The 57,671-nt window shown below is 33.3% G+C and carries 47 protein-coding genes; 34 read left to right on the top strand and 13 right to left on the bottom strand.

The features are described from left to right. The first annotated feature begins 126 nt into the window (after nucleotides 1-126). Together AC4FQ3_RS20895 and AC4FQ3_RS20890 are read left to right on the top strand one after the other, a co-directional pair. Complete coding sequence (locus tag AC4FQ3_RS20895; RefSeq protein ID WP_491183147.1) at nucleotides 127-1,368, top strand: ABC transporter ATP-binding protein; 1,242 nt, start codon at nucleotides 127-129, stop codon at nucleotides 1,366-1,368. A 10-nt stretch (nucleotides 1,369-1,378) separates the two neighbouring features. Next, a complete protein-coding gene (locus AC4FQ3_RS20890) occupies nucleotides 1,379-1,990 on the top strand; it encodes a hypothetical protein (protein WP_491183146.1) in 612 nt (203 codons plus the stop codon). Between the two features lie 180 nt (nucleotides 1,991-2,170). Here the strand turns inward: AC4FQ3_RS20890 and AC4FQ3_RS20885 are convergent, their stop codons facing one another. Together AC4FQ3_RS20885 and AC4FQ3_RS20880 are read right to left on the bottom strand one after the other, a co-directional pair. After that, entirely contained in the window at nucleotides 2,171-3,214 is a 1,044-nt protein-coding gene (locus AC4FQ3_RS20885) for an RluA family pseudouridine synthase (RefSeq protein ID WP_491183145.1), read from the bottom strand. After that, entirely contained in the window at nucleotides 3,204-3,824 is a 621-nt protein-coding gene (locus tag AC4FQ3_RS20880) for a PASTA domain-containing protein (protein WP_042564283.1), read from the bottom strand. The genes AC4FQ3_RS20885 and AC4FQ3_RS20880 overlap by 11 nt, the downstream gene beginning before the upstream one ends. Nucleotides 3,825-4,194: 370 nt before the next feature. Here AC4FQ3_RS20880 and AC4FQ3_RS20875 point away from each other — a divergent pair, with 370 nt between their 5' ends. From AC4FQ3_RS20875 to AC4FQ3_RS20860, 4 genes are all read left to right on the top strand, one after another. After that, nucleotides 4,195-5,166 carry a D-alanine--D-alanine ligase gene (locus AC4FQ3_RS20875; protein ID WP_491183144.1) on the top strand — a complete coding sequence of 324 codons (972 nt, stop codon included), beginning with the start codon at nucleotides 4,195-4,197 and terminating at the stop codon, nucleotides 5,164-5,166. Nucleotides 5,167-5,288: 122 nt separating this feature from the next. Continuing rightward, nucleotides 5,289-5,981: a DUF421 domain-containing protein gene (locus tag AC4FQ3_RS20870; RefSeq protein ID WP_491183143.1), complete on the top strand. Its 693-nt coding sequence runs from the start codon at nucleotides 5,289-5,291 to the stop codon at nucleotides 5,979-5,981. A gap of 112 nt (nucleotides 5,982-6,093) precedes the next feature. Further along, nucleotides 6,094-6,552, top strand: a complete 459-nt coding sequence (gene coaD, locus AC4FQ3_RS20865) for a pantetheine-phosphate adenylyltransferase (protein ID WP_491183142.1) — start codon at nucleotides 6,094-6,096, stop codon at nucleotides 6,550-6,552. A gap of 264 nt (nucleotides 6,553-6,816) precedes the next feature. Next, nucleotides 6,817-7,395 (top strand): PhnA domain-containing protein, encoded by a 579-nt coding sequence (locus AC4FQ3_RS20860; protein ID WP_042564279.1) that lies wholly within the window; start codon nucleotides 6,817-6,819, stop codon nucleotides 7,393-7,395. A gap of 149 nt (nucleotides 7,396-7,544) precedes the next feature. Here AC4FQ3_RS20860 and AC4FQ3_RS20855 read toward each other — a convergent pair whose 3' ends face one another. Together AC4FQ3_RS20855 and AC4FQ3_RS20850 are read right to left on the bottom strand one after the other, a co-directional pair. Then, on the bottom strand, nucleotides 7,545-7,991 hold the full coding sequence (locus AC4FQ3_RS20855) for a hypothetical protein (RefSeq protein ID WP_042564278.1): 447 nt from the start codon (nucleotides 7,989-7,991) through the stop codon (nucleotides 7,545-7,547). A gap of 222 nt (nucleotides 7,992-8,213) precedes the next feature. After that, nucleotides 8,214-9,563, bottom strand: a complete 1,350-nt coding sequence (locus AC4FQ3_RS20850; RefSeq protein WP_042564277.1) for a DEAD/DEAH box helicase — start codon at nucleotides 9,561-9,563, stop codon at nucleotides 8,214-8,216. A 512-nt stretch (nucleotides 9,564-10,075) separates the two neighbouring features. Here AC4FQ3_RS20850 and AC4FQ3_RS20845 point away from each other — a divergent pair. From AC4FQ3_RS20845 to AC4FQ3_RS20835, 3 genes are all read left to right on the top strand, one after another. Beyond that, nucleotides 10,076-11,803 (top strand): M14 family metallopeptidase, encoded by a 1,728-nt coding sequence (locus AC4FQ3_RS20845; protein WP_491183141.1) that lies wholly within the window; start codon nucleotides 10,076-10,078, stop codon nucleotides 11,801-11,803. A gap of 186 nt (nucleotides 11,804-11,989) precedes the next feature. Further along, entirely contained in the window at nucleotides 11,990-12,592 is a 603-nt protein-coding gene (locus AC4FQ3_RS20840; protein ID WP_491183140.1) for a hypothetical protein, read from the top strand. 239 nt (nucleotides 12,593-12,831) lie between these two features. Then, on the top strand, nucleotides 12,832-14,244 hold the full coding sequence (locus AC4FQ3_RS20835) for a KAP family P-loop NTPase fold protein (RefSeq protein WP_491183139.1): 1,413 nt from the start codon (nucleotides 12,832-12,834) through the stop codon (nucleotides 14,242-14,244). Nucleotides 14,245-14,693: 449 nt separating this feature from the next. Here AC4FQ3_RS20835 and AC4FQ3_RS20830 read toward each other — a convergent pair whose 3' ends face one another. Continuing rightward, on the bottom strand, nucleotides 14,694-15,296 hold the full coding sequence (locus tag AC4FQ3_RS20830) for an NUDIX hydrolase (protein WP_463461563.1): 603 nt from the start codon (nucleotides 15,294-15,296) through the stop codon (nucleotides 14,694-14,696). 7 nt (nucleotides 15,297-15,303) lie between these two features. Here AC4FQ3_RS20830 and pyrE point away from each other — a divergent pair, with 7 nt between their 5' ends. After that, on the top strand, nucleotides 15,304-15,954 hold the full coding sequence (gene pyrE / locus AC4FQ3_RS20825) for an orotate phosphoribosyltransferase (RefSeq protein WP_491183138.1): 651 nt from the start codon (nucleotides 15,304-15,306) through the stop codon (nucleotides 15,952-15,954). 237 nt (nucleotides 15,955-16,191) lie between these two features. After that, nucleotides 16,192-16,584 (top strand): SRPBCC family protein, encoded by a 393-nt coding sequence (locus AC4FQ3_RS20820; RefSeq protein ID WP_115845136.1) that lies wholly within the window; start codon nucleotides 16,192-16,194, stop codon nucleotides 16,582-16,584. 228 nt (nucleotides 16,585-16,812) lie between these two features. On the opposite strand, the gene AC4FQ3_RS20815 is transcribed toward AC4FQ3_RS20820, so the two are convergent. Further along, nucleotides 16,813-17,541, bottom strand: coding sequence for a biotin--[acetyl-CoA-carboxylase] ligase (locus AC4FQ3_RS20815; RefSeq protein ID WP_491183137.1), 729 nt, complete (start codon nucleotides 17,539-17,541; stop codon nucleotides 16,813-16,815). Between the two features lie 94 nt (nucleotides 17,542-17,635). Between AC4FQ3_RS20815 and rsfS the strand changes: the two genes are divergently transcribed. From rsfS to AC4FQ3_RS20780, 7 genes are all read left to right on the top strand, one after another. Further along, nucleotides 17,636-18,007, top strand: a complete 372-nt coding sequence (rsfS, locus tag AC4FQ3_RS20810; RefSeq protein WP_042564267.1) for a ribosome silencing factor — start codon at nucleotides 17,636-17,638, stop codon at nucleotides 18,005-18,007. 15 nt (nucleotides 18,008-18,022) lie between these two features. Beyond that, the gene (gene ftsH, locus AC4FQ3_RS20805) at nucleotides 18,023-19,948 is read left to right on the top strand and encodes an ATP-dependent zinc metalloprotease FtsH (RefSeq protein ID WP_073393649.1); all 1,926 of its coding nucleotides are present in this window, start codon (nucleotides 18,023-18,025) and stop codon (nucleotides 19,946-19,948) included. Between the two features lie 115 nt (nucleotides 19,949-20,063). Further along, nucleotides 20,064-20,669, top strand: a complete 606-nt coding sequence (locus tag AC4FQ3_RS20800; RefSeq protein ID WP_042564265.1) for a lactate utilization protein B/C — start codon at nucleotides 20,064-20,066, stop codon at nucleotides 20,667-20,669. A gap of 1 nt (nucleotide 20,670) precedes the next feature. Continuing rightward, complete coding sequence (locus AC4FQ3_RS20795; RefSeq protein WP_302095481.1) at nucleotides 20,671-21,558, top strand: phosphatidate cytidylyltransferase; 888 nt, start codon at nucleotides 20,671-20,673, stop codon at nucleotides 21,556-21,558. Then, nucleotides 21,548-22,201, top strand: a complete 654-nt coding sequence (locus AC4FQ3_RS20790; protein ID WP_491183136.1) for a phosphatidylserine decarboxylase family protein — start codon at nucleotides 21,548-21,550, stop codon at nucleotides 22,199-22,201. Before AC4FQ3_RS20795 ends, AC4FQ3_RS20790 begins: the two co-directional genes overlap by 11 nt. After that, a complete protein-coding gene (locus tag AC4FQ3_RS20785; protein WP_491183135.1) occupies nucleotides 22,202-22,471 on the top strand; it encodes an acyl-CoA-binding protein in 270 nt (89 codons plus the stop codon). 8 nt (nucleotides 22,472-22,479) lie between these two features. After that, nucleotides 22,480-23,262: a superoxide dismutase gene (locus AC4FQ3_RS20780; RefSeq protein WP_042564261.1), complete on the top strand. Its 783-nt coding sequence runs from the start codon at nucleotides 22,480-22,482 to the stop codon at nucleotides 23,260-23,262. A 76-nt stretch (nucleotides 23,263-23,338) separates the two neighbouring features. Here the strand turns inward: AC4FQ3_RS20780 and AC4FQ3_RS20775 are convergent, their stop codons facing one another. Next, on the bottom strand, nucleotides 23,339-25,210 hold the full coding sequence (locus AC4FQ3_RS20775) for an alpha-amylase family glycosyl hydrolase (protein WP_491183134.1): 1,872 nt from the start codon (nucleotides 25,208-25,210) through the stop codon (nucleotides 23,339-23,341). A 386-nt stretch (nucleotides 25,211-25,596) separates the two neighbouring features. Between AC4FQ3_RS20775 and AC4FQ3_RS20770 the strand changes: the two genes are divergently transcribed. From AC4FQ3_RS20770 to AC4FQ3_RS20740, 7 genes are all read left to right on the top strand, one after another. Next, complete coding sequence (locus AC4FQ3_RS20770; RefSeq protein ID WP_491183133.1) at nucleotides 25,597-27,279, top strand: OstA-like protein; 1,683 nt, start codon at nucleotides 25,597-25,599, stop codon at nucleotides 27,277-27,279. A gap of 83 nt (nucleotides 27,280-27,362) precedes the next feature. Further along, the gene (locus AC4FQ3_RS20765) at nucleotides 27,363-28,559 is read left to right on the top strand and encodes an aspartate aminotransferase family protein (RefSeq protein WP_491183132.1); all 1,197 of its coding nucleotides are present in this window, start codon (nucleotides 27,363-27,365) and stop codon (nucleotides 28,557-28,559) included. 191 nt (nucleotides 28,560-28,750) lie between these two features. Next, entirely contained in the window at nucleotides 28,751-30,148 is a 1,398-nt protein-coding gene (locus tag AC4FQ3_RS20760) for a tetratricopeptide repeat protein (protein ID WP_042564257.1), read from the top strand. Then, nucleotides 30,148-30,897 (top strand): shikimate dehydrogenase family protein, encoded by a 750-nt coding sequence (locus AC4FQ3_RS20755; protein ID WP_042564256.1) that lies wholly within the window; start codon nucleotides 30,148-30,150, stop codon nucleotides 30,895-30,897. Before AC4FQ3_RS20760 ends, AC4FQ3_RS20755 begins: the two co-directional genes overlap by 1 nt. A gap of 66 nt (nucleotides 30,898-30,963) precedes the next feature. Next, a complete protein-coding gene (locus AC4FQ3_RS20750; RefSeq protein ID WP_491183131.1) occupies nucleotides 30,964-31,716 on the top strand; it encodes a lipid A phosphoethanolamine transferase in 753 nt (250 codons plus the stop codon). Between the two features lie 248 nt (nucleotides 31,717-31,964). Then, nucleotides 31,965-33,935 (top strand): DUF349 domain-containing protein, encoded by a 1,971-nt coding sequence (locus AC4FQ3_RS20745; RefSeq protein ID WP_491183130.1) that lies wholly within the window; start codon nucleotides 31,965-31,967, stop codon nucleotides 33,933-33,935. Between the two features lie 364 nt (nucleotides 33,936-34,299). Continuing rightward, nucleotides 34,300-34,719: an OsmC family protein gene (locus AC4FQ3_RS20740; protein WP_042564253.1), complete on the top strand. Its 420-nt coding sequence runs from the start codon at nucleotides 34,300-34,302 to the stop codon at nucleotides 34,717-34,719. A 71-nt stretch (nucleotides 34,720-34,790) separates the two neighbouring features. Here AC4FQ3_RS20740 and AC4FQ3_RS20735 read toward each other — a convergent pair whose 3' ends face one another. Both AC4FQ3_RS20735 and gyrA read right to left on the bottom strand, forming a co-directional pair. Continuing rightward, nucleotides 34,791-36,062 (bottom strand): tetratricopeptide repeat protein, encoded by a 1,272-nt coding sequence (locus tag AC4FQ3_RS20735; protein ID WP_491183129.1) that lies wholly within the window; start codon nucleotides 36,060-36,062, stop codon nucleotides 34,791-34,793. Nucleotides 36,063-36,109: 47 nt separating this feature from the next. Next, a complete protein-coding gene (gene gyrA / locus AC4FQ3_RS20730; protein ID WP_491183128.1) occupies nucleotides 36,110-38,746 on the bottom strand; it encodes a DNA gyrase subunit A in 2,637 nt (878 codons plus the stop codon). Nucleotides 38,747-39,003: 257 nt separating this feature from the next. Between gyrA and AC4FQ3_RS20725 the strand changes: the two genes are divergently transcribed. The 4 genes from AC4FQ3_RS20725 to AC4FQ3_RS20710 all read left to right on the top strand — a co-directional run bounded on the left by AC4FQ3_RS20725 (nucleotide 39,004) and on the right by AC4FQ3_RS20710 (nucleotide 44,794). After that, complete coding sequence (locus AC4FQ3_RS20725) at nucleotides 39,004-41,550, top strand: ATP-dependent Clp protease ATP-binding subunit (protein ID WP_073393641.1); 2,547 nt, start codon at nucleotides 39,004-39,006, stop codon at nucleotides 41,548-41,550. 139 nt (nucleotides 41,551-41,689) lie between these two features. Further along, nucleotides 41,690-43,060, top strand: a complete 1,371-nt coding sequence (gene rimK, locus AC4FQ3_RS20720) for a 30S ribosomal protein S6--L-glutamate ligase (protein WP_042564249.1) — start codon at nucleotides 41,690-41,692, stop codon at nucleotides 43,058-43,060. A 94-nt stretch (nucleotides 43,061-43,154) separates the two neighbouring features. Continuing rightward, a complete protein-coding gene (locus AC4FQ3_RS20715; protein ID WP_463461574.1) occupies nucleotides 43,155-43,670 on the top strand; it encodes a DUF421 domain-containing protein in 516 nt (171 codons plus the stop codon). Nucleotides 43,671-43,738: 68 nt separating this feature from the next. Then, nucleotides 43,739-44,794 (top strand): serine hydrolase domain-containing protein, encoded by a 1,056-nt coding sequence (locus tag AC4FQ3_RS20710; RefSeq protein ID WP_491183127.1) that lies wholly within the window; start codon nucleotides 43,739-43,741, stop codon nucleotides 44,792-44,794. Nucleotides 44,795-44,915: 121 nt separating this feature from the next. Here AC4FQ3_RS20710 and AC4FQ3_RS20705 read toward each other — a convergent pair whose 3' ends face one another. From AC4FQ3_RS20705 to hutH, 4 genes are all read right to left on the bottom strand, one after another. Further along, nucleotides 44,916-46,313 (bottom strand): SMI1/KNR4 family protein, encoded by a 1,398-nt coding sequence (locus tag AC4FQ3_RS20705; protein WP_491183126.1) that lies wholly within the window; start codon nucleotides 46,311-46,313, stop codon nucleotides 44,916-44,918. 151 nt (nucleotides 46,314-46,464) lie between these two features. After that, nucleotides 46,465-47,799: an inorganic phosphate transporter gene (locus AC4FQ3_RS20700; protein ID WP_073393638.1), complete on the bottom strand. Its 1,335-nt coding sequence runs from the start codon at nucleotides 47,797-47,799 to the stop codon at nucleotides 46,465-46,467. A 32-nt stretch (nucleotides 47,800-47,831) separates the two neighbouring features. Next, nucleotides 47,832-48,476, bottom strand: a complete 645-nt coding sequence (locus AC4FQ3_RS20695) for a DUF47 domain-containing protein (RefSeq protein ID WP_042564245.1) — start codon at nucleotides 48,474-48,476, stop codon at nucleotides 47,832-47,834. 48 nt (nucleotides 48,477-48,524) lie between these two features. Then, complete coding sequence (hutH, locus tag AC4FQ3_RS20690) at nucleotides 48,525-50,039, bottom strand: histidine ammonia-lyase (RefSeq protein WP_042564244.1); 1,515 nt, start codon at nucleotides 50,037-50,039, stop codon at nucleotides 48,525-48,527. Between the two features lie 631 nt (nucleotides 50,040-50,670). On the opposite strand from hutH, the gene thrA reads away from it, so the two are divergent. The 5 genes from thrA to AC4FQ3_RS20665 all read left to right on the top strand — a co-directional run bounded on the left by thrA (nucleotide 50,671) and on the right by AC4FQ3_RS20665 (nucleotide 57,430). Beyond that, entirely contained in the window at nucleotides 50,671-53,118 is a 2,448-nt protein-coding gene (gene thrA / locus AC4FQ3_RS20685; protein WP_491183125.1) for a bifunctional aspartate kinase/homoserine dehydrogenase I, read from the top strand. A 165-nt stretch (nucleotides 53,119-53,283) separates the two neighbouring features. Next, nucleotides 53,284-54,219 (top strand): homoserine kinase, encoded by a 936-nt coding sequence (locus AC4FQ3_RS20680; protein WP_491183124.1) that lies wholly within the window; start codon nucleotides 53,284-53,286, stop codon nucleotides 54,217-54,219. Between the two features lie 139 nt (nucleotides 54,220-54,358). Beyond that, entirely contained in the window at nucleotides 54,359-55,648 is a 1,290-nt protein-coding gene (gene thrC / locus AC4FQ3_RS20675; RefSeq protein ID WP_491183123.1) for a threonine synthase, read from the top strand. A gap of 141 nt (nucleotides 55,649-55,789) precedes the next feature. Beyond that, on the top strand, nucleotides 55,790-56,269 hold the full coding sequence (locus AC4FQ3_RS20670) for a hypothetical protein (protein ID WP_491183122.1): 480 nt from the start codon (nucleotides 55,790-55,792) through the stop codon (nucleotides 56,267-56,269). Nucleotides 56,270-56,461: 192 nt separating this feature from the next. Continuing rightward, entirely contained in the window at nucleotides 56,462-57,430 is a 969-nt protein-coding gene (locus AC4FQ3_RS20665; RefSeq protein ID WP_491183121.1) for a hypothetical protein, read from the top strand. The last annotated feature ends 241 nt before the right edge of the window (nucleotides 57,431-57,671 follow it).

Below are 57,671 nucleotides of genomic sequence, written 5' to 3'. Positions count from 1 at the left end.
AAAAACATTTAAAGCGTAGATAATCTTTAAAATTTATTTGCCACAAATTAAAAGATTAATCATTCTAATCTGTGAAATCTGTGGCAAAAATATAATTATCTATGTCGACATAAATAAATATTTAAAATGCAGCATTGGGATATACTTTTATCAAATCTGGTAAATAAAAAAGCCTTTATAGAAACAATACTTTCAGGCGAAGTAAAAGGAGAATTAGCCGTTTTTAACAATCAAAAAGGAATTTTGTTTTCTGATATTGCGATTGAAAAATTCATCGAAAAAGAATACCAATACGATTCTGTTGAAGCTTCTCCGGAATCACACAGGCAATTACGCACTTTTTCTTCTGGAGAGCGTAAGAAAGAGTTTTTAAAATACTGTATCAATCAAAAACCTGATTTCATTATTTTCGACAATCCTTTTGATCATTTAGATCAGGCTTCGCGAGTAATTTTGGCAGAATCGTTAAAAGATTTATCCAATATTATTGCTATTATTCAAATTGTAAATCGTGTTACAGACGTATTAAATTTTGTTCCGAATAAAGCCCAGATCAAGGACAATACATTTGAACTACATCCCATTTCAAAAACCGAAAGCCACTTTAAAACCTTAAATACAGCTGCAATTCCAAAAGCCACAGAAACGCATTCCTTCCACGAAAGTGTATTAATAAAACTAGAAAATGTTTCTGTAAGTTATGACGAACGAAAAATCGTCGACAACATTTCCTGGACCATAAAACAAGGCGAATTCTGGCAATTAATTGGTCCGAACGGTTCCGGAAAAAGCACCATTTTATCTTTAATAACGGGCGATAATCCAAAAGGTTTTGGCCAGGATTTATTTTTATTTGGAAGAAAAAAAGGAAGCGGTGAAAGCGTTTGGGATATCAAAAAGCAAATTGGGATTTTCGCCACTTCAATGACGGATTTGTTTCAAAAAAGTCACACTTTAGAAGAAATGATTCTCTCCGGATTTTTCGATTCTATCGGACTTTACATTGAACCAACCACGCATCAAAAACAAATTGTTTCGCAATGGCTTGAAGTAATTGAAATGACACATTTAAGAAAAAAACGTTTCATCGATCTTTCCATCGGGCAGCAAAGAGTTGCGTTAATTGTTCGTGCCGTTTTAAAACATCCGCCATTATTAATTCTCGACGAACCTGTAGAAGGTCTGGACGATGAAAATGTAGATTTAGTAATTCAGCTTATCAACACTATAAAACAAGAAACAAACGTGAGTATTTTATACGTTTCACATCGTATAGAACAAGGCCTCGCTCCTACTTCTGTTTTTGAACTTATTCCTACTCCGACAGGATCAATCGGAAAAATAAAATACCATTCAGAATTGAATTAAAAACACATAAATGAATTTTAAATACCTCTTATTAATAACAATAGCATTATTAATTTCTTCATGTGCAAGCACAATTTCAACCGCAGAAAAACAATATAAAATAACAAATACCTCAAAACTTAAATCAGAATGGAATTTTAATTCCAAAGAATGGATTCTTGCAAGTGATACTTTAACAGGATCCGGAGGACCAATGCATTGGGGCGTTATAGAGTCTAAAAAACAACTTCCGGAAAACTATGAAATCAATTTTAAAGTAAACATGACAAAAGAATCTTTATTTGAAGTCATGCTAAACATCGATAAAGGAAATTACATCAGAACTTATCTTTATAAAATTGATCAAAATATCGTAATTAGAAAAGGCACTTACAAAAAAGGAAGTGATGAATATAATAAACGAGGCGGACCAACTTTATTTAAAAAAGTATTAAAATTAGAAAATAACAAATGGTACGCTGTAAAAATAAGAGTGGTAAATAATCAATTATTCTATTCCGTTGATAACGAAACTATATTAGAATGTTCACTCGAAAAAAGCAATTTGAGCCAAAAAGGAAAGGTGGGATTTATAACAAACGGAGAAGCCAAAATAGTTGATTTGACAATTAAAACTTTATGATTTTTACCATTAAGATATTAAGGTGATTAAGCATGCTGCACTTAATTTTCTCTTTTAAGAGTAAGAAAATGAAGCCTTTTAAACTTAACTAACTTAATATCTTAATGGTAAAAAATAAGTTCAAAAAAAAAGCTCCACAAGGAGCTTTTTTAGTATATAACAAATTGACAAATTATCTAATTAATTCTCTTCATCTTCAATATTATGCGACTTTCCGTAGTTGCGCCATTTCTCAATACAATCCTGAAAATCCTGAGGTAATTCAGTATCAAAACGCATCATTTCGCCTGTATTTGGATGTACAAAACCAAGCGTTTTAGCATGCAAAGCCTGACGTGGCAACGCTTTAAAACAATTTTCAATAAACTGTTTGTATTTTGTAAACGTAGTTCCTTTTAAAATCAAATGTCCTCCGTAACGCTCGTCATTAAATAACGGATGCCCAATATGTTTCATATGCGCACGAATTTGGTGCGTTCTTCCGGTTTCTAACCTGCAAGAAATCAAAGTTACATAACCAAAGCGTTCTATAACCTTATAATGCGTAATTGCAGGTTTACCAATTTCAGGATCAGCAAAAACAGCCATTTGCATGCGGTCTTTTAAATGTCTGGCAAGGTTTCCTTCAATCGTTCCTTCCTCTTCGGCAACATTTCCCCAAACAAGGGCAATATATTCACGTTCAGAAGTTTTAGCTTCAAACTGCTTTGCTAAATGCGTCATTGCGGCTTCCGTTTTGGCAACCACCAAAAGTCCGGATGTATCCTTATCAATTCTATGAACCAATCCCGGGCGTTCGCTGCTATTCATTGGCAAATTATCAAAATGATGCGCCAAAGCATTAACCAAAGTTCCCGTATAATTTCCGTGACCCGGATGCACAACCATTCCCGGTTCTTTATTAATCAGCAAAAGAGCATCGTCTTCATAAACAATATTCAACGGAAGATCTTCCGGCAGAATATGGTTTTCAAACGGCGGATGCGATAACATAACTGTCACGACATCAAAAGGTTTAACCTTATAATTTGACTTTACCGGAATATCATTTACAAAAATGTTTCCTTCAGTTGCGGCGTTCTGAATTTTATTTCGGGTCGCATTCTGAATCAAATTCATTAAATATTTGTCAATACGCAAAAGCGCCTGACCTTTAGGTACCTCAAATCTAAAATGTTCGAATAATTCGTCTTCCAGATCTAAATTTTCAATATTATTGTTCATCTTGTGGGGTTTCTGCAGGCACTGCTGTACTATCTGTCGCCTGACTTTCATCTACATAAGTCGCTTTTCCGTCTCCTAAAACCAAATCAATTTTAGAAGCTTTCAATACACGATCTCCAACTTTTAAGTTTCTTCCTTTATAACGCATCTCCAAAACCATATCTTTTCCTAAGTTCGGAATATAAGTAATCGTTCCCTCTTCAAGCCCTAAAGCTTTCAAAGTAGGAACCGCTTCACGATACGTTTTTTCGATTAAATCCGGAATTCTAACAGAAGAAAAACCGGAAGCATTGATTTTAATATATATTTTTCGACCTACTTTTACTTTCGTTCCCGGCAACGGATCTTGCTCAACAACACTGTATTTAGGAAATCCGCTTCGGTAATCAACACTATCCAAAAGCACATAATCAAGGTCTAATTCATCCAATTTTGATTCTACTTGCTCCTCCGTCAATTTAGACAAATTCGGAACCGTAATTTCATGTCCGTGATCAGTTGTAAAAGTCAGCCAATGCATAAACAAATAGCCTAAAACGGCAATAATTGCAGCCGCACCCAATACTTGTAAAAAAAACACACGGCTAGTTAAATACTTACGTAAACTCATAAATTTATTTTTAGTTGTCGCAAAGATAAAGCTATTTCGTTTCAAAAAAAATGATAATTTTGTTTTAAGTAATATTAATAATACTAGTAATACTATATTACCAATATTAAAAAAATTGGAATTTGGAATTTCATATGTCACTCTGAGCGGAGTCGAAGAGTTAGGAGCTGTTTCCTGCTGTCCGCTGTATCTTTTCCTGGCTAAAGAAGCCAGAAAAAGGATGCCGCTCCCATCAGGGCTAGGGCTTTAGGTTTCATAAGACGTTTTCTTTTTAAGAGAAACGAACAAAACAAATTCGAGAAAATTAGTGCAATTCGTGGCAAAAAAACAAATACACAGTTAAACAAATAAACGATTAAACATCAAATCAATGAAAAACATAGCCATTATAATGGGCGGATATTCAAGCGAATATAAAATCTCACTTATCTCAGGAAACGTAGTACACCAATATCTTGACAAAACAAAATACAACGGATTCCGTATTCATATTTTTAAAGAAAAATGGGTTTATGTAGACGAAAACGATGCTGAATTTCCAATCGACAGAAATGATTTCTCTGTTACCGTAGACGGAAAAAAAATCACTTTTGACTGTGTTTTCAATGCCATCCACGGAACTCCGGGCGAAGACGGATTAATGCAGGCGTATTTTGAATTATTGGGAATTCCACAATCATCATGCGATTATTACCAATCGGCGCTTACATTCAACAAACGTGATTTACTATCGGTTTTAAAACCATACGGAATCAAAACGGCAATTTCTTATTACCTAAATAAAGGTGACGTTATCAATACTGACGAAATCGTTAAAAAAGTAGGTTTACCATGTTTCGTAAAACCAAACAAAGCCGGTTCAAGTTTCGGAATCTCAAAAGTAAAAACCGCTGCCGAATTGCCAATTGCAATTGAAGTGGCTTATAAAGAAGACAACGAAATCATCATAGAAAGTTTCCTTGACGGAACAGAAGTTTCCGTAGGCGTAATCAATTACAAAGGAGAAATTAAAGTTTTACCAATCACAGAAATCGTTTCAGACAATGATTTCTTTGATTACGAAGCAAAATATGAAGGAAAATCACAAGAAATCACTCCAGCAAGAATTTCAGACGAACTAACACAAAAAGTGGGTGAAACTGCCAAACGTGCTTACGAAGTTTTAAAAATGAAAGGATTCTCAAGAAGCGAATTCATTATTGTAGACAACGAACCTTATATGCTTGAAATGAACACAATTCCGGGTTTAACAACCGAAAGTTTGATTCCGCAACAAGCCAAAGCAGCCGGAATTTCTCTTGAAGATTTGTTCACCAATGCAATTGAGTTAGCGCTTGCTTAAAAGATGCTAAGATACTAAGGTGCTAAGATTCTAAGATTTTAGCACCTTTGTTTTTTAAAACTTTGCTTTCTACACAAAAAACTTAGTAACTTAGAATCTCAGAACCTTAGCATCTTAAAAAAATGAAAGAAATCTTTGAATGGAATAGACTTTTTTTTAACAAGCTTCCCGAAATTTTTATTTTGGAAGTAATATTTCGTTCAACTGTAATGTTTACTATTTTACTGCTTACGCTAAAATTAGCAGGTAAAAGAGGTGTAAAACAATTATCTATTTTCGAAACTGTAATTATTATCGCACTTGGATCGGCAGCCGGCGACCCAATGTTTTATGAAGATGTCGGAATTGTACCCGCAGCAATTGTTTTCTTGACAATCATTATTTTATACCGTGCCGTAACCTGGCTTACCGGAAAAAGTAAAAAATTTGAAGAATTTATAGAAGGAAAAACCGAATGTTTAATCCAGGACGGAAAATTTTCTATATCGAGTTTCAAAAAAGAAACTTTGGCACAGGATGAATTTTTCTCAGAACTTCGTATACGATCCATCGAACATTTAGGCCAGGTAAAACATGCTTTTATAGAAACCAGCGGAGAAGTAAGTGTATTTTTTTATGAAGATAAAGATGTACAATTTGGCTTGCCAATTTTGCCAGCTGCATTCAATAAAAAAAGCAAAATTATTGCAACCGATGGTATTCATGCCTGCACTTTTTGTGGCCATACCGAAGAACAAAAACCCGGAACTTCCGCATGCAAAGTCTGCAAAAAAGAGGAATGGGTTCCTGCGATAAAAACACTCAGAATAACTTAGAATAAATTCCAAAATTCAAATTCCAAATTCCAACAACAAAGCTTCAAAGCATTTTAATTTTATTTAATCATCTTTGAGCCTTTGCAACTTTGAACCTCTGAACCTTAAAAAAATGAGAAAAGCCATATTCCCCGGATCATTTGATCCCATTACACTTGGTCATGAAGATATTATCAAACGAGGGATTTCCCTTTTTGATGAAATCGTAATCGCAATTGGTGTTAATGCCGAAAAAAAATACATGTTTTCACTCGAAGAAAGAAAGCGTTTTATAGAAGAAACCTTCAAAGACGAGCCTAAAATTTCGGTTATCACTTATGAAGGTTTAACGATTGATTTAGCCAAAAAACTAAAAGCCAATTTCATATTAAGAGGTTTACGCAACCCTGCCGATTTCGAATTCGAAAAAGCCATTGCACACACCAACAGAAAACTTTCTAAAATAGAAACTGTCTTTTTATTAACCGCTGCAAGTACTTCATTTATAAGCTCCAGTATTGTTCGTGATGTATTACGAAATGGCGGTGAATATGAAATGCTGGTTCCGGATGCTGTTAGGGTGAAGAAATAGCCAATCTAAACGCATAAATTATACGATCCGTTCCTACCTCAAATACGATTTGACTTATTATCCAACAGAATAAATTCCGTCGCTACAAAATGTTCCGAGCCTCGGGCTCTCTATTCAATAAGTTCCGGAGGAACGATTTATTTTGTAGCGACGGATTTTAATCCGTCATGAGCGAAAGCATTTTTTTTTAATCCAATCCCAAAACATAAACTTGCAAGCGAAAGCAATTATAAGTAATTTCGCATTTTTAAACAAACAGAAATAATGAGCATCGAAAGAGAATTAAACAAACGCAGCGGATCTAAATGTGAACTTTGTGGAGCAGAAGAAAACCTAAAAGTATATCAGGTATTACCAACTCAAAAAGGCGGTCTTGATGAAAGTATCCTTGCGTGTACTACTTGTATTGACCAAATTGAAAACCCTGATAATGTAGATTTAAATCACTGGAGATGTCTTAACGACAGTATGTGGAATGAAAACGTTGCTGTACAGGTTGTTGCCTGGAGAATGTTAAGCCGTATGCGCGCTGCAGGATGGCCACAGGAATTATTGGACATGATGTATTTAGACGAAGATACTCTTGCATGGGCACAAGCAACCGGAGAAGGCGAAGATGATGAAAACAAACTGGTTCACCGCGATAGTAATGGTGTAATTTTAGAACACGGAGATTCTGTCGTTTTAATTAAAGATCTTAAAGTAAAAGGATCAAGCATGGTGGCCAAACAAGGAACTGCTGTACGTAACATTCGTCTGGATCACGAAAACGCTGAATATATTGAAGGAAAAGTTGATGGACAACAGATTGTAATTATAACACAGTACGTGAAGAAGATATAGTTTTTTTTGAGGTTCAAAGGCTCAGAGTTGCAAAGGAACAAAGTTTTTTGTTTCTAAGATTCTAAGGTTTAGAACATGAAACATGAAACTAAACAAAAAAGGCTATTCAAAATCTGAATAGCCTTTTTTAGTTTTATACTTGAAGTAAATTATTTTTGGAATAATTTATTAATCTGATCTTTTACGAATGGCTCAGAAACACTGCTTGTTGCAGAAGTAGCTTCTTTGCTTGAAACCATAAACTGAACTGTAGCTTTCTCAGGAAGAACACTTCCTGTGTAGTGCAACCAGATATAGTTATTAGGTAATTCTAATTTAATATCATACAAAGGGCTTGCAGTAAAGCCTCCCATGATAATACTATAAAGGCTATTGTAATCGTTGTTTACATTTTTAAATGAAAACTTTCTCATTGGTGAAGAATCATCATCGTTTTGAATACTTGTGTAATAAACAGTATATTCATCTCCAATTTTTTGAATATAGTTGTTATTTACTTTTCCTAATTTTTCAACAGGAACAGTCTCAAGAACCTTAATCTGTGCAAACGAAACAACACTAAAGAACAAAGTGGCAAGGGTAATAATCTTTTTCATAACGGAATTTGGGGTTAATTTGTACTACTATAATAAACGCCGAAATTATGAAAAATTACTTCTAAAAACACTCTTTTATTAACATTAAATTGTGATTTTTGTTTAAATTTATTTCAACTTAAGGCAAAAATATTGCAACTTTTTAATTATCAATAAATTATACGCAAAATTTTAACTCTAAAGCGTGTGCCTTTAATTAAAAAATCTGATTGTTTTTAAAATTTAACGCTCTTCTTCTTTCTTCACAACTTTGCGGGCAACTTCAATTTTGAACTTTTTCCCTTTCATTTTCTCGTCTTTTACGTTTTTAAGCAAGTCTTTTACTTTATTGTATTTTACAGCTGCAAACGAAATAAAATCTTTAACTTCGATCAAACCCAAATCGCCTTTTTCGAGTTTTCCTTTTTGAGAAAAGAAACCAACAATATCAATTTTATTCAGTTTTGTTTTCTTTCCGCCACTAATATAAATGGTTTGGTATTCAGGTGGTTTTGGCAAAGTAGTTGCGTTTTCTACATTCAAAACATCCATTCCGTAATCAATATAATCTAATTGTTTTTCACTTTCGTGGATGATGATATACGCCGTTCCAGAAGCCTGCATACGTGCTGTACGACCGTTACGATGTGTAAATTCATCTTCTTTTAAAGGCAAATGATAATGAATTACGTGTTTCATTTCCGGAATATCCAGTCCACGTGCCGCTAAATCTGTTGTAATTAAGTAACTCATACTTCCATTTCTAAACTGAATCAAAGCACGTTCCCGTTCTTCCTGATCCATTCCGCCGTGATAATAAGTAGAATAAATTCCTTTTTCGTTTAAGGTATCACTAATACGTTCTGCGGCGTCGCGATGGTTGCAAAATATAATAGCCGATTCTGATTTCAGCGAACAAAGTAAATTGAATAAACTTCCTAATTTATCTTTGGCTGGCGAAACCACCATTTTCATCGAAAGATTTGCTTTTTCTTCTTCCTCAGGAATAAAATCTAAAACCGTTGGATTGATAACTCGCGTATATCTCGGAATCTCAATATCTGAAGTTGCCGAAACCAAAACACGTTTGTTCAGTTTTGTCAATTTCCCAATAATATAAGACATTTGCTCATGAAAACCCAATTGCAATGATTTGTCAAATTCGTCCAGAATTAAAGTCTGAATTTTATCTGTTCTAAAAGTATCTCTGTCGATATGATCTGCAATTCTGCCTGGAGTTCCAATTAAAACCGCAGGTGGATTGCTTAAATTTTTGATTTCTGTATCAATTGAATGTCCGCCGTAGCAGATATTTACTTTGTATTGCGTTCCCATTTTTTTCCAAACCTGCTCGATTTGCAAACCTAATTCGCGTGAAGGCACTAAAATTAAACACTGAACCGAAAGAATTTCGGGTTGCAATAATTCTAAAACCGGAAGCAAAAAAGCCAATGTTTTTCCTGATCCTGTTGGTGAAAGCAGTAAAACATTATTATCGTTCAAAATTGCATCCTGAGCAACTTCTTGCATTTCGTTCAGGCTTTCAATGCCTAAATTCGAAAGTATATTATTGGAATGGTGATTTTTATTCATTTTGCAAAAGTAGTTAAAAAAAGTTGTTTCAGGTTTTTGTTTGTTTCAGGTTTGATATACTGTGCGTTTTTTTACCGCAGAGTTTAAAAAGGTTTTTCGCAAAGTTCACAAAGCTGTACGTATGCAATCTTAGCGAAGGCAAAGTTCGCAAAGTTATATTTACAAAGCTTTGCGATCTCTGTGTTTGTCAACACAATCTATTATAAAAAACTTAGCGAACTCTGCGGTAAAAAAACGCACAGCATGTCAAACTTTAAACCTGAAACAAATTTTACCGCAGAGTTTGCAAAAGTTTTTCGCAAAGTTCACAAAGTTGGGCGTATACAATCTTGGCGAAGGCGAAGTTCACAAAGCTATATTTACAAAGCTTTGCGAACTTTACCTTTTATAAAAGCTTTATAGTAAAAAAAACTTTGCGTCCTTTGCGGTAAAAATGCCAAAGTTGCTCTACTCCTACTTCAACCTGAAACAAATAAAACTTTATATTTGACTTTTCTATTAAAACCAAAACCATGAAACTTTTTACCATTATCATTTCACTTTTCACAATAATTATTTCCGCTCAAAACAATAAAAAATACGATATTTTTTTTGAGAAAGGAAACGGAAATCAATCCGCTTCTTATCCCGAAACTATAGCCTATTTCAAACTTTTGGCTAATGATTTTCCAACGATTCAAATGAAAGAAATGGGATTAACAGATTCTGGTGAGCCTTTGCATATGGTAGTTTATAATCCTGAAAAAGAATTTGATTTTGAAAAAATCCAGAAAAACAAAGCGGTGCTTTTTATCAATAACGGAATCCATGCCGGAGAACCTGACGGAATTGACGCTACAATGCAATTTTATAGAGATTTAGCAACCGGAAAGGTAAAAGCTCCAAAGAACACAGTTTTAGTTTGTATCCCTGTTTATAATATTGGCGGTGCTTTAAACAGAAATTCAACTACAAGAGCGAATCAGGACGGACCGGAAATTTATGGTTTTAGAGGAAATGCCAGAAACTATGATTTGAATCGAGATTTAATGAAATCTGATACTCGAAACACAAAAAGTTTTGTCGAGATTTTCCAGAAAATAAATGCCGATGTTTTTATCGATAATCACGTAAGTAATGGTTCTGATTATCAATATAAACTAACGTATATTATGACACAGCACAATAAGTTAGGAACCCTTTTGGGCGATTTTATGAATAACGAAATGATGCCGGCTTTGGTAAAAGATTTACAGCAAAAGAAAATCGAAACAACTCCTTATGTAGATTCTTTTAAAGATACACCAGACAAAGGTTTCGGTCAGTTTGTTGATAGTCCGCGTTATACAACGGGTTATACTTCGCTGTTTAATACAATTGGTTTTGTGGTGGAAACACATATGCTAAAAAAATATGCCGAACGTGTAAAAATGACGTACGAATACATGAAATCTACAATGGATTTTACCGATGCCAATTATCAGAAGATAAAAGAGCTTCGAGTGAAAAATCTCGAACAATATCAGCCAAAAAAATCATATACCTTACAATGGGAACTGGACAGCACAAAAGCAACGACTTTTTCGTTTTTAGGGTATGAAGCGGGTTACAAAAAAAGCGATGCCACAACCGGAAATCGTTTGTATTACGACCGAAACAAACCGTATAAAAAAGATGTTCCGTATATCAAAGAATTCAAATCGGTAAAAGATGTTGTTGTACCTTCTGCTTATATCATTCCGAGAGGTTATTGGAATATTATTGACCTTTTAAAGAACAATAATATCTCGTTTAAACAATTTAAAAACGATACGATTATAGAGGTTGAAAGTTATAGAATTGCCGATTTTAAAACGTCTACAAATGCTTATGAAGGACATTATATTCATAAAAATACAAAGGTTACTTCTAAAATTACAAAAATGACTTTTGCAAAAGGCGATTATCTGGTTCCAACAAATCAAAAAGGTGTAAAATATTTAGTTGAAGCTTTTGAACCTGAAGGTGTTGATTCTTTCTTTAATTGGAATTTCTTCGATGCCATTTTACAGCAAAAAGAACATTATTCTGAATATATTTTTGAAGATACGGCAGCGAAATTATTAAAGAATAATCCGCAATTGAAAGCTGAATTGGAAACCAAAAAACAATCTGACGGAGAGTTTGCTAAAAATCCTGAAGCACAGTTGGACTGGATTTATAAACACTCTGTTTATTATGAAAAGGCGCATTTGCAATATCCTGTTTATCGATTGCTTTAATTTTTTACCGCAAAGTTCGCTAAGGTTTTTGTTTTAGCTTGAAATGCTTTGTGTAAAGGTTAAGATCGCAAAGCTGTGCGTGAAGATCTTTGTCAAAGTTTTGAACTTGACAAAGATTAGATAATTATATTAAACATTTGAAAAGTAAAAACTGCAAAATCTAAGGCAATAAAAATTACATAAAACATGAAAAATATCTTTCTAACTCTTTTATTATTACTATTTTCACATTTATCATCTGGACAAAAATTAATCTCGGGCGAATATGATTCAGGAATGAAGCTTTCGTATGATACATCTTCGAATATTCTGACTGGTTATTTTGAAAGTTATACCGGTTTGGATGAAGAAACACAAAACCCTAAGTTTTCCTGTATTTTTTATATTGAAGGAAAAGTTACGGGAAAGAAATTCTCGATTAAAACGTATTATCCGGAAGACAAGAAAGATGATGTTATTTCTGGTACCATTGAAATAATAAACAATAAAACCATAAAAATCAAACTTCCCGAAGAACATGGAGGTTGCTGGAATGTACAGCATTTTGCAGATAAACCTGAAGAATTCACTTTAGATAAAAAAACAAATTGGAAACAAATTAGATATATCGATAAACCAAAATCTTTCTTTTATAAAGATCAATCAAATACGAATCAAACAAAAATATATTTAGTAAAAGGAGATGTTGTTTGTATTGAGAAAATAGAAAACGGAAAAGCATTTTGTACTTATTTCGGGAAAAAAATAACAAAAGGATGGATCAATATTAGTGATTTAAATAAGCTATAATATAATTCGTCAGTACTTAGAAGTCTAAGTAATCGCTGTGCGAAGTCTCCCGACTTCGTATCCATTCCTATATTCCTTTCTTTTTTTGATTCTCTTTGTAGATTATTTGATAGAAGCTTTACATATAGAACTTTGTCAAAATTTAGGCTTAAGTCTAATAAAATTTAATTGATTATGGATTTCCGTAATATTACCTTACCAATAGTCTTTATCTTTATTTAAAATTAAACAAGTAAAACATGAATATTAAACATTCAGAAATAACGATTGATCCAGAAAATCCTTTTGAAAATTGTAAGTTGGATCGAAAAAAATATTCACAAGTTTTAACTGGTCTTATTAATTCATATTCTGAAGGCTTTGTTCTTGCCATAAATAATAAATGGGGTACTGGAAAAACTACATTTATAAAAATGTGGAAGCAAGACTTAATAAATAATGGATATAAAACTGTTTATTTCAATGCGTGGGAAAATGATTTTGAAAACAATCCACTTGTAGCAATTATGGGTGAATTAAAAATATTAACTAAAAAATCAGCAGACCCTGAATTTAAAAGTATTTTAAAAAAAGCATCAATCTTATCCAAACATTTAGTTCCGATTGTTGCCCAATCTATTGTCGATAGATATATTGATACCAAGGAAATAAAAGATGCTATCGTAGATCTCTCAAAAGGTGCCTCTGATTTATTTGAAAATGATGTCAATGAATATTCAGCCAAAAAGAAAGGTATTAAAGAATTTAGAACAGGTTTATCGCATTTCATTGCTAATAACAATGATGGAAAACCATTAATATTTATCATTGATGAATTAGATCGATGTAGACCAAATTATGCAGTTTCAATTTTAGAACAAATAAAACATTTCTTTTCTATTCCTGATATAATATTTGTACTATCCATTGATAAAGAACAACTTGGAAATGCAATTTGTGGCGTTTATGGAAGTGATAAGATTGATTCAAACGAATACTTAAGACGCTTTATAGACATCGAATATTCTATTCCAGAACCAGAAAATAATGTTTTTCATAAATACTTATATTCGTATTTTGGATTTGATGATTTTTTAGAAAAAAGCTCAAGAAAACAATATAGAGAATTAGCCTCCGATAAAAGATCTTTTTTAGAAATTTCTAATATTTTATTTTCAAATAACTCCATCACACTTCGCCAACAAGAAAAAATATTTTCTCATTCTCGTTTGGCAATGAGGTCATTTGGCGATAACATGTATTTGGTTCCAGAAATTTTTCTTTTTCTCATATACACTAAAGTAATTAATGAGAATTATTACAATAAAATTAAATCTAAAACCTTATCGGTTCCCGAACTACAAGAAGAATTTTATAAAATAATAAAAAATAAAATAAATGAAGATACACAAAGATTACTAATGTGGCTTGAAGCATATCTAGTATTATTTTACACTAATTATATTCATCAAGATTATAGAAGAAATAAAATATTCGAGCGTGATGCTACATTAAACAAAAATAAATTACTAGTTCATTCAATAATAAATAAATCTGCTGATGATGAATTTCTAAGTATTTTTGAAAATATTGATAACTCAAGAAATTCTGGAAATTTAGATATTAGCCATTTTACAAATAGAATAGATTTAACAGAATCGATAATAAACTAACACTTCTGAAAGCCCACAACGAAAGAAAATATAAAAAATAAATAAAGTTTGTGCCTTACTTTGCGGGTACGGATTGCAAATCCGCGCTATCGTAGTTCTCTTTGTAGATTATTGGAGCGGGTACGAAGTCGGGAGACTTCGCACAGCAATCAGCAAAATGAACATTTGGGAGAGCTTGTCAGAAACTTGAAATAAAGATTATTCTTAAAGTGTAGCTTTCGCATGAGGGATAGAAGCAAGCTACCGAAGTAGCGCGGATAGCCCGACAGCAATTAAAAAAAGGCCTAATGAACGCAAAGTTGATTAGGCCTTTTTTTAATTGGTGGCATGCCCAAATTATTTAAATCTCAATTTTTTATCCCGAAGCTTCGGGACCAAATTCCAATTCCAAATCTGAAACTTAATTACGGTCTATATTGGAATTTGGAATTTAAAAATTTTGGAATTTATTACTGCAATTGATTCTCTTCTTCAAAAAGTAACTTGATGTTTTCGTAAGAGTTTTTTAGGGCTTCTTTGATTTGTTCGGGATTTAGCCAGGCTACTTTTTCGATGCCTTCGTTTTCCTGACCAACCGGAGTTCCTTCAAAATCAGATTGCATTTCGAACCAATGTGTGATTTTGAGTTTGTATTTTCCGTTGCGTTTGAAAACGTGATAGGTTTTTTCGAGTTTATTTGTGATTGTGAGTTTGCCTACGCCGGTTTCTTCTTCGACTTCGCGCATGGCGGTGTCTTCAATTTCTTCACCTTTTTCGATTCCGCCCTTCGGTAAATCCCATTTTCCGTTTCTGAAAATGAATAAAACTTCGCCTTTTTTGTTGTAAACTAATCCCCCGCCGGCTTTATTTACGGGAATTTTAGCTTTTAAGGTCTTCATGATTTCCTTTTCGTCAGGATAATACAAATAAGCCTTTTGAATTTTATTTTGAAACATTTTCACTATAAGATGCTCAATATCAATACTCTCTAACAAGAACAATTGAAAATCGGTCTCTTTTGAGATTTCATTTGTCAAAAAAAGTGGTTTGTCGTTCACAAAAACTTTATACATTTGTACTATGATTTTTAATAAAGATACTGCCGAAAAAACAGCCGAATTACTTTTGCAAATAAATGCAATTAAATTGAATCCAGAAAATCCTTTTACATGGGCTTCTGGATGGAAATCTCCTATTTATTGTGATAATAGGTTAATTCTTTCATTTCCGGCTATAAGAAATTACGTTCGCGACGAGTTTGCGAAGAATATTGAGAAACAATTTGGGAAACCAGATGTAATTGCCGGAGTTGCCACCGGAGCTATTGGAATTGGAATACTTGTTGCTGAAAGCCTTGGATTGCCGTTCGTATATGTGCGCCCGGAAGCGAAAAAACACGGAAGACAAAATCAGGTTGAAGGATTTTTGCAAAAAGGTCAGAACGTGGTTGTCGTTGAAGATTTAATTAGTACCGGAAACAGCAGTTTAATGGCTGTAGAAGCTTTACGCAACGAAGGTGCTAACATTAAAGGTATGGCGGCAATTTTTACATACGGTTTTGGCGTTGCTGAAGAGAACTTCAAAAATGCAAATATCGATTTGTTTACGTTAAGCAATTACGAAAATTTATTAGACTTAGCCGTTCAAAAACAATACATTACCGAAGATCAACAGTCGACTTTACAGGAATGGAGTGAAGAGCCATCGACGTGGATGCAGGAGGAGAAATAATTTTAGATTGTTGATTTTAGATTTTAGATTGATGCAAGATGCAAGATTTTAGATGCAAGATTTTTGAATTTGGTCTCGAGACTTCGGGATAAAAATTGGAATTTATTAAATCCAGCTTTGCGAACTTTTGTACATAAAGATTTACAATCAAAATCAAAAAACCTTGCGCTCTTTGCGGTTAAATAATTTTAGATTGTAGATTTACTTTTGATTTAACAAAAAATAAAAAAATAAAATATGAACTTAGAAAGTCCAAAGGTTACTGTTCAGAAATCAGCTCAGGATTTATTTGATTTATTGACTGATGTAAAGAATTTCGAAAAATTAATGCCGGATAATATTGCTAAATTTGAAGTAATTGGCGAAGATGCTTTTATTTTTGGACTGAAAGGTATGCCGGAAATAAAATTAAAAATGAAGGAAAAAGTAGCGCCAAACAAAATTGTTTTGGGTGCTGCAAGTGATAAACTTCCGTTTACTTTGGTTTCGAATATCGAAAGTGTTTCTGATGCATCAAGCGCTGTTCAATTGCAATTTGAGGGTGAATTTAACCCAATGATGGCCATGATGATTAAAGGACCAATTAGCAAATTCATTGAAACTTTGGCAACTAATATGACCAAACTTTAATGGTGAATTGTTAATTGTAAATTATAAATTTTGAAAAGTCTGATCTTAATGATTGGGCTTTTTTTATGCTACAGATTGAAGGGTTTTAAAGATTTTTTCATGCAGATTTTGCAGATTAAGCAGATTTTTATCTCGCGCAAAGACGCAAAGTCGCAAAGTTTCTATTTGACAATCCTAAATTATATATATAAAAAACTTAGCATCTTAGCATCTCAGAACCTTAGTAACTTAGTATAGCATTTGAACTTCCTTTATATCGAATTCCGAAACAGAATCATCTTCTAATAAAATTTGTATCTTTCCGATAGAAGAAACGCCCTGAATAATTCCCATAAAATTTTGCCCTGATGGGTTTTTAAAAGGCATTGGAATTCCTTTTTTAAATAAAGTATTGAAGTATTGTTTCCAAAAATTGGTTGAATTGGTTTCCCATAATCCTATTTTCTCTTGTATTTTGTCGATGATTAAAGCAGGAAGAATATCTTTATCAAATGTGTTTCCGGTAATTACTGCCAATGAAGACGCATGTGGCAATTCGGTGAAGTTGGTTTGATTTACATTTAAGCCTAATCCAACTACTGACACGATTCTGCCATCACTTTTGAGGGTATTTTCAATAAGTATGCCACCAATTTTTTTATTGTATGACATTATGTCGTTAGGCCATTTTATACATAAATTAGGAATATCAAAAGATTTTAAAGTTTCGATTACGGCTAATGAAACTACAATGCTCAGATTAAAAACCTGTTCATTATTATATAGAAAATCCTTTACCAAGGCACTCATAATTAAGTTTTTACCTGATTCAGACTGCCATTTCGAACCCATCTGCCCCTTGCCTTTTGTCTGATTTTCAGCCGTTACGACGGTAAAATTATCAAGCTCGTCCTGACTTGCTAAAGCTTTTAGGAAATCGTTTGTAGAATCTATGGCATCGAGTTTGATTAGTTTCATTAAAATAATTTATTTATACTTAATTTAATATTTTGTTAAGGTTCAAAATTAATCACAAAAATTGGTAACTTTACAAAATCATATAAAATAATTCATGGCGAAAAAGACTATTAATAATGATGTTCTATTGGCGAACATAATCAAAGGGATTGAAGAAGTAAAGGGAAATGATATCGATATTCTTGACTTAAGAGAGATAGACACGGCTGTTTGTGACTATTTTGTTATCTGCAACGGTAACTCTAACACTCAGGTTAACGCCATTGTAAATTCAATTCAAAAAACAGTATCAAAAGACTTAAAAGATAAACCGTGGCACGTAGAAGGAACCGATAACGCGGAATGGGTTCTTATGGATTATGTGCACATCGTCGTACATGTTTTCCAGAAACACATTCGTGAATATTACAATATCGAAAGCCTTTGGGGTGACGCCAAAATAACTACAATCGAAAACAAATACTAAAGAAAATTTCTTCTAATGGCTAAAGATAATAATCCAAATCCGAGTAAATTTAAAATAAGTCCCTGGTTAATATATACTGCAATACTTCTAGTTTTTTTATTTATAAGTTTTGCAACCGGTGGATCTAACTTAAGCGAACCTGCTCAATTAACCTCTTCTAAATTCAATGTATTATTGGAAAAAGGACAAATTGAAAAAGTAATCGTTTATAATAAAGCTGAAGCTGAAGTATACTTAAATGCTGCAGCTCTTAAAGATGCTGCCAATAAAAAAGTAGCTAAAGATATTTTTGACAGACCAAATAAAGGCCCTCATTATACTTTAGAAATTGGTAACGATCAAATTTTTCAAACAAAACTAGAAAAAGCAGTTGGCGAAGGCAAACTGAAAGATTTTAACTTCCTTCAAAAAAATAACTGGAGCGATATTTTAATCAGCTTACTTCCTATCATCATCATTATTGGTGTATGGATTTTCATTATGCGTAAAATGTCAGGCGGTGCTGGTGGCGGTGGCGGACAAATTTTCAATATTGGAAAATCAAAAGCAAAGTTGTTTGACGAAAAAACTGATATCAAAACTACATTTAAAGATGTAGCTGGTTTAGAAGGTGCAAAAGAGGAAATACAAGAAATTGTAGAATTCCTTAAAAACCCTGAAAAATATACCAATCTTGGAGGTAAAATTCCGAAAGGGGCCTTACTTGTAGGACCTCCGGGAACTGGTAAAACTTTGCTTGCAAAAGCGGTTGCCGGTGAAGCTCAGGTTCCATTCTTCTCATTATCAGGTTCTGATTTTGTTGAGATGTTCGTGGGTGTTGGTGCTTCACGTGTTCGTGATTTGTTTAAACAAGCTAAAGAAAAATCTCCTGCTATTATTTTCATCGACGAGATCGATGCTGTTGGTAGAGCAAGAGGAAAAAGCAATATGTCAGGCGGAAATGACGAAAGAGAAAATACTTTGAACCAGTTATTAACAGAAATGGATGGTTTTGGTACAAACTCAAACGTAATTGTTTTGGCTGCGACAAACAGAGCTGATGTTCTTGATAAAGCTTTAATGCGTGCCGGTCGTTTTGACAGACAAATTTTTGTTGACTTGCCAGACATTCGCGAAAGAGCTGAAATCTTTAAAGTGCACTTAGCTCCTATCAAAAAAGTTGAAGGTCTTGATCTTGATTTCTTAGCAAAACAAACTCCGGGATTCTCTGGTGCTGATATTGCAAATGTATGTAACGAAGCTGCCTTGATTGCTGCCCGTAACAACAAAGCTGCTGTAGACAGACAAGATTTCCTAGATGCTGTTGACAGAATCATTGGCGGTCTTGAAAAGAAAAACAAAATTATTACTCCAGAAGAGAAAAGAGCAATCGCAATTCACGAAGCTGGTCATGCAACTGTAAGCTGGATGTTAGAGCATGCTGCACCACTTATCAAAGTAACTATTGTACCTCGTGGACAAAGTTTGGGAGCTGCATGGTACTTACCGGAAGAAAGACAAATCGTGAGAACAGATCAAATGTTGGACGAAATGTGTGCTACTATGGGCGGAAGAGCTGCTGAAAAGGTAACTTTTGACAGAATTTCTACGGGAGCATTAAGCGATTTAGAAAAAGTAACGCGTCAGGCTCGTGCGATGGTAACAATTTATGGTTTGAATGATAAAATCGGAAATGTTACTTATTATGATTCAAGCGGACAAAGCGAATATAATTTTTCTAAACCATATTCTGATGAAACTGCGAAAGTTATTGACAAAGAAATTTCAGAATTAATTGAAGGTCAATACCAAAGAGCAATTCAAATTTTACAGGAAAACAAAGACAAGTTAAATCAATTGGCTGACATCTTAATAGAAAAAGAAGTTATCTTTAAAGATGACTTAGAAACGATTTTCGGAAAACGTACTTTTGACAAAAATTTAGAAGAAGTAGTTTCGTAAATTATTCAGGAAATATACATTATTTATTAAAATCTTAATTCAAAATAGCCTTTTGAATTAAGATTTTTTTATCTTTGAACGTTTTCAATTAACATGTAAAGTATTTCATATAAAAATGAATTTTTTCAAAAAAATATTTGGTTCCAGCGACGCCGCTTCTGATGAAGAAAACGAAAGTGAATATGCAGGCTCTCCCGTTCAGGATAGTCATTTGTCTATAGATGAAAGATTCATTTTTAATTTCAAGAAAAATGGCGGTAAATTTTTGTATTGTGAAAACAAACAGGAAGTAGCTGAACAGTTTGAAAATATCCTTGAAGAAAATGATTGGTTTGAAAAAGAAGTTTTATGTTATGAACCTGCTTTATTTAGCTTATTAGAAGAAAATAAATTATCATATCTTTCTCCTTCAAATCCAAAATTTTTATTTGCAACCTGCGAAAATTTAATTGCTGACGAAGGATCTATTTTATTTTCATCAAAACAAATCAAACAAAACAAACCAAACGAACTACCTCCAAACATTGTAATTGTGGCCACAACAAGCCAGATGCTGCCAATGAAAAGCGACGGACTAAGCGCTATTAAACGCAAATACGAAAGAGACTATCCTACCAATATCACCACCATAAAATATTTCGAAAAAGCAAAAGAAGAAGATTTTACACAATACGGAAGTGTTGCCAAGAATCTGTATTTATTGCTTTTAGAGGACCTTTAAGATGAATGAAACACTCAAGAGAACCATTTCTGGTGCTGTTTATATCGCTTTACTTTTAACTTCAATTCTGTTTTCTACAGAGAGCTTTATCATTCTTTTTGGTATATTTCTGGTCATAGCAACTTATGAATTTTGTAATTTAGTAAAAATCAACAAGTACTTTGCTATACTATTTGTTTCGCTTTTTTATTCAATTGTATCTTTAATCAGTTTTTATAGAACTGAAACTGAAGGTTACATCAGTAAAATTTTAAAAGAAAGCACCCTTCTTACCGTTAATACAGATAAATTATTCACTGTATTACTCATTATTACATTAATTATTTCTATAAAATGTATCGTGTTTCTGTTTGATGACACTCAGATCATAAGTAAAGTATCAAAATACATTTATTTAGTTGGATACATCATGTTACCATTTCTTTTTATAGTCAAAATTTCTTTTGGAATTGCAGCTTATAATCCAAAAATCATAATTGGCTTATTTATCTTAATCTGGACCAATGACACTTTTGCTTATTTGGTTGGTAAGTCTATTGGAAAACATAAATTATTCGAACGTATTTCTCCTAAAAAAACCATTGAAGGTTTCTTTGGAGGAGTTGTTTTTGCGGCTTTTGCAGGTTTTTTAATTTCTAAATTTTATATTCAGCCTACTCCTGAGTTTAGCAATAAATCTATTTTAATTTGGATGATAATTGCCCTCATTGTTAGTGTTTTTGGGACAATAGGAGATTTGATTGAATCAAAATTTAAGAGAATTGCTGGCGTAAAAGACAGCGGTTCGATAATGCCGGGACACGGAGGTGTTTTAGATCGATTAGATAGTGTTATATTTGTAGCACCAGTTATATATTTATTTTACCAAATTTTATATTATGTTTCATAAAGAGGGAGGCCCATCCATTTTATTAGGTACTGTTTTTGCAGTTGCTGTGCTTTTAATTGCTGACAAATTCATTGATATTACCTGGCTAAGAATGCTGGTACAAATTGCCGGCGTAGTAGTTTTGATTATCATTTTGCAATTTTTTAGAAATCCTAAAAGAATCGCAATCAGAAACAACGATCACATTCTTGCTCCGGTAGACGGGAAAGTTGTGGTAATTGAAGAAGTTTACGAAGGTGAATTTTTTAAAGACAAACGTTTACAGGTTTCTATCTTTATGTCGCCTATAAATGTGCACGTTACGCGTTATGCTATGGACGGTATTATTAAATTTAGCAAATACCATCCGGGAAAATTTTTAGTAGCATGGCATCCAAAAGCAAGCGAAGAAAATGAAAGAACAACGGTTGTAATTGAAAATGAAACTTTTGGACAAATATTATACAGACAAATTGCAGGTGCTTTGGCGCGTAGAATTGTAAACTACGCTCAGGAAGGAATGCAGGTTGTTCAGGGTACTGATGCCGGATTTATTAAATTTGGTTCTAGAGTAGATTTATTTTTACCTTTAGGTACAGAAATTAATGTAGAGTTGAACCAAAAAGCAATTGGAGGCAAAACTATTATCGCTACAAAAGCATAAATGACTCAAAAAGAATTAGATACTCGCTTTTTAGAGGCTGTAGAAACTGCTTTAAAAATGACTCAGGCCTCGCTGCCGCAAGATGTGCAGCTAAGGCTTTATGCGTATTACAAACAGGCAACTTTTGGAACCGCAGTATACAATCAATCTGAAAATTTTGATTTGCGCGATGCGTTCAAAACAAATGCATGGATGCAAATTAGTCATATTTCGATTGATGAAGCAAAAGAAAATTATATTGCAATAATTAATTCTCTAACATCAAAATAATTTCTATCATGAAGAAAATCATCACCTGTTTGACAATTTCGGCTTCATTTTTAATATTATTTTCTTGTAACGACAATAATAAGCTAACTGAAGTTGTTGAAGTACCTTTGCCAACAAAGGAGGAAAAAATAACCATTGGTTCTCCAGACGAAGTAAAAGCAGAGCCTGGTTCTTTTGGACTGCTCAAATTACCTTTTTCTTACGATGCACTGGCTCCCGAAATTCGTTCTCTTACTTTAGAAACGCATTATTCGAAACATTATGTATCGTACACAAATAATCTGAATAAAGAGATTGTGTCTACGGAGTTTGAAAATATGCCAATTGAGGATATTTTAAAAAAGTTAGATCTTAATAATGCTAAGCTTCGTCAAAATGCAGGTGGGTATTACAACCACACGATGTATTTTAATCTTTTAACACCTAAGGAACAAACGCCTCAGGATACTTTAGCAGGATCTATTAATAAGGAATTTGGTTCTTTTAATAATCTTACTAATCAGTTTAAAGGTCAGGCTACAAAACAATTTGGTTCTGGCTGGGTTTGGCTGGTAGTTGATAAACTAGGCAAACTTCAGGTAACTACTACTGAAAATCAAGACAATCCGTTGATGCGAAATGCTTTGGTTCCGGGAACTCCAATTTTAGGGATTGACTTATGGGAACATGCTTACTATCTTGACTATCAAAATAGAAAAGGAAGTTATATTGATGCTTTTTACAAACATATCAATTGGGAAAAAGTAAACGAAAACTACATTGAAGCTTTAAAGAAAGTTCGAAAAGTATAAAACAAAAGCTGATACAAATTAAGTATCAGCTTTTTTGTTTTAATATTTAAAGTTATCGACTTGTCTTGAAACAAATCTATTTTAACTCGTAGATAAAAGATTCTGAAGGGTTAATTTTAATTTTTACTATTCCTTCTCCATTTGTTACTTCTAACTGAATAGAACTCTTTTGATACAATTGATCTGTTAGCTGATATTTTCCATCTTTTAAACTCCATTTTAAAATAATATCTGCTGGAATCTTCAAATCAAATTCGCTTGTTTTTTCAGATGAAAAATTGGCAACTATTATTAGTTTTTGATTTTGTGACCAACGAACATAAGAATAAATCAATTCATCATAACCCATATTATTCTGGCGATTTGCAGATTGAATTTCCTGAAAACTCCCCATTAAAGCTGAACTGTTAATCGAAAAATTCAATAATCGCTTGTAAAAATCACGTAAGTTTTTTTCTGATTCAGAAAGTTGCCCTCCATCAAATTTTCCTTCATTCATCCAGCGTTGATGATTTGGAACTCCGATATAATCAAAAATTGAAGTTCGGGAACGCGTACCGAAACCTGCATTTTCATTTCCGGCCTCTCCTACTTCCTGCCCAAAATACACCATTGTTGGCGATGTGCTGATTGTTGTTGAAACCACCATCAAAGGTTTTCCTCTTTCGGGTGTTCCTGCAAATTCAGGACTTGCCAAACGTTGTTCGTCATGATTATCCAAAAAATGCAACATATGATGCTCAATATCCGACATTCCTTTTTGAATATCCGATAATCCATCTGGCGACGATTTCCCTCTAATTATATCTTTTAGTTTGTCATAAGTCTCTACTTTATCATACAAATAATCCATTTTCCCTAAACGAATGTAATTGCGATATTCATTTGGATTATAAACTTCTGCCAATAAAAAAGCATCAGGATTTTTCATTTTGATAGCCGAATTCATATAACTCCAAAATTCGTACGGGACCATTTCGGCCATATCATAACGAAAACCATCGATACCTTTTGCTGTCCAATACAAAGCGATAGATTTGAATTTTTTCCACGAATCCGGAACGTCTTTTTCCTGCCAAAAAGCAAAATGTTCTTGATATGATTTTTGATCAAATCCCGAAGGAAGTTCAGGGAAATCTTTTGAACCATCCGGACGAATTCCGTAATTTACTTTTACGGTTTCGTACCAATCATTTTGATCCGGTTTTACCTTTCGGGATCCGTTTCCTGTCCATTTAGCAGGGTTTTCATCAAAGAAACCGTCAACCATTGGATTTTTTTCTCCGTTTAAAGGAATATCTCCATCCGGGATTTCAAAATGATTTTTCGGTATATAATAAAAATTATTATCGCGACTATATTCTACATTTATATTATCATCAGAACCAAAATCTTTAACTCCTTCGGGATTGTTTTTCCCTTCGTATTTTCGGGCAATATGATTGGGAACAATGTCTATTATTACTTTTAAACCTGCTTTGTGTGTGCGAGCTATTAAAGCCTCAAATTCCTGCAATCTATTTGCCGGATTTACAGCCAAATCAGGATTTACATTATAATAATCTTTTACCGCGTACGGTGATCCTGCACGGCCTTTAACTACTTCGGGATCGTCATTTGAAATTCCGTAAGCTGTATAATCCTTAACCAAAGCATGATGTGGAACTCCGGTATACCAAATATAAGTAACACCTAAATCTTTAATTTCATGAAGCGCTTTGTCTGTAAAATCATTAAACTTTCCTACTCCATTTTCTTCAATTGTTCCCCAAGGTTTGTTGTTTGTATTTTTATTTCCAAATAAACGTGTAAAAACCTGATATACTACAATTTTTCTATTTGCAGTATTTTCTTCATTTGCTGTATTCATTCTAAAATCGTTTGTTTTGCATGCCGAAAACAGCATCGTTACAGCCATTCCTACAACCAAAATTCTTTTATTTATCATAATCGTTTATAAACGTTTCTGAATTTAAATTTAAAGATAAATCAATAAGCAGAAACCATTTTTTAAATTTAAGCTAATTTTTAAAACTCAAAAGAAACTGATTTCGATTTATAATCATAAAATCAAACTACAACGAAATAGTTTTAAATTTTGTTGGTAACTTAAAAGAGGTTCATAGGTACAAAGGTTTTTCTTGATCTTCTTTGGGTTAGACGCACTGCTGTGCGTCTCTACGCTATATATTGTCTATAAATTAGATTCTGTTAGAAGATACTACTTTGCATCTTTGCCACTATGAACCTCTGAACCTGATAAAAAATATAAATTAATCCTAATATCCTCAAAGGTTGTAACCTTTTTCATAAATTTGACAAAAATTTAATCAATTGAAGAAATTACTCTTTTTCATATCTTATTGTTTGCTGTTTTTAAGTGTTCAAAGTATTTTTGCGCAGGCACCTAAAAAAATTATTGTCGAAAATGCTGATTATTCCGATGTCAATCAGGAATTAATGCCGGATGCGCTTTTACTAACCGGAAATGTAAAAGTAAATCATGATGGTGTTGTACTAACTTGCAATAAAGCTTATTTTTTTCAAAAAGAAAACTATCTAAAAGCCTTTGGTAATGTACAATTGGTGCAGGGAGATACTTTATTTCTTAATAGTAAATACGCCGAATATAACGGAAATTTCAAAAAAGCTTTCGCCACAGGAGATGCTGTTATGAGTTCTCCGGACGCTACTTTGCAAACAGATACCATTAATTTTGACCGAAATGTTCAGGAAGTTTTTTATAACTCAAAAGGAACAATTGTAAATAAAGACAATACTTTGGTAAGTAAATCAGGTCGTTATTATGTTGCTCAAAAGAAATTTCAGTTTTTGACCGAAGTGACAATTACGAATCCAAAATATGTTATCAAATCAAATCATTTAGATTATTATAGCAATTCAGGCCATAGTTATTTACTTGGTCCGTCGACAATTACAAGTAAAGCCAATTATATTTATACCGAAAAAGGATTTTACGATACGAAGAAAAACATAGCCCATTTTGTTCGAAACTCGTACATAAAATATGATGACAGGCGCATAGAAGGCGATAGTTTATTTTATAATCGAAATACCGAATTTGCTTCGGCAACACGAAATGTAAAAATCACGGATTCGATCAATAAAGGAATTGTAAAAGGCCATTATGCAGAATTATACAAACTAAAGGATTCCATGTTTGTAACAAAAAGAGCTGTTGCAATTAACTTAGTTGAAAATGATTCGGTTTACATTCATGGAAAAAAACTAATGGTTACAGGAAAAGAAGGCGAACGTATTTTGAGAGCTTATAATAATGTTCGTTTTTACAAAACTGATATGAGCGGAAAATGTGATTCGATTCATTCTAATTCTAAAACGGCTTTGACAAAACTAATTGGAAATCCGATTTTATGGAATGGCGAAAATCAAATTACCGGAGATATCATGCATTTAATTGGTGATAATAACACCAAAAAACTGGATTCGCTAAAAGTTCTCAACAATACATTTCTGGTCTCGCGGGACACGCTCAGCACCGGTTTTAATCAGGTAAAAGGACTTAATTTATTTGGAAAATTCAAAGAAGGAAAACTGCATGATGTTGACGTCATCAAAAATACCGAAGTCATTTATTATATGCGAAATGACGCGAATGAACTCATCGGAATTAATAAAAATGTAAGCAGTAAAATCAATCTTATTTTAGAGAATAATGCGGTTGAAACCATTACTTTTTTCAATAAAGTAGATGGTGATATTTATCCCGAAGCTGATTTACCCGAAAATGCCCGTAAATTAAGAGGTTTGGTCTGGCGCGGAGATGAGAGGATAAAATCGAAAGATGATATTTTTACGGCCGAAGAAAATGAAATGAATGATAAATTAATTCAGGAAGGAAAAGACGAAAACGCAAAAGAAAATGTCCCGATGAAAGTCAGGAAAGAAACACTTGATTACGGTAAAAAGAAACCCGCTGTAAAAACAAATACAGCTAAAGCGGATACGACAAAAACTGCCAAAGCAAAGAAGTAGTTTTCAGTCGCAGTTTTCAGTTTTCTATCCAAAACTAAAAAACTTAGAATCTTAGTAGCTTAGCAACTTAGAACCTCAAAAAAATGAATCCAGATTTTATAAAATACCAGGCACAAACTTCTCCTTATCCGTTAGGAATGGAAGTTTCACATGCCATTGGCTCTTATATTTACGATACTAACGATAAAAAATATTTAGATTTTGTTGCCGGCGTTTCTGCCTGTACATTAGGGCATCAGCATCCGAGGGTAAATCAGGCTATAAAAGATCAGTTAGACAAATATTCGCATGTAATGGTTTATGGCGAATACTCTCAAAGTCCGGCCGTTCAGTATTGCAAGTTACTTGCTTCACTCCTGCCGGAATCTTTAAATAAAACATATTTGGTTAATTCAGGCACAGAAGCAATTGAAGGCGCCCTTAAATTAGCCAAAAGAACAACAGGTCGTAGTCAGCTTATTTCATGTCATAATGCATATCACGGCAACACAATGGGCTCTATGAGCGTTATGGGATTTGAAGAACGCAAACAAGCCTTTCGACCATTGCTTCCTGACGTTGATTTTATTACCTTTAACAACGAAGAAGATTTACAAAAAATAACAACCAGAACTGCAGCAATTCTACTTGAAACAATTCAGGGCGGTGCGGGGTTTATTCAGCCTCACGATAACTTTTTACAGAAAGTCCGTAAACGTTGTGATGAAGTTGGTGCCATGATGATTGTAGATGAAATTCAACCTGGTTTTGGCAGAACGGGAAAACTATTTGGTTTTCAAAATTACGATGTTGTTCCGGATATTGTTGTTATGGGTAAAGGTATGGGTGGCGGAATGCCTGTAGGAGCTTTTACAGCTTCAGCAGAAAAAATGGACCTTTTGACAGAAAATCCTAAATTAGGGCATATAACAACCTTTGGGGGTCATCCTGTCATTGCGTCAGCTTGTTTAGCTACTTTGCAGGAATTAACTGAAACTAATTTAATGCAGGAAGCATTAGATAAGGAAAAACTGTTCAGATCGCTTTTGGTACATCCTTTGATAAAGGAAGTTAGAGGAAAAGGATTAATGCTTGCCGCAATGACCGAAACAGCCGAAATAACCAATGAAGTTATTTTAAGCTGTCAGGACAAAGGTCTTATTTTATTCTGGTTACTATTTGAAGGATGCGCTATACGAATAACGCCTCCGTTAACCATTTCTGAAGAAGAAATAAAAGAAGGCTGCGCCATAATTTTAGAAGTTATGGATCAAATCATTAAAAGACAACAAAAAGCTTAATTAAAGCTTTACATTAAAAAGAAGAATAATAACGAATAATCTTTTACATTTCAGAAGATTATGATTAAAAACAGAATGTGAATTCTGTCCATATTGTTAATTAAATTGTTCAAAACAATTAATTTCTATTCCGCACAACAATAATATGGTTGCCTAAATTTATAACAGGCTAATTTCAAATAAAACAAAGTATGCAATTAAGCAACGAAGAAGAAGATTATAACCTATCCCTATCCAAATTTGAGTCGATGTTAAAAACTAACAAAGTACTCTTTTTTGATTCTGAAGAATTTGAAGAAATTATTCTTCATTATTTAGATATAGGTAAGGCTAATTTAGCAAAAAAGGCCTTAAAACTTGCATTAGACCAACACCCAAAATCTACAGGCTTAAAATTAGTACAAGTAGAAATGCTGGTTTATGACGACAAACTTGAAATCGCTGAAAAGCTATTAAATGAGTTGTATGCAATTGAACCAAACAACGAGGAAATTTACATTCAGAAAGCCAATATCTGTTCTAAAAGAGATCAACACGAAAAAGCTGTAGAATTGCTTAAAATTGCCTTGCAATATACTGACGACTACGCTGACGTGTATAACCTGATTGGAATGGAATATCTTTTCATGGATAATCTCGAGATGGCAAAAGACAGTTTCATCAAATGTCTTGAAGAAGATTTAGAAGATCAATCTGCCTTATACAATGTAGTTTACTGTTTTGAATTTTTAGATCAAAATCAGGAAGCTATTCTTTATCTTAACGACTATATCAACAAAAATCCATATAGCGAAATCGCCTGGCATCAACTTGGACGTTTGCATTATGGGGTAAAAGAATACGAAAACGCCATTCGTGCTTTTGATTATGCAACACTTATCGACGATGAGTTTTTAGGTGCTTTTATGGAAAAAGCAAAAGCTTACGAACGTCTTAAAAAATACAACGAAGCAATTGAAAGCTACAACCGCACCATCGAATTAGACGATGCGACTTCGTATGCATTATTGCGAATTGGTAAATGTTATGAAAAACTTGGAAATTCTGTAAAAGCGCTTCAATATTACAATCAAACAGTACATGAAGATCCGCTTTTAGACAAAGGCTGGATTGCGATTACTGATTTTCATGTTCGCCAGAAAAACTTTCAAAAAGCATTATTTTTTGTCAATAAGGCATTAGCTATCGACAATCAAAATCGTTTGTACTGGAAACGTTATGCAACGATCAACAAACAAATGAACTTTTTTGAAGAAGCAGAATTTGGGTACAGAAAAGCGGTAGAATTTGGTGATTATGCATTAGACACCTGGTTATTCTGGGTTGATATTTTACAATTTTTAGGAGAATTTGAAAGCGCAATTCAAACTTTATTGCAGGCTACAGAATATTTTCCTGAAGAAAACGAAATAGAATATCGTTTAGCCGGATTGTACTTTATGATTCAGGACAACACAAAAGCAAAATTCCATTTAAGCAACGGGTTACGTTTAAACTTTGATAATTATATTTTAATTGAAGATTTATTTCCGGTTGTCTGGGCAAAAAAAATGGTTAGAAATTATATTGAGAAACATAGAAAACAATAATGGTTGATATTTTAAAAAGACGTTTTGGCTTATTAGGGCGTAATATTAGTTACTCATTTTCAAAAGGATATTTTACTGAAAAGTTTAATGATGAAGTTTTTTTAGGCAATAGCTATGAAAATTTTGATATTTCTGAAATCAATCATTTCAGCGGATTAATCAAAAACAATCCTGATTTAAATGGTTTAAATGTAACAATTCCTTACAAAGAACAAGTTATTCCGTTTTTAGATAAATTATCAAAAAAAGCAGCCTTAATTGGGGCTGTTAACACCATTAAATTCACCAAAAAAGGAAAACTAAAAGGATACAATACAGACTATTATGGCTTTAAAAAGTCTTTAAAGCCCTTATTAGAACCACATCATAAAAAAGCGCTTATTCTGGGTACAGGGGGCGCATCAAAAGGTGTTGCCTTTGCTCTTGACGAACTTAATATTCCTTATACTTTTGTTTCCAGAGAAGCAAAAGAAAATATTATTGATTACGATTTGATAAATGCAACTACATTTGATAATTTTCAAATCATAATCAACTGTACTCCAGTAGGAACAAGTCCGAATATTGAAGCTTGTCCTAATCTTCCGTATGAGTTTTTTACAGATAAACACATCGCTTACGATTTAATTTATAATCCTGCCGAAACGCAATTTTTAAAAAATGCTAAAGAAAAAGGAGCAATAATTAAAAACGGTTATGATATGCTTATTTTTCAGGCTGAAAAAGCATGGAAAATATGGAATAAATAAAAAACAGCAGAGGATAAAATATTAAGGTAATTTTCGTACTTTTAGACTACTCATTTACAAGTAGTTATGAAAAAACTCTACCTTTTTTTACTGCTATTTTTTTTTATTACTTTTTTCGCAAAAGCTCAGGATACTGAAGAAGCTGCCAAAAATGTATATACAGAGGCGCGCTATCATTATTATCTAAAAACCATTTTATTATTTAATGAATATTTAGATACAGATTCCGGGTCATTTAATACCACCGAGCTTCGATTTTTACACCCTATAGCCAACAAAGCGTGGAATTTAAGATTAGATCTTCCTTTAATTTCAACCAACTCAAGTTCTGATAATAAAACCGGAATTGGTGATATTGGTGCCGGAATTAGTTATATTCCTTATTTAGAACATCAAAATGGCGGAATTGCTTTTCGCGCCAGAGTCATTTCTAATTCTGCAACTGATCCCGCTCGCGGATCCGGAAAATGGGTTTTCGCTCCCGCAGTTTTCTATGGAAAATATTTAAAGAAAGATAAAATACTATGGATTTCTTCTTTAGAAAACCAGCTTAGTTTTGCAGGCTCTGACAATAGAGATGACATAAATACGACCTCATTTGAAAACTATTTCATGTTTATAATCGGAAAAAACTGGATTGCTGCAGATGCTGCCTTTAGATATAACGCTACAAACAAGGGATTTCCAAACAATGCTTTTTTAGAATTTGGCAGAAGAATAACAGCAAACGATATGGCATATATTCATCCAAGCGTGGGTTTTGGAAGTCATAAGTCTTATAATTTTGGTATTGAAGTTGGAATGCTAATTCTATTTTAAGCTTTAATTAAAATAAGAACTTCTTTACTAAAATATTATTTTATAATTGTTTTTCTTAAAACGATATTGTTTTTAAATTTAAATTTACTTCAAAAATAAAGCGAAAAAACAAGTATCATAATCTTAAATCACTTCAATAAATAAGAATTTCACCGCAAAATAGCAGATAAACAAACGATTTATTTTGTATTTAGAAACACCTTTACTATCTTTCGCAATGTTTAAATCAATATACTTATACATTTAAAATGTTAGAAGAAAAGAATGATAACCTGCAAGAGGCAGACGGAAAAGCTGGAATCGAAATTAGTGATTCTATAGAAAATGATGCAATTGAAACTTCAGAGACAGTGATAGCACCCGAAAATGAAATAGAAAGTGCTGATGAAACTGCGGAAGCAAATCATCAAACGGCATTAGACGCTATTACAAATTCGAATGCCGAAGAGAGTGAAGATGAGACGCTAAAAGAGCGTCATGATATTCCTATGCAGGATTATGACACTTTTTCAATGGATGCGCTTGTTGATGAATTGAAAACACTTGTCAATACAGATAAAGTAATGTCTGTAAAAGATCATATTGAAGAAATTAAAAAATCATTCTTATTACAATACAACCATCTTATAGAGGAGAAAAAAGAAGAATTTAATGCTTCTAAAGAGGATCCGAATGAAGAGTTTGAATATCATTCTCCTTTAAAATCTAAATTTGACGAATATTACAACATCTTTAGAGAAAAAAGAAATGTTCATTTTAAACATTTACAAACTAATTTAAAAACAAATTTAGAGAATCGACTTGCTATTGTTGAAGAACTAAAAGAACTTATAAATCCGCAGGAAAACATCAAAGACACGCTTAAACATTTTAATGATTTAAGAGAAAGATGGAAAAATGCAGGATCAATTCCGAAAGATAAATACAATCACGTTTGGAATAATTATCACTTTCATGTAGAAAATTTCTATGATTATCTGCATTTAGATCGTGAAGCAAGAGATTTAGACTTTAAATATAACTTAGATCAAAAGCAAAAAATTATTGCACGTGTTGAAGAATTGGTTAATGAAACTGATATCAGCAAAGCTTTCCGTGAATTACAGGATTTACACAGAATCTGGAAAGAAGATATCGGACCGGTTTCTAAAGAACACCGTGATGTGATTTGGAATAAATTTAGTGAGTTAACTAAAAAAATTCATGATAAAAGAGAACTTTTATTTGAAAGCCAAAGAGCAAACGAGCAGCAAAACCTTGAAGTTAAAAAGGAAATTATTGCAAAAATAGAAGTTCTGGGTACCGAAAAAGTAAATTCGCATTCGCAATGGCTGGTACAAATACAAAAAGTTGAGGCACTTAGAAATGAGTTTTTTGCAGCTGGTAAAGTACCTTCAGAAGTAAATGAAGAAACATGGGCCGCGTTTAAAACTGCTGTTAGAAACTTTAATTCATTTAAAAATTCGTTTTACAAAGACATTAAAAAAGACCAAAACGATAATTTAAATAAAAAAATGGCTTTGGTTGCTAAAGCCAAAGAATTACAGGAAAGTACAGATTTTGCTGCCACTACTCCAATAATGAAACAAATTCAGGAAGAATGGAAGCAAATTGGACATGTTCCTAAAAAATATTCTGACAAAATCTGGAAAGAATTCAAAGACGCCTGCAATCATTATTTTGACAAATTAAAAGAGCATAAATCTGAAGAAAATGGTGATGAAGTTGCCGCTTTCGATAATAAAAAAGCTTATTTAGATATTCTGAGAGCTTACCAGTTAACCGGTGATCACAAAACAGATTTAGATGCAATAAAACAACATATTGAAACCTGGAAAGGCTTTGGAAAAGTTCCTTTTTCAAGACGTCATATCGAAGGTAAATTCAATAAAATTCTGGATGCGCTTTTCGAAAAATTAAGTTTGAGTAAAAAAGAAACAGAAATGATGCGTTTCTCAAACAGAATTGATTCATTATCTGAAAGTAACGATACCAGAAAATTAGATAACGAAAAGATTTTCTTAATGCGTAAAATTGAAGAAGTACAAAACGAAATATTCCAATTAGAGAATAACATTCAGTTTTTTACAAATACTAAAAACGCTAAAAAAGAGAATTCAATTGTTCTTGAAGTTCGTAAAAACATTGCTATTCACAAAGAAAGTCTTGACGTTTGGAAAGACAAACTGAAACAATTACGAAATTTAGGTCAGGAATAAGATGAATTATTAGATTGAGTAATAATTAAATTGTCAGGTTGAGCGGCAATTGTCAGGTTTAGCGGAGTCGAAACCCACGCAACATTAAGTTCAAATCCTAAAATATAGAAGCTGCATTGAAAATTTTCATTGCAGCTTTTTTTTTATCGTGTTTCAAACCGAAGACATCATAAAGTTTTTTAATATCTTCCAATAGTAACGGGCTTCGACTCCGCTCAGCCTGACAAACGTTGAAACTTTAAACCTGAAACAAAAGCTTAAACAACCCCAAACTTAACATTCTAATTAAATTCCATAAAACTATTCTGTAAAATATTGATTATATTTGAGTATCAAAAGATTATAAACCTTAATACAATATCACATGAAATTTACAAGAAAAGCAAACGCTAACTGGCAAGGAACCGGTATGGAAGGAACTGGAAAAATTAGTACTCAAAGTACAACACTGGATAACGCTCAATTATCATTTAAAACCAGATTTGCAGATGGCGTTGGAACAAATCCTGAAGAACTTGTTGCTGCAGCTCATTCGGGTTGTTTTACAATGCAATTAAGTTTTTTACTAAATGAGGGAGGCTTTACTGCAGATGATCTATCTACAGAAGCGACTGTAACTTTTGAAGATGGAACAATTACTTTAATTCATTTAGATTTAAAAGGAAAAGTTCCTTCTATTTCTGCAGAAGAGTTTGAGAAAACTGCAGCAAAAGCAAAAGAAATTTGTCCAATATCTAAACTATTGAATACTACAATTACTTTATCTGCTACTTTAGTAAGTTAATTTAAAAAGTATAAGGCATAAAAAAACCATTCGTTTCAACGAATGGTTTTTTTATATAAGAAATAGACTTCTTAGTTCATTGTAGCTTTTAATGCTTTTGCTTCAGCAGTCATTTCTAAAGCTTTGTAAACCCCTAATAATGTTTTAGAAACATCATCATTTTTAGGATCTAATTCATGTGCTTTTTTAAGATAAGGAATTACTCCTTTGAAAACATTTTCTCTTTCTGTTTTTAAAACATCATAACGCTTCATATCTTTTGCAGAAGTTCCCAATTTATTCATTTCGTCAATGATTGGTTTCTCAGCCTCTAATTTTAAAGCTGCAAGGTTAAGATAAGCATTTGTATAGTTTGGATCAATTTCGATTGATTTCAAATAATATTTTTCAGCATCGGCATTGTTTTTAGCATTTGCACTAATAACTCCTAAGTTGAAAACTAAATCAGCATTGTTTGGATCTTTTTGCAAAGCCTCTCCAACTAATTTTTTGTAAGTTTCAAAATCTTTAGTTTCTAAATATAAATTAGCTTCTGAAAGAATTAAAGAAGAATCATCCGGATTTGCTTTTCTTGCATCTGCAATTGCTTTTTTAGCATCTTCAACACGTCCTTTTTGTACTAAAATCAAAGCTAAGTTTTTGTAGATCTCACCTCTTTTAGAAGGAATTGCTTCTGTTTTAGGTTTTTCGTGAGTTCCTAATTTAATAGCCAAATCTCTTTCGCTTGCTGTATTAAAACCATCTTCATTACCAGAAGCTTTGTTGATTGCAGTATAACTTGTTCCTTTTCCAGAATAGTTTAATTTTTTCAACTCTTCATACATTGGTAAAGCTGTATCGTAATCCTGAGCATTTACAGCTGTTGACGCAGCATAATACAAGTTAATTGTATCTTTTCTGTCTAACAAATAAGCATCATACAATTTTTTTGCTCCGTCAGCGTGTTTGTTTGCCTGAGTATCAGCAATTGCTGAATTAATCAACAAACCTTTAATTTGAGTAATTGAAGCTGCAGCCTGAGTTGAATACTTTTGTTTTCCAGATGCTTTTTCAACCTCAATCAATTTATTATAGCTTTGAGCAGCTGAAGATAAATTTTTACTTTCTTCTACTTTTTTATTTGCTAAATCCAGGTAAGCATTACCTTGTACAAAATAATATTGAGCCTGTTCAACATCTTTGGCATTCACCACCATGTTTTCAGCATCTTTTAGTATCGTAATTGCTCCTTGAGCATCTCCGCTTTTTAATGCTTTTTCAGCACTTTTAATTTGATCTTTTTGAGCAAAAGTAGCTACCGAAATCAATAATGCTGATGCAAGTATTACATATTTACTTTTCATAATATTCAATTTGTGTATTTAATTTTAATTTTCGTGGTTATATATTTTTACTCTTCCGATTCTTCTTCAGAGTCATCTTCGTCTTCTACTGGTTCATCAGTATCGTCGTCATCGTCTTCAACTGTACCATCGTCTTCAAGAACTTCTAAGTCTGGCTTAATTCTTTCTATAACTGGCCCAACTACGTTTCCGTCTTCATCAACAACAACTTCTTCAACATCATCTTTCATGACTTTTGTTACGGCTGCAATAGAATCTTTACCTTTTAAGTTAATTAATCGAACCCCTTGCGTTGCACGACCCATTACACGTAAATCTTCAATAGCCATTCTAATTGTCAATCCTGATTTGTTGATAATCATTAAGTCATCAGCATCAGTTACGGCGTTGATAGAAATCAGTTTTCCTGTTTTTTCTGTAATGTTAAGTGTTTTCACACCTTTTCCACCACGGTTTGTAATTCTGTAAACATCTTCTCCATCTTCATCAACCAACTTGGTACGTTTTCCGTATCCGTTTTCAGTTACAACTAAAATTTGCGAATCGTTTACATCATTTTTACCAACAGTAACCATACCAATTACTTCATCAGTTTCATCTTTTAAGCTAATTCCACGAACTCCTGAAGCTGTTCTTCCCATCGGACGTGTTTTAGTTTCTTCAAAACGAACTAATTTACCAGATTTAACTGCCAGGATAATTTGGCTTTCTCCATCTGTTAATTGTGCACCCATTAATTCGTCGCCTTCCTTAATAGTAATAGCAGCAACACCATTTACTCTTGGCTTAGAATATTTCTCTAAAGAAGTTTTCTTAACCTGACCTTGTTTGGTAACCATTACAAGATTATGACTGTTGATATAATCTTTGTCTTTTAAGTCTTGTGTACAAATGAAAGCTTTTACTTTATCATCACTTTCAATGTTTACAAGGTTTTGAATTGCTCTACCTTTTGCAGTTTTACTTCCCTCTGGAATTTCGTAAACACGCATCCAGAAACATTTTCCTTTTTGGGTAAAGAACATCATATATTGGTGGTTGGTCGCAACGAACATATGCTCAAGGAAATCCTGATCTCTTGTTCCTGCACTTTTTTGTCCAACTCCTCCTCTGTTTTGAGTTTTATATTCTGTTAAGTTGGTACGTTTGATATAACCTGCATGAGAAATTGTAATTACTACATTTTCATCAGCAATTAAATCTTCGATACTTACATCTCCACCAGAATATTCAATTTGAGAACGACGCTCATCTCCGTATTTCTCACGAATTTCTTCAAGTTCTTCTTTAATTAAATTAGTTCTTAAATTAACGTCTGCTAATAAAGCTTTTAAGTGCTCAATTAATTTCATTAATTCTTCAAACTCAGCTCTTAATTTATCTTGCTCAAGACCTGTTAACTGACGCAAACGCATCTCAACAATAGCACGAGCCTGAATATCTGACAAATTGAATCTTTCGATTAATTTCTCACGAGCCTCTTCTGTATTTTTAGAACCTCTGATTATTGCAATTACTTCATCAATATTATCAGAAGCAATAATTAATCCTTCTAAAATATGTGCTCTTTCTTCTGCTTTACGCAATTCAAAACGAGTTCTTCGAACAACAACATCATGACGGTGCTCAATAAAATAGTGAATCATATCTTTTAGATTCAACATTTGTGGGCGTCCTTTTACAAGTGCAATATTATTTACACTAAAAGAGGATTGTAATGATGTAAACTTATATAAGGTATTCAAAACTACGTTTGGCGTAGCATCACGTTTCAGGATATAAACGATACGCATACCGTTTCTGTCAGATTCGTCACGAATATTGGCAATACCTTCAATTTTTTTATCGTTAACCAAATCAGCCGTACGTTTGATCATTTCGGCTTTGTTTACCTGATATGGAATCTCGGTAACGATGATACATTCTCTTCCGTCAACTTCTTCAAAACCAACTTTGGCGCGCATTACAATACGACCTCTACCTGTTTTAAATGCTTCACGAACACCTTCGTAACCATATATTATACCACCGGTTGGAAAATCCGGAGCTTTAATATAGGTCATTAATTCATCTATTTCAATATCATTATTATCAAGGTAAGCTAAAGTACCATTGATAACTTCAGTTAAGTTGTGTGGCGGCATATTGGTTGCCATACCTACCGCGATTCCTGTTGCTCCATTAATTAATAAAGTAGGAACTCTGGTTGGCATTACTTTAGGCTCATATAAAGTATCGTCAAAGTTCAATTGAAAATCAACTGTTTCTTTTTCGATATCTGCCATAATATCTTCAGATATTTTACGCATTCTCGCCTCAGTATAACGCATTGCTGCCGGACTGTCTCCATCCACAGAACCAAAGTTACCCTGACCATCAACTAATAAATATCGTAAACTCCATTCCTGAGCCATACGTACCATCGCATCATAAACAGATGTATCTCCGTGCGGGTGATACTTACCCAGAACCTCCCCTACAATTCTCGCAGATTTTTTGTGGGCAGATCTTGATGTTACTCCTAAGTCATACATTCCGTAAAGAACTCTTCGATGCACTGGTTTCAAGCCATCTCTAACATCCGGAAGTGCTCTTGATACGATTACTGACATCGAATAATCGATGTAAGCTGATTTCATTTCATCTTCTATGTTAATAGGAATTAACTTTTCTCCTTCAGACATAAGTTGTTATGTTTAATAATTATATTAGTTTCAAAGCGTGCCAAGATACGGTTTTTTGAAATTTTTTCAGCTATTTACTTACACTTATTTCAATGATTTATTAACAACTTTATTTTACTTTTTAGTTAATAAATTAAGCGTTTTTTAACGCTTTTATTGTTATTTTTTTTGTCTATTAGCTGACAGGAGATTCGGAAGGGTATGGTTTTTGTTTTTCAAAGACTAATTCACTAAATTTACAATTACAATTATATATTATGGATGATAATTTTTCACCAAGAGTAAAAGATGTTATTACCTACAGTAAAGAAGAGGCCTTACGTTTGGGTCACGACTTTATTGGTACTGAACATCTAATGCTAGGCATTTTGAGGGATGGAAACGGTAAAGCCATTCATATACTTAATAACCTTGCAGTCGATTTAGATCATTTGCGCAGAAAGGTAGAAATACTGAGTCCGGCCAATCAAAGCGTTGAAGTAAATGCTGAAAAGAAAAATCTTCATCTTACCCGTCAAGCGGAAAGGGCACTGAAGACAACTTTCCTTGAAGCCAAAGTATTTCAGAGCTCGTCAATTAGCACGGCGCACCTGCTTTTATGTATCTTACGAAACGAAAACGATCCAACAACCAAGCTGTTGAATAAACTAAAAATAGATTATGACATAGCTAAAGAACAATATTTAAATATGACTCCAAACGAAGAAGAATTCTTAGAAAACTTGCCTAGAAACGAATCATACAATGACGATTCAGGACAAGATGACAGTCTTAAGGAAAGTAGTTTTAATAATCCAGCCAATAAGTCAAACAAAAAATCTAAGACTCCGGTTTTAGATAATTTTGGGAGAGATTTAACAGAAATGGCTGAAGAAGGTAAACTAGATCCTGTTGTAGGACGCGAAAAAGAAATTGAGCGTGTATCGCAAATTTTAAGCCGTAGAAAAAAGAACAACCCACTTCTTATTGGTGAACCAGGAGTTGGTAAATCTGCTATTGCTGAAGGATTAGCATTGCGTATCATTCAGAAAAAAGTATCACGTATTCTTTTTCATAAACGTGTAGTAACGCTTGATCTGGCAAGTTTAGTAGCCGGAACAAAATACCGCGGGCAGTTTGAAGAAAGAATGAAAGCCGTGATGAACGAACTTGAAAAAAATGACGACATCATTCTTTTTATTGATGAAATTCACACTATTGTAGGTGCTGGCGGAGCAACAGGTTCTCTTGATGCTTCAAACATGTTTAAACCTGCATTAGCAAGAGGCGAAATTCAATGTATTGGTGCAACAACGCTTGATGAGTACAGACAATATATTGAAAAAGACGGTGCTCTTGAAAGACGTTTTCAAAAAGTAATTGTAGAACCAACTTCTGTTGAAGAAACAATCGCGATTTTGAACAATGTAAAAGACAAATACGAAGATCACCATAACGTAACTTATACGCAGGAAGCGATCGAAGCTTGTGTTAAATTAACCAACAGATATATGTCTGAGCGTTTTTTACCGGACAAAGCTATTGATGCTCTTGACGAAGCAGGTTCTCGTGTACACATTACTAATATTGATGTTCCTAAACAAATTTTAGATTTAGAGCGTCAGTTAGAAGAAGTGCGTGAAAACAAAAATATGGTAGTTAAAAAACAAAAATATGAAGAAGCTGCCAAACTTCGTGATGATGAAAAACGTATCGAAAAAGATTTAGCCGTTGCGCAAGAACAATGGGAAGAAGATTCTAAAAACAACAGAATTGAAGTTACAGAAGATAATGTAGCCGATGTTGTTTCTATGATGACCGGAATTCCTGTAAACAGAATTGCACAAACAGAAAGCAATAAATTAGCCAAATTACCTGAATTGATTCAGAATAAAGTAATTGGTCAAAATGAAGCTGTCTTGAAAATTGCACGTTCTATTCAACGTAACAGAGCCGGACTTAAAGATCCTAACAAACCAATTGGTTCGTTTATTTTCTTAGGTCAGACCGGGGTTGGTAAAACACAATTGGCTAAAGTTTTAGCAAAAGAATTATTCGATTCTGAAGATGCATTAGTTCGTATCGACATGAGCGAATACATGGAAAAATTTGCGATCTCTCGTTTAGTTGGAGCGCCTCCGGGATACGTAGGTTATGAAGAAGGTGGACAATTGACTGAAAAAGTTCGTAGAAAACCATATTGCGTTGTGCTTTTAGACGAGATCGAAAAAGCACATCCGGATGTGTTTAATATGATGCTTCAGGTGCTTGATGACGGATATTTGACTGATAGTTTAGGTCGCAAAATCGACTTTAAAAACACTATCATTATTATGACATCTAACGTTGGAGCACGTCAGTTAAAAGATTTTGGACAAGGTGTAGGATTCGGAACTGCTGCAAAAGTGGCTCAGGCCGATGAAAACTCAAAAAGCATTATCGAAAATGCATTGAAAAAAACTTTCGCTCCTGAATTCTTAAACAGAATTGATGACGTAATCGTGTTCAACGCATTAGAAAAACATGATATTGATTTGATTATCGAAATCGAACTTACAAAACTGTACAATCGTATTGCTGAATTAGGGTATAAATTAAGTCTTACTGATAAGGCAAAAGCATTTATCGCTGAAAAAGGTTTTGACAGACAATTTGGTGCAAGACCTCTAAAAAGAGCGATTCAGAAATATGTTGAAGATTTGTTAGCAGAAGAAATTATTACCTCAAAAATACATTCAGGTGATGAAATCTTAATGGATTTAAAAGATGATTCTCAAGAGCTTTCTGTAGAAGTACACAAAGCCGAAGAGCCAACAAATCTGTAAATCGATAAATTTTATAACAGAAATAACAAACCCGTTACGTTTTTATAACATAACGGGTTTTTTCTTTGGATAAAATCGTATATTTATTAAAAGCAAATAGCTACTTTTGAATATTAAATTTTATAACAAATAATAACGTATGCTTCAAAATAAAGTCATTTTAGGTAGCGAAGAATGGTGCTCATTTCCAGAACTAGGAATCCCTACAATCAAGGCTCGCGTCGATTCAGGCGCAAAAACTTCGGCAATGCACGCCATAAACATAGCTCCTTTTATAAAAAATGATGCCAATTGGGTAAAATTTGACATTAACCCAATTCAGAATAATATTAAAACCATTATTCATTGTGAAGCTCCACTGGTTGATAAACGAATTGTAAAAAGTTCAAGCGGGTTTAGAGAACATCGTTATGTTATTCAAACGAACTTAAAAATTGGCGATGCAAAATGGCCAATCGAAATGACATTGACCAATCGTGACTCAATGGGTTTTCGTATGCTTTTAGGCCGTGAAGCCATGAGCGGACGTGTATTGGTTGATCCCGAAGACAAATATATGCTGGGGCAACCCACAACCGAAGCATTAAAAGAATTATACCAAAATTCTGAAAAAGCAAGTTCTGGTTTACGAATTGGACTTTTGGCCAGTAATCCTGAATTATACAGCAATAAAAGAATTATGGAAGCCGGCGAAATGCGCGGTCATGAAATGCATTTTTTGAATATCAAAGAATGTTACATGAAACTGGATGCTAAAACTCCTGAAATTCATTATCGTGGCGGAAAAATATTAAATCAATTTGACGCTATTATTCCGAGAATTCGACCAAGTATTACTTTTTACGGTTGTGCCTTAACACGTCAGTTTGAAGCTTTGAAGGTTTTCGTTTTAAATTCGGCTACAGCCATAACACAATCACGTGATAAATTATATTCACTGCAATTGCTTTTGAATAGCGGAATTGATATCCCGACAACCGGTTTTGCCAATTCTCCTTTGGATACTGACAACCTGATCAAAATGGTTGGAGGTTCACCTTTAATCGTAAAATTACTAGAAGGAACACAAGGAAAAGGAGTCGTTTTGGCAGAAACCAAAAAAGCGGCAGAAAGTGTTATCAACGCTTTTAAAAGCTTAAATGCAAACATTTTAGTTCAGGAATTCATCAAAGAAGCCAACGGAAAAGACATTCGTTGTTTTGTAATTGACGGAAAAGTTGTTGCCGCAATTCAGCGTGAAGCAATGCCGGGCGAATTTAGAGCCAATATTCACTTGGGCGGAACAGCATCTGTTATAAAAGTAACTGCCGAAGAGAAAAAGATTGCGATTAAAGCCGCAAAAGCAATGGATTTAAAGGTTGCAGGTGTAGACATTATTCGTTCTTCAAAAGGCCCGTTATTACTCGAAGTAAACTCTTCTCCAGGTTTGGAAGGAATTGAAGGTGCAACAAATAAAGACATTGCCGGAGAAATGATTAAAGCGATTGAGAAGAATTTTAAATTGATATAAGTTCATTTAAACTTAACAACACATAATTAATTTAGCAGCTTTGTCAAAGTTTAAAACTTTGACAAAGCTTTTTTATTAACTTTAAATAAAAAATATGGTTTTCCCCTATTTAGACATTATTCTTAGAAGCGCCGCTGTTTATTTTTTCATGACAATTGCACTTAGAATTTTCGGTAAAAAAGAACTTTCACAATTAAATACGGCTGATATTATTCTGATTTTACTGATTAGCAACTCTGTTCAAAATGCCATGGTGGGACCCGATACAAGTCTTTGGGGAGGTTTGGTTGCGGCTTTGGTTTTGTTTGTAATCAACTTTGTTATAAAAAAACTTACGCACAAATACAAAGTGCTCAACGATTTACTTCTGGATAAACCCGAAATCCTGATTCATGACGGGAAACTTGATTTTAAAGCTTTAAGCAAATTAGACATTTCACACGACGAATTGAAAGAAGCGATGCGTGAGCATGGTTTAGAACATTATACCGATGTAAAGCTTTGTATGCTCGAAATTGACGGTACAATCAGTGTAATTTCTGAAGACAAAAAGAATCTGAAACAAACGCATTATAAAAGAAAGCACAATCATAAGAATTTTAGAAAATAACATTTATTAAAATTCCAATATTTTATCCCGAAGCTTCGGAACCAAATTCCAAACTAACTAACCATCTAATGAAGAAATTATTATTCCCGATTCTATTTGCTTTTATTTTTACTAACGGATTTTCCCAAAATCTAAATACTAAAAGACTAGACAGTTTATTTCAACTTTTAGATAAAAACAATAAATATATGGGAAGCATTGCCATTTCAGAAAATGGAAAACTTATTTATTCAAACTCTATTGGTTATGACAATGTTGAAACTTCAAAAAAATCAGATCTAAACACTAAATACAGAATTGGTTCCATTTCGAAAATATTTACCGCTTCATTGATTTTTAAAGCTGTCGAAGAGAAAAAAATCAATTTAAACCAAACGATTAACCGATACTTTCCAACAATAAAAAACGCCGGCAAAATCACTATTTCAAATCTATTGAATCATCGAAGCGGCATACATGATTTTACTAATGATGACAGCTACTTTGATTGGAATACGCAATATCAGTCAAGAGAAAAAATGATAGAAAGAATTGCTTCCGGTGAAATTACTTTTGAACCCGATACAAAAGGAGAATACAGTAATTCTAATTATGTATTGCTAACTTTTATTCTTGAAGATATTTACAAAAAATCGTATTCTGAAATTTTAGCTCAAAAGATAACCAAACCCTTAAAACTTAAAAACACCTATTTTGGAGGGAAAATAAACACAGACAACAAAGAATGTAATTCTTATACCTATTCCGGAAAATGGCAAAAAAGTACCGAAACCGATATGTCTATTCCGCAAGGAGCCGGAGGAATTGTTTCTACCCCAACTGATCTGAATCTTTTTATTGAAAGTCTGTTTGCAGGTAAGATCATTTCTGCAGAACATCTAAATGAAATGAAAACTATAAAAGACAAATTTGGTATGGGAATGTTCGAATTTCCTTATCATGATAAAAAAATATACGGTCATACTGGCGGAGTTGACAGGTTTAAATCTGTTTTAGCTTATTTGCCAAAAGAAAAACTATCAATAGCATTTTGTTCCAACGGAAAAGATTATGATAATAACAACGTTTTGCAATGTGTTTTAAGTTCTTATTTTAATGATCCTTTTAAGATACCACTATTTTAAAAATTCCAAAATTTAAAATAAAATTCCAAACAAAAAATTCCAAATTCCAAGGCAACGTGAATACACAAAGCGTTGGAATTTGGAATTTTTTGTTTGGAATTTAATCTTTAAACCAACTTTTTTATTTCCAAAACTCAAACCATTTCTTTTCATTGGTTAAATCAATATTAATGGTCTTTATAGTTGTAGTTGAGAATCCGAATAACTTAAGATTTTGATTTAAATTGGATAAAATATAATCCTGCTCTTTCGGGAATTTCTCAGCAATCATTTTATAATGATGTAAAAGTTTTTTATCATTTATTCCATTTACAGCTTGCAGCGCCGCATGAATAACCCTATTTGAGCTATCTTGTAAGCCTACTATAAAAGTATCGACATAGTCGCTTTTATTTTCTAATTGCCCAAGCGAATAATAAGCAGCCTTTTTTATTTCTTCATTTTCGTTATATACAAATGGAACAATTACAGCTCCGTAATCGAATTTCATTTCTTTTAGTAAATAAGTACAGAATGTAAAGGTTTCTTCATCGTTTATTCTGTCAATATTATTTTTGATAAATTCTTTCCAATCAGCACTTTTATCTTTTGCATACCAAAATACAAATTGAAAAACCGATAGAATATCCTCTTTGGCAAAATCTACCAAATAAGGATAAGCTCGATTATAATTAAACTTAACAAGTACCTGAAGCAGTAGTTTTTTAATTTTACCACTACCCGATTTATACTGTTCTTCCAGAAAATCGAATTCGCCCGAATCTATTTTTTTCTTTTTTAAGATTCCATATAAACATTCTAATTTTATCTCTTCATCATCCGTTGCAGTATAAACATTTAAAATATGCGATACAACACCGCCTAATGTATAATTAAACAACTCTGTTTCTGTTTCATTTTCAGAAGCAATTTCATCAAGCCAGCGTTCGTACCAATCCAGAAAATTGGATTCAAAAACAAAAAATGGCTTTTGATGATCTAAATCAACATTCACAATTCTGCCTTTAAATTCTCCATTTAAAACAAGTCCATAATAATAAGTACAGCCTTGAGTTCCAATAGGCAAAATTCCCGAATATAATTTCCCTGATTCAGCATCAAAATCCTCGTTAGACAGATTTTCATTTTCATCTATATTTTTCGTCAAATCTTTCCAGAATTCATCGCTCATTTCGGGATTTAACTTACAGTCTTCTTTTAAATATTTTTCCGGATTGGCACAAATGAATTCCTCGACATTTTTCCCTAGAGGAAATATGCCATAACCAGGACCGGCAGCAGAATCCTGATAAGATATTCCGCCATTCCCAATATGCAGTAAAAACGTTTTGTAACAGTCCGGAAGAGAAATACCGTAATCGCTTTCAAATTGCAAAATATCGGCAATATCTGCCATTTTACCTACAACATATTCATGACTATCGGCAGCAAATACTTTTAAATCTTCATCTATATTTTTTGCTATAACCAACTTCTTTTTTATTCTCTCTACTTGATCTGAAGTTTTTTGATCTATCATAAATGTATTTTGAATTTGTATCAAATATATTACTTTATAAGTATTGAAAAAGATGTTCAACAAACAAAAAAAAGCCGCTTTCGAATTGAAAGCGGCTTACTATATTTTGACAAATGTGATGATTACTCTCTCACATTTTATATTAATCTGTTTACGAAATAAATAAACTTAAAACAAAGTAAACCAATCCAGCTAAAATAGCCGAAATAGGAATCGTTAATATCCAAGCCCAAATTAAACTTACGGTTACCCCCCAACGAACGGCAGATACACGTTTTGTTAATCCAACCCCGATGATAGAACCTGTAATTGTGTGGGTTGTACTTACTGGTATTTTTAAGTGTTCTGTAAAATACAATGTTAAAGCTCCGGCAGTTTCAGCAGCAACTCCTTCAAATGAAGTTACTTTTGTGATTTTAGAACCCATTGTTTTTACAATTTTCCATCCTCCGCTTAATGTTCCTGCAGCAATTGCAGAATAACATGCTAACGGAATCCAGCCTGGCATTACACCTTTAACACCTAAATCATCATTTGGTAAAACAACATCTAACCAGGAAGCCATATGAACTCCAGGATTCGTATGGATATAAACAGCTACAGCAGCAGCAATAATACCCATTACTTTTTGTGAATCATTTCCTCCGTGTCCTAAACTAAAAGCAGCAGAAGAAAGTAATTGCATTTTTTTCAAAGCAGCATCTGCCTGATGTAGATTTAAACTACTGAAAATTAAACAAAAAGCACTTACCGTTAAGATAATAAAAGCAACTAAAAACCATTTAATATTGTGCGGATCAAAAGCTACACTCCAAAAATGAGAGTCAAAACGAGGTTTATCAATTTCTGAATATGGAACCATTAAACTGCTTACAACCCAAATTGTAGCAATCATTAAAGCAACAGTAAATATCTTAGGAAAAATACTTTTACGAGAAGCATTTAATAACCATATCGAAATTAAATAAGAAGCAAATGCTCCCAATAATGGTGCTAAAACAATAAAAGCAATAATGATAATAACACCCGAAGGCATTCCGCCATCTTTTCCGGCCTTATACCAGCTTACGATTTCATACCAATAATGAGTAGCTCCATCTTCGCCAATATAACCTGAAAAACCGTGTACAGCGATCGCATGAGCAACTGCTGCTCCTGCAAAACCACCAATTAAAGTATGTGAAGAACTTGAAGGAATTCCTAACCACCAGGTTAATAAATTCCAGCAAATAGCTGCAATTACACCGGCAAGAATTACAACAAGGTTGATTTCCATAGTGTGCGCTGTTTTGGCAACAGTATCTGCAACACCAAATCCGAAAACCCAATAAGCTAAAAAGTTAAAAAATGCTGCCCAAAGTACGGCCTGAAAAGGCGTAAGTACTTTTGTTGCAACAACGGTTGCTATAGCATTTGCTGCATCATGAAAACCGTTGATGTAATCAAAAATTAAGGCTAATACTATAATAATTATAAGTAGCGTCATAAATTATAACTTCAGAATGAAATAAATTGAATTTAAGAATGTTTTACAGAAATAGATTCCAATATGTTTGCAACACTCTTACATTTATCTGTCGCTGATTCTAAAACAGATAACACTTCTTTATATTTAATAATATTTTTAGCATCTGTTTCGTTCTCAAAAATTTCAAAAACTGCTTTGTTATAAACGTTATCTGATTTATTTTCCAATTTATTAATTCTGGCGCAAGCCTCCTTAATAATATTCATGTTTTTCAAATTGCTCAACTCTTTTACAGCACTGTCGATGTTTTGACAAGCTTCAAGGTTGATTTCAGTCATTTTTCTGATTGATTTTGTAATTTTATCAACCTGATACAATCTCATTCTGCTCGCCGCACCGTGCAAATAATCGGCAACGTTATCAATAGAAGTAATAAGCGTGTGGATATCTTCTCTATCAAATGGAGTAATGAAGTTTCTGCTCAATTCAAGATTGGTTTGACGTGTAATGTCTTCTCCTCTTTGCTCTAACTCATCAATTTTTTGAAAAAGAACTTCTCTTTCTTTCAATGGAAGATTTACAGCTTCGTGTAAATTAGAAGCTAATTCAATTAAATTGCTTGAAGCCTCTTCAAAAAGTGGAAAGAATTTCTTGTCTTTCGGCACTAAAAATTGGAAAATACTGTTTATTGACATTTTTATATTTTTGATAGTGCAAAATTACTTCAATATTATTCGGTAATGTTAAGCCATTGTTAACAAATCGTTTTCAATTTGGAAACTATCCAAAAACGAAACCGTCTTTTCAATGTCATAATGTAAGATTCTGTCCTCTTTTACCAAAGGCACAACTTCTCTGTAACTGCTCAAAAACATTTCGATGAAATCACTTGATTTTAAAGGCTCTCTGTAAGCAATTGCCTGCGAAGCATTCATTAATTCGATAGCCAGAATACGCTCTAAATTATCTAAAATACGCAACGCTTTTGTAGCTCCGTTTGCGCCCATGCTTACGTGATCTTCCTGTCCGTTGCTTGAAACAATACTATCAACACTTGATGGTGTAGCCAATTGTTTATTTTGGCTTGCAATACTTGCAGCGGTATATTGCGGAATCATAAATCCTGAATTTAATCCCGGATTATCTACCAAAAATGCCGGAAGATTACGCAATCCCGAAATTAACTGATACGTTCTTCTTTCAGAAATACTTCCTAATTCTGCCAAAGCAATTGCCATAAAATCTAAGGCTAAAGCCAACGGCTGTCCGTGGAAATTTCCTCCAGAGATAATTTGATCGGCTTCAATAAATATATTTGGATTATCGGTTACCGAATTAATTTCGGTTTTGAATACTTTTCGAACATAATCAATCGCATCTTTTGAAGCGCCGTGAACCTGTGGCATGCAACGGAAAGAATACGGGTCCTGAACGTGTTTTTTCTCCTGAGCAATAATTTCACTTCCTTCTAAAAACTCATTAACACGCTGTGCTGTAATAATTTGTCCTTTATGCGGACGAATAAAATGAATCAATTCATTGAAAGGCTCGATTCTTCCATCAAAACCTTCTAAAGAAATGGTTCCGATTAAATCTGCCAAATACGAATATTTATATGCTTTAATCAAAATATGCGCTCCGTAAGCACTCATAAATTGAGTTCCGTTTAATAAGGCCAAACCTTCTTTTGACTGTAAAACAATTGGTTCCCAGTTAAAATGCTTCAAAACTTCGGCAGAAGCCATTTTTTTACCTTCAAAATAAACTTCTCCTTCTCCTAATAATGGCAAAGATAAATGTGCCAAAGGAGCTAAATCTCCAGATGCACCAAGTGAACCTTGTGTATATATTACTGGTAGAATATCATTATTATAAAAATCAACCAAACGATTTACTGTTTGCAGCTGAATTCCTGAATGCCCGTAGCTTAAAGACTGAATTTTAAGAAACAGCATCATTTTTACAATCTCGGCAGGAACTTCTTCTCCCGTTCCGCAAGCGTGCGATTTTACTAAGTTTTCCTGAAGTTTTGATAAATTCTCATTTGAGATTTTTACACTATAAAGTGAGCCAAAACCAGTATTGATTCCGTAAATAGGTTCTGAATGTGAAGCCATTTTTTTATCTAAATAATCACGGCATTTCTGAACATTTACTTTTGCTTCTTCAGATAATTCAAGCATCTTTTGGTTTACAATGATCTCTTGTAAATTTTCTAAAGTCAATGTTTCGGTACTTATATAATGGACTTCTCTCATGGTAATATTTATTTTAAGGCATCAAAATTCAGCAAATCAATATTAAAAAGCAACATTTGTTCATAATAATTAAAATTTAAACAATTTCAGTTTATTCCTTTTACCTATTTCATAATCAAAATTGGTATTAAAACGGTCTTCTTCTTGATTTTGCATTGTGAAACTTACATTTCAAAAAAAAAGATTCCTATTTAACATATAGACTAAATTATGTGTTTTTCTTCTTTTCAAAACAAATAAATCAGTTCCTTACCGGTAATTATATTGGCAAAAGCACATTAAATATACGAATAAGACAACTTTGAAGATCGAATCTTAACAAATGCTCAATATTGAAATTGATCTTTTGGAAATATTAAAATATTCGTAAAAAGGAAATAAAGATTTTTAACTTTTATAAAAAGCTGTACTTTTGAAAAATCAAAAATGAAAAGTAACAGCATTAAATATCAATCTACAATGACAACTCAAACAAGAGTTGCAATTGCTGCTACAACAACTTCTACTACAACAACTACCCCTTAGGGGTATACATTTTTACATATAATCCTGGTTATCTATACTTTTTTCATGAAAGAAGAAAGGCATTGGATACATAAAAACATTTGCAAAAAAGAAAAAAATCATCAAAATGAAAGTATTAAAATTTGGCGGAACTTCGGTTGCCAATGCTCAAAATATAAAACTCGTTCTCGAAATTATAAATCAAAAATCTAAAAATGATAAATTAGTTGTTATTGTTTCTGCTTTAAGCAAAGTCACTGATTTATTGCAATTGGCAGCAGCAAAAGCCGCAGCTAATGACGAAAGTTTTAGGGAAATTGTTGCTGAAATAGAAAAAAAACACCTTGACACTTTAAAAGATTTGATTCCGGTAAGTGAACAAAGCAGTTTGCTAAGTCACGTAAAAAGAATCATTAATCACTTAGAAACTTTATTAGACGGCTGTTTTTTATTGGGCGAATTATCTCCAAGAACAGCTGATACCATTTTAAGTTTTGGAGAATTGCTTTCGTCTTACATCATTGCACAGGCTTATCAGCAAATTAATAAAGATGTAGTTTATAAAGACAGCCGCGAAATCATCAAAACAAATGCTGATTTTGGAAAAGCCGCTGTAAATTTCGAAATATCAAATCAGCTGATTCAGGAATATTTCGGTCAAAATGAATCACAAATCAATATTTTACCGGGTTTTATTGCCTTAACTCTAGACGGAATTACGACAACTCTTGGTCGTGGAGGTTCTGATTACACAGCAGCCATTATCGCCGGAGCTCTTGATGCTGATCAACTTGAAATCTGGACTGACGTAAACGGAATGTTTACTGCCAACCCAAAAATCGTAAAACAAGCACAGCCAATTGCTACAATTTCGTATCAGGAAGCAATGGAATTATCGCATTTTGGTGCGAAAGTGTTGTATCCGCCAACGATTCAGCCTGTTTTAAGAAAAAACATTCCAATTTTAATCAAAAATACTTTTGAGCCAGAAGCCGAGGGAACTTTAATTTCCAGTCATGTTTCATCAAAAGATACAGTTGTAAAAGGAATTAGTCATATCGATCATATTTCGCTTGTAACACTTGAAGGTCCTGGAATGATTGGAGTTGCAGGTTCATCAAGACGTTTGTTTGAAGTATTATCTCAGGAAAAAATCAACGTAATTTTTATCACTCAGGCATCTTCTGAGCATTCTATTTGTATCGGAATTTTAAATTCTGATGCTGAAAATGCCGAAGCCGCAATCAACAGAGCTTTTGAAGTAGAAATTCTTCAAAACAAAATTGATCCTGCCATTGTCGAAAAAGATCTTTGTATTATTGCTTTGGTTGGTGAAAACATGAAAAATCACCAGGGTTTAAGCGGAAGAATGTTTAGTACTTTAGGAAAAAACAACGTAAACATTCGTGCTATTGCGCAAGGTGCATCTGAAAGAAATATTTCGACTGTAATTAACGAAAGAGACGTTAAAAAAGCGTTGAATACATTACACGAAAACTTCTTTGAAGAAAACACAAAACAGCTCAATTTATTTGTGATGGGAGTTGGAAATGTGGGTGAAAAATTCATCGAACAGATTCACAATCAAAAGAAATTTTTAAAAGATAATTTAAAGATAAATGTTCGCGTAATTGCTTTGTCAAACTCCAGAAAAATGCTTTTTGATGAAGACGGAATTTCGCTAAAAGATTGGCAAGCCGATTTAGATAAAGGCGAACCAGCCAACAAGGAAGCTTTTATCGAACGCGCCAAAGAATTGAATTTACGCAATAGTATTTTTGTAGATATTACAGCAAATGCAACGGTTTCTGAAACTTACGAGCAATTCTTAAAACAAAGTATTGCGGTTGTAACTTGTAATAAAATTGCTTGTTCATCTTCTTACGATAATTATAAAAAACTAAAAAGTTTATCTCGTCAATACAACGCTCCGTTTTTGTTTGAAACGAATGTTGGTGCGGGATTACCAATTATAGATACTGTAAAAAACTTAATTGCATCTGGTGATAAAGTCCATAAAATTCAGGCAGTTTTATCGGGAAGTTTAAACTTCATTTTCAATAATTTTGATGAGAAAAATTCTTTTCACGATGTTGTAAAAGAAGCCGGAGTTCAGGGATTTACAGAACCGGACCCAAAAATTGACTTAAGCGGAATTGACGTGGCTCGTAAAATCCTGATTTTAATTCGCGAAAGCGGTTACGAAATGGATATTGACGCCATCGAAAACGAATCGTTCCTGCCTGCAGAATGTCTGGCAACAACAAACAACGATGACTTTTTTGCCTCGTTAACCAAACATGCTGAACATTTTGAAAACATCTATAAAGAAGCTTTAGTGAAAGATTCAAGATTAAAATACGTAGCACAATTCGAAAACGGAAAAGCAAGCGTAGGCCTGCAATTCATCCCAAAAGAGCATCCGTTTTACAATCTGGAAGGAAAAGACAATATCGTACTTTTCTACACAGATCGTTACGTAGATCAGCCTTTATTGATAAAAGGCGCCGGAGCCGGAGCTGCAGTTACGGCATCAGGAATTTTTGCGGACGTTATTAGAATAGGAAACAATTAGCCGCTAAGGCACTAAGACACAAAGTTTTTAATTTTCTAAACCTAAAAGCTTTGTGTCTTAAAAACTAAAATAAAAAAACTTTGTGTCTTAGCGACTTCGTGGCAAAAACACAAAAGCAAAAAAAAACTTTGTGCCTTTGTGCCTTCGTGGCAAAACCAACCAGAAATGAAAGAAATAAAACTATTTTGCCCGGCAACAATCGCGAATCTTTCGTGCGGATTTGACGTACTTGGACTTTGCTTAGACAATGCGGGCGATGAAATGATTGTTCGAAAAACAGATCAAAAAGGCGTTCGTATTACTAAAATTGTAGGTGCTGATTTGCCTATGGAAACGGAGAAAAATGTTTCCGGAGTTGCCGCTTTGGCCATGTTAGAAGCCTATGAAAGCCATTTTAATCCGATTGATTTTGGATTTGAAATCGAAATCTATAAAAATATCAAAGCCGGAAGCGGAATTGGAAGCAGCGCCGCAAGTTCTGCCGGAGCAGTTTTCGGAATTAATGAATTATTGGGAAAACCGTATTCTCGTAAAGATTTGGTGCAATTTGCGATGCAGGGCGAAAAACTAGCCAGTGGAAACGCACATGCCGACAACGTTGCCCCTGCCCTTTTAGGTGGATTTACTTTGGTAAGAAGCTATGCTCCGCTTGATATTATCAGAATTGATAGTCCCGAAGAATTGTTTGCCACGGTGGTTCATCCTCAAATTGAGTTGAAAACATCTGATGCGCGTTCGGTATTGAAACAAACGGTTTCCTTGAAAAGCGCGATTATGCAATGGGGAAATGTGGGCGGATTAATTGCGGGATTATACACCAAAGATTACGATTTGATTGGGCGTTCGCTTCATGACGAAATCGTTGAACCTTTAAGAAGCGTTTTGATTCCGGGTTTTGATTTAATCAAGCAAACGGCTCTTGAAAACGGCGCTTTAGGTTCCGGAATTTCAGGTTCTGGTCCGTCGATTTTTGCTTTAAGCAGAGGAAAAAATACCGCCGACCAAATCGCCAAAGCCATGAGCGATGTTTACGAAAAAATGAATTTACCATATGAAATTCACGTTTCGAAGATTAATCCGGATGGAGTTCGTGTTCTTTGAACGCCGTAAGCAATAGGCTTTAGGCAATAAGCTTAAAACTATTGCGGAAATATAAATAAGAAAAAATTAAAAAAGCAATAAGCTGAACGCACTAGGAAAAGCCTAATGCCTAATGCTTAAAGCTTAAAGCCAAAAAAAAATGAAATACTATAGTTTAAACCATAATGCCCCGGAAGTTTCGTTTAAAGAAGCTGTTATACAAGGATTAGCGAGCGATAAAGGATTGTATTTTCCGAAAAATATTACGCCATTAAATCCTGCATTTTTTAATGTAATCGAAAATCTAACGCACCATAATATTGCTTATGATGTGATTCAGCAATTTGTAGGCGATGATATTCCGGAGGATTATTTAAGAGAAATTATTGCCGAGACTTTATCTTTTGATTTTCCGGTTGTGGAAGTTGAAAAAGGTATTTATTCATTAGAATTATTTCACGGGCCAACAATGGCTTTTAAAGACGTTGGAGCGCGATTTATGTCACGTTGTCTGGCGTATTTTAATAAAGACAAAAAAGACAGTAAAAATACCGTTTTAGTAGCTACTTCGGGAGATACGGGCGGCGCTGTAGCCAGCGGATTCCTTGGTGTTGACGGCGTTGATGTTGTGATTTTATATCCGTCAGGAAAAGTGAGTGACATTCAGGAAAAGCAATTAACGACTTTAGGACAAAATATTCAAGCACTTGAAGTTGACGGCGTTTTTGATGATTGCCAGGATATGGTTAAAAAAGCGTTTTTGGATGAAACTCTAGCCCATAAAAACCTGACTTCGGCGAATTCTATAAATATTGCGCGTTGGCTGCCACAAATGTTCTATTTTTTCTTTGCTTACAAAGCGTTGAAAAGCCAAAACAAACCGTTGGTTTTCTCTTGCCCAAGCGGAAATTTCGGAAATATCTGCGCCGGAATTATGGCAAAGAAATTAGGTTTACCAATTGAACATTTCGTTGCTTCTACAAACGTAAACGATACCGTACCAAGATTTTTAGAAAATGGAAAATACGACCCAAAACCTTCTAAAGCAACAATTTCGAACGCAATGGACGTTGGAAACCCAAGTAACTTTATTAGAATTCAGGAATTATATAACAATGATTTAAAAGCTTTCGAAAAAGATTTTTCATCCTACAGTTATACCGATGAAGAAACGCTTGAAGCTTTAAAAAACATCTATAAAGCTGACGGTTACATCGCAGAACCACACGGCGCTGTTGGCTATTTAGGTTTAAAAAAAGAATTACAAAAACACGATAACGCAATTGGTGTTTTCTTAGAAACGGCGCATCCTATTAAATTCCTTGATGTTGTTGAACCTGCTTTGGGAATTACACTTCCTATTCCAGAACAAATTGAGAGTGTTATGAATGAGGAGAAAGTTAGTGTGAAGATTAAGACTTATGATGAGTTGAAGGGCTTTTTAGGTTAGTTTTATTTCTATTTAAATATAAGCCACAGTTTACACCGATTTATTTTGATGTAATTTGTGGCTTTCTTTTTAGAATTAAATAGTTTTCTTATGTTTGATTCGCATATCATAAAAACGATCGAATCCAATTCAAAATTAAATATGGATATAAACATTATTATTTTCTTATCATTACTAATTATTGCATTGTTCAATTACAAAAAGATTCTATCATTCATCGATCATCTTGAAGAAAAAAGAGCAATTGAATTTAAGAATAGAACTAATCTTGACCTTTATGCTCTAACACGAATATCTGCACCGCCTGTCTTGCTTTTCTTCGGCTTAGAAAACTTTTTCTTAAATCGTTCCGTATTTTATTTTGACGAAAATAACTTATATAAAATCACACGAAAAGATCCTGTAATTCAATATAAACTTTCAAGTATTATTGAAGCTAGAAAAACTTCAGTTATGGTCAATGAAAGAAGAGTTTGGAAAATAATTATAAAGGATTCGGATAAACAAATAGGCTATAGAATAACAAGTCGTCATAACAATTTTAATCTTTTTTTAGAGAAAATAAGCGAAAATCCAAACATTATTATGGATGAAAGGTATAGCTGGAAAATTTTTGAATGATCCACTCAATAATCGCTTTAATTTTTGAACGAAGCATCTAATGATTTAGCTTCAGACGAATATTTTTTAGGAATGTTTATCTTTTTACGGGTTCCCGTAATTAAATAATAAAAAAATAATTGAATTTTACATTATTACAGATGAGAGGTTAAATCTCCAAGAAATCAAATTAATTTAAGTCTAAAACCAAAAATGAAAAAAATTACTTTCATAATTCTATTTGTTAGTACAACATTATCTATTAGTTGCTCTTCGAATGAAGAAAATTCAAGTACACCAGAAACAACATTACCTGAAGTTACAGATCCTAGATTGCCCAATCAGGAACTATTTAGACCAGCTGTAAAACTTTTTCCAAAAAAAGAAAATTTAAAAAGCATTACAAAACTTATAGCTGCCACTATAAGTCAGGATGCTCTTGGAAATGAGGTAAAAAATGACATTTCTGAAATAAATTATTCATACGACTCTAAAGGAAGATTAAATTCTATAGATAAAAAAAGTAACTTCACTGACTTTTTTACTGCCGCTACATTTCATTACAATAACTCTGATGAATTAATTAATGCTACTAATCCTAATGAAGTCGTTGAAATTAATAGCAAAGGATATATCATGAAAATATCAAGCCAATATGGGAAAATGCTAAATTTAGATTATGACGAAATTGGACGTTTAATAAAACAAGAAGGCGTTTATCCATATAGTCAACTACTACTAACCTATAATTCAAACGATAACTATGAAACTCATTATGGCATAACAGAAACAAAAACTACCTATAATTACGTGGGCGATAAAATTTTTGTGGAGACAATAGATAACCAAAAAGACTTTATTACAGTTACTCGTACTGATAATGGAATTATAAAGGATATTAAAGATAGAATCACAAAAACTACCTTCGAGATTACTGTAGACTACAACAAAGCAGGAATCTATTCGAGCGAACCTATTTTTAGAGACAATTTTATAAATTGGCTTCATTTAAAAGAATGGAAAATCAAAACTGAAATTGAGGGTGGTGCAAAATATGATTACAAATATGATTTTGATTATAATTATGACAAGGATGGATACCTAACAGTATTAACACAAACATTAACAAACACATACGGTGGCAAACAAACAATCAGGAGATCAAATTTCACTTATCAATAATAACTTTTTCACTTAAAAGTGAATGAGGATAATTTAACAGAACATTCAAAATAAATATCAAAAATACAGCATTGCATACCATGATTACAAAGCAATAATACAAGATATTCCCGCATTAAACATTTTAATCTAACCCCCTCAGGCTGGCGCGAGCGTCCCGCTCGTGAACGCAAAGATGTCTCGTCCTGAAAAAAGTTTACATATTTATACTTAATCCTAAAATAGATTTACAACTCATTTT

The sequence above is a fragment of the Flavobacterium sp. AK-345 genome (assembly GCF_058310175.1).
The sequence above is the reverse complement of the archived record's forward strand: the minus strand, read 5'-3'. Positions and strand labels throughout refer to the sequence as shown.

Coding starts and splice junctions, on each gene's coding strand:
- AC4FQ3_RS20895 (WP_491183147.1), top strand. CDS start 127: ATGCAGCATTGGGATATACTTTTATCAAATCTGGTAAATAAAAAAGCC.
- AC4FQ3_RS20890 (WP_491183146.1), top strand. CDS start 1,379: ATGAATTTTAAATACCTCTTATTAATAACAATAGCATTATTAATTTCT.
- AC4FQ3_RS20885 (WP_491183145.1), bottom strand. CDS start 3,214: ATGAACAATAATATTGAAAATTTAGATCTGGAAGACGAATTATTCGAA.
- AC4FQ3_RS20880 (WP_042564283.1), bottom strand. CDS start 3,824: ATGAGTTTACGTAAGTATTTAACTAGCCGTGTGTTTTTTTTACAAGTA.
- AC4FQ3_RS20875 (WP_491183144.1), top strand. CDS start 4,195: ATGAAAAACATAGCCATTATAATGGGCGGATATTCAAGCGAATATAAA.
- AC4FQ3_RS20870 (WP_491183143.1), top strand. CDS start 5,289: ATGAAAGAAATCTTTGAATGGAATAGACTTTTTTTTAACAAGCTTCCC.
- coaD (WP_491183142.1), top strand. CDS start 6,094: ATGAGAAAAGCCATATTCCCCGGATCATTTGATCCCATTACACTTGGT.
- AC4FQ3_RS20860 (WP_042564279.1), top strand. CDS start 6,817: ATGAGCATCGAAAGAGAATTAAACAAACGCAGCGGATCTAAATGTGAA.
- AC4FQ3_RS20855 (WP_042564278.1), bottom strand. CDS start 7,991: ATGAAAAAGATTATTACCCTTGCCACTTTGTTCTTTAGTGTTGTTTCG.
- AC4FQ3_RS20850 (WP_042564277.1), bottom strand. CDS start 9,563: ATGAATAAAAATCACCATTCCAATAATATACTTTCGAATTTAGGCATT.
- AC4FQ3_RS20845 (WP_491183141.1), top strand. CDS start 10,076: ATGAAACTTTTTACCATTATCATTTCACTTTTCACAATAATTATTTCC.
- AC4FQ3_RS20840 (WP_491183140.1), top strand. CDS start 11,990: ATGAAAAATATCTTTCTAACTCTTTTATTATTACTATTTTCACATTTA.
- AC4FQ3_RS20835 (WP_491183139.1), top strand. CDS start 12,832: ATGAATATTAAACATTCAGAAATAACGATTGATCCAGAAAATCCTTTT.
- AC4FQ3_RS20830 (WP_463461563.1), bottom strand. CDS start 15,296: ATGTATAAAGTTTTTGTGAACGACAAACCACTTTTTTTGACAAATGAA.
- pyrE (WP_491183138.1), top strand. CDS start 15,304: ATGATTTTTAATAAAGATACTGCCGAAAAAACAGCCGAATTACTTTTG.
- AC4FQ3_RS20820 (WP_115845136.1), top strand. CDS start 16,192: ATGAACTTAGAAAGTCCAAAGGTTACTGTTCAGAAATCAGCTCAGGAT.
- AC4FQ3_RS20815 (WP_491183137.1), bottom strand. CDS start 17,541: ATGAAACTAATCAAACTCGATGCCATAGATTCTACAAACGATTTCCTA.
- rsfS (WP_042564267.1), top strand. CDS start 17,636: ATGGCGAAAAAGACTATTAATAATGATGTTCTATTGGCGAACATAATC.
- ftsH (WP_073393649.1), top strand. CDS start 18,023: ATGGCTAAAGATAATAATCCAAATCCGAGTAAATTTAAAATAAGTCCC.
- AC4FQ3_RS20800 (WP_042564265.1), top strand. CDS start 20,064: ATGAATTTTTTCAAAAAAATATTTGGTTCCAGCGACGCCGCTTCTGAT.
- AC4FQ3_RS20795 (WP_302095481.1), top strand. CDS start 20,671: ATGAATGAAACACTCAAGAGAACCATTTCTGGTGCTGTTTATATCGCT.
- AC4FQ3_RS20790 (WP_491183136.1), top strand. CDS start 21,548: ATGTTTCATAAAGAGGGAGGCCCATCCATTTTATTAGGTACTGTTTTT.
- AC4FQ3_RS20785 (WP_491183135.1), top strand. CDS start 22,202: ATGACTCAAAAAGAATTAGATACTCGCTTTTTAGAGGCTGTAGAAACT.
- AC4FQ3_RS20780 (WP_042564261.1), top strand. CDS start 22,480: ATGAAGAAAATCATCACCTGTTTGACAATTTCGGCTTCATTTTTAATA.
- AC4FQ3_RS20775 (WP_491183134.1), bottom strand. CDS start 25,210: ATGATAAATAAAAGAATTTTGGTTGTAGGAATGGCTGTAACGATGCTG.
- AC4FQ3_RS20765 (WP_491183132.1), top strand. CDS start 27,363: ATGAATCCAGATTTTATAAAATACCAGGCACAAACTTCTCCTTATCCG.
- AC4FQ3_RS20760 (WP_042564257.1), top strand. CDS start 28,751: ATGCAATTAAGCAACGAAGAAGAAGATTATAACCTATCCCTATCCAAA.
- AC4FQ3_RS20755 (WP_042564256.1), top strand. CDS start 30,148: ATGGTTGATATTTTAAAAAGACGTTTTGGCTTATTAGGGCGTAATATT.
- AC4FQ3_RS20750 (WP_491183131.1), top strand. CDS start 30,964: ATGAAAAAACTCTACCTTTTTTTACTGCTATTTTTTTTTATTACTTTT.
- AC4FQ3_RS20745 (WP_491183130.1), top strand. CDS start 31,965: ATGTTAGAAGAAAAGAATGATAACCTGCAAGAGGCAGACGGAAAAGCT.
- AC4FQ3_RS20740 (WP_042564253.1), top strand. CDS start 34,300: ATGAAATTTACAAGAAAAGCAAACGCTAACTGGCAAGGAACCGGTATG.
- AC4FQ3_RS20735 (WP_491183129.1), bottom strand. CDS start 36,062: ATGAAAAGTAAATATGTAATACTTGCATCAGCATTATTGATTTCGGTA.
- gyrA (WP_491183128.1), bottom strand. CDS start 38,746: ATGTCTGAAGGAGAAAAGTTAATTCCTATTAACATAGAAGATGAAATG.
- AC4FQ3_RS20725 (WP_073393641.1), top strand. CDS start 39,004: ATGGATGATAATTTTTCACCAAGAGTAAAAGATGTTATTACCTACAGT.
- rimK (WP_042564249.1), top strand. CDS start 41,690: ATGCTTCAAAATAAAGTCATTTTAGGTAGCGAAGAATGGTGCTCATTT.
- AC4FQ3_RS20715 (WP_463461574.1), top strand. CDS start 43,155: ATGGTTTTCCCCTATTTAGACATTATTCTTAGAAGCGCCGCTGTTTAT.
- AC4FQ3_RS20710 (WP_491183127.1), top strand. CDS start 43,739: ATGAAGAAATTATTATTCCCGATTCTATTTGCTTTTATTTTTACTAAC.
- AC4FQ3_RS20705 (WP_491183126.1), bottom strand. CDS start 46,313: ATGATAGATCAAAAAACTTCAGATCAAGTAGAGAGAATAAAAAAGAAG.
- AC4FQ3_RS20700 (WP_073393638.1), bottom strand. CDS start 47,799: ATGACGCTACTTATAATTATTATAGTATTAGCCTTAATTTTTGATTAC.
- AC4FQ3_RS20695 (WP_042564245.1), bottom strand. CDS start 48,476: ATGTCAATAAACAGTATTTTCCAATTTTTAGTGCCGAAAGACAAGAAA.
- hutH (WP_042564244.1), bottom strand. CDS start 50,039: ATGAGAGAAGTCCATTATATAAGTACCGAAACATTGACTTTAGAAAAT.
- thrA (WP_491183125.1), top strand. CDS start 50,671: ATGAAAGTATTAAAATTTGGCGGAACTTCGGTTGCCAATGCTCAAAAT.
- AC4FQ3_RS20680 (WP_491183124.1), top strand. CDS start 53,284: ATGAAAGAAATAAAACTATTTTGCCCGGCAACAATCGCGAATCTTTCG.
- thrC (WP_491183123.1), top strand. CDS start 54,359: ATGAAATACTATAGTTTAAACCATAATGCCCCGGAAGTTTCGTTTAAA.
- AC4FQ3_RS20670 (WP_491183122.1), top strand. CDS start 55,790: ATGGATATAAACATTATTATTTTCTTATCATTACTAATTATTGCATTG.
- AC4FQ3_RS20665 (WP_491183121.1), top strand. CDS start 56,462: ATGAAAAAAATTACTTTCATAATTCTATTTGTTAGTACAACATTATCT.